This window comes from Streptomyces sp. NBC_01635, assembly GCF_045209715.1.
GTDB lineage: Bacteria > Actinomycetota > Actinomycetes > Streptomycetales > Streptomycetaceae > Streptomyces > Streptomyces hirsutus.
Map to the genome: position 1 here is coordinate 5,695,403 of NZ_CP109277.1, position 57,671 is coordinate 5,753,073.

At 72.1% G+C, this 57,671-nt stretch carries 45 protein-coding genes and 3 pseudogenes (2 of these 48 running past the window's edge); 23 read left to right on the forward strand and 25 right to left on the reverse strand.

What is annotated here, in order from left to right; all coding sequences use genetic code 11:
* The 4 genes and pseudogenes from OHB56_RS26625 to OHB56_RS26640 form a co-directional block, all read right to left on the reverse strand.
* A protein-coding gene (locus OHB56_RS26625) for a phospho-sugar mutase (RefSeq protein WP_326754435.1) crosses the window boundary here: on the reverse strand, nt 1-1,436 show its 5' portion. Its footprint begins 199 nt before the window's first position; only the first 1,436 of its 1,635 coding nucleotides appear in the window; the start codon lies at nt 1,434-1,436; its stop codon lies off the left edge, out of view.
* Nucleotides 1,437-1,571: 135 nt separating this feature from the next.
* A complete protein-coding gene (locus OHB56_RS26630) occupies nt 1,572-2,396 on the reverse strand; it encodes a purine-nucleoside phosphorylase (protein ID WP_326754436.1) in 825 nt (274 codons plus the stop codon).
* A 221-nt stretch (nt 2,397-2,617) separates the two neighbouring features.
* Nucleotides 2,618-2,920 (reverse strand): annotated as a pseudogene (locus tag OHB56_RS26635) (gamma-glutamylcyclotransferase); the annotation flags it as partial.
* 108 nt (nt 2,921-3,028) lie between these two features.
* Nucleotides 3,029-3,169: pseudogene (locus OHB56_RS26640) on the reverse strand (gamma-glutamylcyclotransferase); the annotation flags it as partial.
* A 98-nt stretch (nt 3,170-3,267) separates the two neighbouring features.
* On the opposite strand from OHB56_RS26640, the gene OHB56_RS26645 reads away from it, so the two are divergent.
* A complete protein-coding gene (locus OHB56_RS26645) occupies nt 3,268-4,716 on the forward strand; it encodes an NAD(P)H-quinone dehydrogenase (RefSeq protein ID WP_406356033.1) in 1,449 nt (482 codons plus the stop codon).
* A gap of 227 nt (nt 4,717-4,943) precedes the next feature.
* Nucleotides 4,944-5,906, forward strand: a complete 963-nt coding sequence (locus tag OHB56_RS26650; RefSeq protein WP_326754438.1) for a DeoR/GlpR family DNA-binding transcription regulator — start codon at nt 4,944-4,946, stop codon at nt 5,904-5,906.
* A 111-nt stretch (nt 5,907-6,017) separates the two neighbouring features.
* Here OHB56_RS26650 and OHB56_RS26655 read toward each other — a convergent pair whose 3' ends face one another.
* Nucleotides 6,018-7,790, reverse strand: coding sequence for an acetyl/propionyl/methylcrotonyl-CoA carboxylase subunit alpha (locus OHB56_RS26655; protein WP_406356035.1), 1,773 nt, complete (start codon nt 7,788-7,790; stop codon nt 6,018-6,020).
* Between the two features lie 362 nt (nt 7,791-8,152).
* Here OHB56_RS26655 and OHB56_RS26660 point away from each other — a divergent pair, with 362 nt between their 5' ends.
* On the forward strand, nt 8,153-8,659 hold the full coding sequence (locus tag OHB56_RS26660) for a hypothetical protein (RefSeq protein ID WP_406356037.1): 507 nt from the start codon (nt 8,153-8,155) through the stop codon (nt 8,657-8,659).
* On the opposite strand, the gene OHB56_RS26665 is transcribed toward OHB56_RS26660, so the two are convergent.
* The 4 genes from OHB56_RS26665 to OHB56_RS26680 form a co-directional block, all read right to left on the reverse strand.
* Complete coding sequence (locus OHB56_RS26665) at nt 8,628-9,254, reverse strand: nucleoside triphosphate pyrophosphatase (RefSeq protein WP_079047752.1); 627 nt, start codon at nt 9,252-9,254, stop codon at nt 8,628-8,630. The genes OHB56_RS26660 and OHB56_RS26665 overlap by 32 nt on opposite strands.
* Before the next feature lie 97 nt (nt 9,255-9,351).
* Nucleotides 9,352-9,480 carry a morphogenic membrane protein MmpB gene (gene mmpB / locus OHB56_RS26670; RefSeq protein ID WP_095533885.1) on the reverse strand — a complete coding sequence of 43 codons (129 nt, stop codon included), beginning with the start codon at nt 9,478-9,480 and terminating at the stop codon, nt 9,352-9,354.
* A gap of 382 nt (nt 9,481-9,862) precedes the next feature.
* Nucleotides 9,863-10,075, reverse strand: a complete 213-nt coding sequence (locus OHB56_RS26675; protein ID WP_406356040.1) for an acyl-CoA carboxylase epsilon subunit — start codon at nt 10,073-10,075, stop codon at nt 9,863-9,865.
* 55 nt (nt 10,076-10,130) lie between these two features.
* Nucleotides 10,131-11,720, reverse strand: a complete 1,590-nt coding sequence (locus OHB56_RS26680; RefSeq protein ID WP_406356042.1) for an acyl-CoA carboxylase subunit beta — start codon at nt 11,718-11,720, stop codon at nt 10,131-10,133.
* A gap of 217 nt (nt 11,721-11,937) precedes the next feature.
* On the opposite strand from OHB56_RS26680, the gene OHB56_RS26685 reads away from it, so the two are divergent.
* Nucleotides 11,938-12,834, forward strand: coding sequence for a biotin--[acetyl-CoA-carboxylase] ligase (locus OHB56_RS26685; protein WP_326754443.1), 897 nt, complete (start codon nt 11,938-11,940; stop codon nt 12,832-12,834).
* A gap of 217 nt (nt 12,835-13,051) precedes the next feature.
* Nucleotides 13,052-14,218 (forward strand): adenylate/guanylate cyclase domain-containing protein, encoded by a 1,167-nt coding sequence (locus OHB56_RS26690; protein WP_326754444.1) that lies wholly within the window; start codon nt 13,052-13,054, stop codon nt 14,216-14,218.
* Nucleotides 14,219-14,251: 33 nt separating this feature from the next.
* Here OHB56_RS26690 and OHB56_RS26695 read toward each other — a convergent pair whose 3' ends face one another.
* Nucleotides 14,252-14,962 carry a hypothetical protein gene (locus OHB56_RS26695; RefSeq protein WP_326754445.1) on the reverse strand — a complete coding sequence of 237 codons (711 nt, stop codon included), beginning with the start codon at nt 14,960-14,962 and terminating at the stop codon, nt 14,252-14,254.
* Between the two features lie 213 nt (nt 14,963-15,175).
* On the opposite strand from OHB56_RS26695, the gene OHB56_RS26700 reads away from it, so the two are divergent.
* The 3 genes from OHB56_RS26700 (at nt 15,176) to hutH (ending at nt 19,034) form a co-directional block, all read left to right on the forward strand.
* Nucleotides 15,176-15,976, forward strand: a complete 801-nt coding sequence (locus OHB56_RS26700; RefSeq protein ID WP_326754446.1) for an enoyl-CoA hydratase-related protein — start codon at nt 15,176-15,178, stop codon at nt 15,974-15,976.
* Nucleotides 15,977-16,084: 108 nt separating this feature from the next.
* The gene (locus tag OHB56_RS26705) at nt 16,085-17,236 is read left to right on the forward strand and encodes a GGDEF domain-containing protein (protein ID WP_326754447.1); all 1,152 of its coding nucleotides are present in this window, start codon (nt 16,085-16,087) and stop codon (nt 17,234-17,236) included.
* A gap of 142 nt (nt 17,237-17,378) precedes the next feature.
* Nucleotides 17,379-19,034, forward strand: coding sequence for a histidine ammonia-lyase (gene hutH / locus OHB56_RS26710; RefSeq protein WP_406356045.1), 1,656 nt, complete (start codon nt 17,379-17,381; stop codon nt 19,032-19,034).
* A gap of 58 nt (nt 19,035-19,092) precedes the next feature.
* On the opposite strand, the gene OHB56_RS26715 is transcribed toward hutH, so the two are convergent.
* Nucleotides 19,093-19,431: an LPXTG cell wall anchor domain-containing protein gene (locus tag OHB56_RS26715; RefSeq protein WP_326754448.1), complete on the reverse strand. Its 339-nt coding sequence runs from the start codon at nt 19,429-19,431 to the stop codon at nt 19,093-19,095.
* Between the two features lie 108 nt (nt 19,432-19,539).
* On the opposite strand from OHB56_RS26715, the gene OHB56_RS26720 reads away from it, so the two are divergent.
* From OHB56_RS26720 to OHB56_RS26735, 4 genes are all read left to right on the forward strand, one after another.
* A complete protein-coding gene (locus tag OHB56_RS26720; protein ID WP_406356048.1) occupies nt 19,540-19,950 on the forward strand; it encodes a hypothetical protein in 411 nt (136 codons plus the stop codon).
* Between the two features lie 358 nt (nt 19,951-20,308).
* Nucleotides 20,309-21,565, forward strand: a complete 1,257-nt coding sequence (locus tag OHB56_RS26725; RefSeq protein WP_326754450.1) for an Ig-like domain-containing protein — start codon at nt 20,309-20,311, stop codon at nt 21,563-21,565.
* Between the two features lie 163 nt (nt 21,566-21,728).
* On the forward strand, nt 21,729-23,204 hold the full coding sequence (locus OHB56_RS26730; protein ID WP_406356050.1) for an ABC transporter permease: 1,476 nt from the start codon (nt 21,729-21,731) through the stop codon (nt 23,202-23,204).
* 39 nt (nt 23,205-23,243) lie between these two features.
* On the forward strand, nt 23,244-23,927 hold the full coding sequence (locus tag OHB56_RS26735; protein ID WP_326754452.1) for an ABC transporter ATP-binding protein: 684 nt from the start codon (nt 23,244-23,246) through the stop codon (nt 23,925-23,927).
* A gap of 114 nt (nt 23,928-24,041) precedes the next feature.
* On the opposite strand, the gene OHB56_RS26740 is transcribed toward OHB56_RS26735, so the two are convergent.
* The 5 genes from OHB56_RS26740 to OHB56_RS26760 all read right to left on the reverse strand — a co-directional run bounded on the left by OHB56_RS26740 (nt 24,042) and on the right by OHB56_RS26760 (nt 31,621).
* Nucleotides 24,042-27,020, reverse strand: coding sequence for a hypothetical protein (locus OHB56_RS26740; protein WP_406356052.1), 2,979 nt, complete (start codon nt 27,018-27,020; stop codon nt 24,042-24,044).
* On the reverse strand, nt 27,017-28,138 hold the full coding sequence (locus tag OHB56_RS26745; protein ID WP_406356054.1) for an AAA family ATPase: 1,122 nt from the start codon (nt 28,136-28,138) through the stop codon (nt 27,017-27,019). Before OHB56_RS26745 ends, OHB56_RS26740 begins: the two co-directional genes overlap by 4 nt.
* 116 nt (nt 28,139-28,254) lie before the next feature.
* Entirely contained in the window at nt 28,255-29,727 is a 1,473-nt protein-coding gene (locus OHB56_RS26750) for a vWA domain-containing protein (RefSeq protein ID WP_406356056.1), read from the reverse strand.
* Entirely contained in the window at nt 29,724-31,148 is a 1,425-nt protein-coding gene (locus OHB56_RS26755; RefSeq protein WP_406356058.1) for a hypothetical protein, read from the reverse strand. Before OHB56_RS26755 ends, OHB56_RS26750 begins: the two co-directional genes overlap by 4 nt.
* Entirely contained in the window at nt 31,118-31,621 is a 504-nt protein-coding gene (locus OHB56_RS26760; protein WP_381204424.1) for a hypothetical protein, read from the reverse strand. The genes OHB56_RS26755 and OHB56_RS26760 overlap by 31 nt, the downstream gene beginning before the upstream one ends.
* A 412-nt stretch (nt 31,622-32,033) precedes the next feature.
* On the opposite strand from OHB56_RS26760, the gene OHB56_RS26765 reads away from it, so the two are divergent.
* Nucleotides 32,034-35,345 carry a S8 family peptidase gene (locus OHB56_RS26765; protein ID WP_406359222.1) on the forward strand — a complete coding sequence of 1,104 codons (3,312 nt, stop codon included), beginning with the start codon at nt 32,034-32,036 and terminating at the stop codon, nt 35,343-35,345.
* A gap of 80 nt (nt 35,346-35,425) precedes the next feature.
* Here OHB56_RS26765 and OHB56_RS26770 read toward each other — a convergent pair whose 3' ends face one another.
* Nucleotides 35,426-36,544: a hypothetical protein gene (locus OHB56_RS26770; protein ID WP_406356060.1), complete on the reverse strand. Its 1,119-nt coding sequence runs from the start codon at nt 36,542-36,544 to the stop codon at nt 35,426-35,428.
* A 106-nt stretch (nt 36,545-36,650) separates the two neighbouring features.
* Between OHB56_RS26770 and OHB56_RS26775 the strand changes: the two genes are divergently transcribed.
* Entirely contained in the window at nt 36,651-37,808 is a 1,158-nt protein-coding gene (locus OHB56_RS26775; protein ID WP_055595141.1) for a cystathionine gamma-synthase, read from the forward strand.
* A 121-nt stretch (nt 37,809-37,929) separates the two neighbouring features.
* Here the strand turns inward: OHB56_RS26775 and OHB56_RS26780 are convergent, their stop codons facing one another.
* Complete coding sequence (locus OHB56_RS26780) at nt 37,930-38,436, reverse strand: MarR family winged helix-turn-helix transcriptional regulator (protein WP_079034972.1); 507 nt, start codon at nt 38,434-38,436, stop codon at nt 37,930-37,932.
* A 162-nt stretch (nt 38,437-38,598) separates the two neighbouring features.
* Between OHB56_RS26780 and ilvA the strand changes: the two genes are divergently transcribed.
* From ilvA to OHB56_RS26795, 3 genes are all read left to right on the forward strand, one after another.
* Nucleotides 38,599-39,828, forward strand: a complete 1,230-nt coding sequence (gene ilvA / locus OHB56_RS26785) for a threonine ammonia-lyase (RefSeq protein ID WP_406356062.1) — start codon at nt 38,599-38,601, stop codon at nt 39,826-39,828.
* Between the two features lie 180 nt (nt 39,829-40,008).
* Entirely contained in the window at nt 40,009-41,049 is a 1,041-nt protein-coding gene (locus tag OHB56_RS26790; RefSeq protein WP_406356064.1) for an ATP-binding cassette domain-containing protein, read from the forward strand.
* The gene (locus tag OHB56_RS26795) at nt 41,046-41,891 is read left to right on the forward strand and encodes an ABC transporter permease (protein WP_055595144.1); all 846 of its coding nucleotides are present in this window, start codon (nt 41,046-41,048) and stop codon (nt 41,889-41,891) included. The genes OHB56_RS26790 and OHB56_RS26795 overlap by 4 nt, the downstream gene beginning before the upstream one ends.
* 91 nt (nt 41,892-41,982) lie before the next feature.
* On the opposite strand, the gene greA is transcribed toward OHB56_RS26795, so the two are convergent.
* Both greA and OHB56_RS26805 read right to left on the reverse strand, forming a co-directional pair.
* Entirely contained in the window at nt 41,983-42,480 is a 498-nt protein-coding gene (gene greA / locus OHB56_RS26800) for a transcription elongation factor GreA (RefSeq protein ID WP_326754462.1), read from the reverse strand.
* A gap of 183 nt (nt 42,481-42,663) precedes the next feature.
* Complete coding sequence (locus tag OHB56_RS26805; protein WP_326754463.1) at nt 42,664-43,062, reverse strand: DUF4307 domain-containing protein; 399 nt, start codon at nt 43,060-43,062, stop codon at nt 42,664-42,666.
* A 205-nt stretch (nt 43,063-43,267) separates the two neighbouring features.
* Between OHB56_RS26805 and mca the strand changes: the two genes are divergently transcribed.
* Nucleotides 43,268-44,149: a mycothiol conjugate amidase Mca gene (gene mca, locus OHB56_RS26810; protein WP_326754464.1), complete on the forward strand. Its 882-nt coding sequence runs from the start codon at nt 43,268-43,270 to the stop codon at nt 44,147-44,149.
* Nucleotides 44,142-44,402, forward strand: a complete 261-nt coding sequence (locus OHB56_RS26815) for a hypothetical protein (RefSeq protein WP_326754465.1) — start codon at nt 44,142-44,144, stop codon at nt 44,400-44,402. Before mca ends, OHB56_RS26815 begins: the two co-directional genes overlap by 8 nt.
* Nucleotides 44,403-44,765: 363 nt before the next feature.
* Here the strand turns inward: OHB56_RS26815 and OHB56_RS26820 are convergent, their stop codons facing one another.
* A complete protein-coding gene (locus OHB56_RS26820; RefSeq protein ID WP_406356067.1) occupies nt 44,766-47,990 on the reverse strand; it encodes a tetratricopeptide repeat protein in 3,225 nt (1,074 codons plus the stop codon).
* Nucleotides 47,991-48,254: 264 nt separating this feature from the next.
* Here OHB56_RS26820 and OHB56_RS26825 point away from each other — a divergent pair, with 264 nt between their 5' ends.
* On the forward strand, nt 48,255-50,297 hold the full coding sequence (locus OHB56_RS26825; protein ID WP_406356069.1) for a thioredoxin domain-containing protein: 2,043 nt from the start codon (nt 48,255-48,257) through the stop codon (nt 50,295-50,297).
* A gap of 232 nt (nt 50,298-50,529) precedes the next feature.
* Nucleotides 50,530-50,802: pseudogene (locus OHB56_RS26830) on the forward strand (RNA-guided endonuclease TnpB family protein); the annotation flags it as partial.
* A gap of 13 nt (nt 50,803-50,815) precedes the next feature.
* On the opposite strand, the gene OHB56_RS26835 reads toward OHB56_RS26830, so the two are convergent.
* Nucleotides 50,816-51,547, reverse strand: coding sequence for a Mut7-C RNAse domain-containing protein (locus OHB56_RS26835; protein ID WP_406356071.1), 732 nt, complete (start codon nt 51,545-51,547; stop codon nt 50,816-50,818).
* An 80-nt stretch (nt 51,548-51,627) separates the two neighbouring features.
* Complete coding sequence (gene trhA / locus OHB56_RS26840) at nt 51,628-52,359, reverse strand: PAQR family membrane homeostasis protein TrhA (RefSeq protein WP_326754470.1); 732 nt, start codon at nt 52,357-52,359, stop codon at nt 51,628-51,630.
* A gap of 497 nt (nt 52,360-52,856) precedes the next feature.
* On the opposite strand from trhA, the gene OHB56_RS26845 reads away from it, so the two are divergent.
* Together OHB56_RS26845 and OHB56_RS26850 are read left to right on the forward strand one after the other, a co-directional pair.
* The gene (locus OHB56_RS26845) at nt 52,857-54,677 is read left to right on the forward strand and encodes a phosphoenolpyruvate carboxykinase (GTP) (RefSeq protein WP_326754471.1); all 1,821 of its coding nucleotides are present in this window, start codon (nt 52,857-52,859) and stop codon (nt 54,675-54,677) included.
* Between the two features lie 642 nt (nt 54,678-55,319).
* Nucleotides 55,320-56,111: a DUF3152 domain-containing protein gene (locus OHB56_RS26850; RefSeq protein WP_406356074.1), complete on the forward strand. Its 792-nt coding sequence runs from the start codon at nt 55,320-55,322 to the stop codon at nt 56,109-56,111.
* A gap of 347 nt (nt 56,112-56,458) precedes the next feature.
* Here the strand turns inward: OHB56_RS26850 and OHB56_RS26855 are convergent, their stop codons facing one another.
* Together OHB56_RS26855 and OHB56_RS26860 are read right to left on the reverse strand one after the other, a co-directional pair.
* Nucleotides 56,459-56,881, reverse strand: a complete 423-nt coding sequence (locus tag OHB56_RS26855; protein ID WP_406356075.1) for a hypothetical protein — start codon at nt 56,879-56,881, stop codon at nt 56,459-56,461.
* A 95-nt stretch (nt 56,882-56,976) separates the two neighbouring features.
* Nucleotides 56,977-57,671: the 3' portion of a pyridoxal phosphate-dependent aminotransferase gene (locus OHB56_RS26860; RefSeq protein ID WP_326754474.1), read on the reverse strand. The gene runs 517 nt beyond the window's last position; only the last 695 of its 1,212 coding nucleotides appear in the window; its start codon lies beyond the right edge, outside the window; the stop codon is at nt 56,977-56,979.

Consider the following 57,671-nt stretch of genomic DNA (forward strand, 5'->3'; position numbering starts at 1 on the left):
GGCAGGGCGTCCGTGCCCCGGGTCAGGTCCTCGGCCTCGGTGACCGGCAGGCCGGCCAGTTCGGCCGGGGGGTTCTCCCGCAGCCGGCGCATCGCGTCCGCGATGAGGGACAGGTCCTCGACGCGCACGGACAGCTGGTCGGTGGCGTGCAGGCCGTGGGCCACGGCGAGGTCGTCGAGGAGGTCCAGGAGGGTACGGCCCTCCTCCTTCAGCCCGGAGGCCAGCTCGGCGAGGAGCAGGGCGGCCGTGATGCCGTCCTTGTCGCGTACGCCGTCCGGGTCGACGCAGTAGCCCAGCGCCTCCTCGTAGCCGTAGCGCAGGCCCTCGACCCTGGCGATCCACTTGAAGCCGGTCAGCGTCTCCTCGTGCGGCAGACCCGCCTGCTCGGCGATGCGGGCGAGGAGGGACGACGAGACGATCGACTCGGCGAACGTGCCGGTCGCCCCGCGGCGGACCAGATGGGCGGCGAGCAGCGCCCCCACCTCGTCGCCGCGCAGCATGCGCCAGTCCCCGGCGGTGCCCTTGACGGCCGCGGCGCAGCGGTCGGCGTCCGGGTCGTTGGCGAGGACCAGGTCCGGCTCCGCCTCGCGGGCCGTCGCGAAGGCCAGGTCCATCGCCCCGGGCTCCTCCGGGTTGGGGAAGGCGACGGTGGGGAAGTCCGGGTCGGGTTCGGCCTGCTCGGCGACCAGGACCGGCTCGGGGAAACCGGCCCGCGCGAAGGCGGCGAGCAGGACGTCCTTGCCGACGCCGTGCATCGCCGTGTAGACCGTGCGGGCGGTACGGGGGGAGCCCTTGGCCAGGACCGCGTCCGTGCGGGCGAGGTAGGCGTCCAGGACGGAGTCGTCGAGGGTCTCCCAGCCGGCGTCGGGACGGGGCACGTCGTTCAGGGACCCGACGGCCGCGATCTCGGCGGCGATCTCCGCGTCGGCCGGGGGGACGATCTGGGAGCCGTCGCCGAGGTACACCTTGTAGCCGTTGTCGCGGGGCGGGTTGTGACTGGCGGTGACCTCGACCCCGGCGACCGCGCCGAGGTGCCGTATGGCGAAGGCGAGCACCGGCGTGGGCAGGGGCCGGGGCAGGACGGCGGCCCGGAGCCCGGCGCCCGTCATGACGGCGGCCGTGTCGCGGGCGAAGTCCGCCGACTTGTGGCGGGCGTCGTAGCCGATCACCACGAGGCCCCCGGTGTGCCCCTGCCTCTTGAGGTACGCGGCGAGGCCGGCGGCCGCGCGGATGACGACGGCGCGGTTCATCCGCATCGGGCCGGCGCCCAGCTCGCCGCGGAGGCCCGCGGTGCCGAACTGGAGGGTGCCGCTGAAACGGGCGGTGAGTCCGGTGACGTCGTCGGCGTCGAGGAGCGCCGCGAGTTCCGCGCGGGTCTCGGGGTCGGGGTCCTCGGCGAGCCAGGTGCGGGCGCGAGTGGTCAGGTCGTCGTGCACGTGTCGGTCAGCCTCTCGAATGGTTCGTTGCGTCGTCCCGCCCCGCGGAGGGGCCCGGGCGGAGGGCCCGGCACGGGTCCTGCGGAAAGGCCCCGGAAAGGGGGGCCTGCCGGAGGGGTCCCGCGGAGGGTTCCCCTACAGGCGGCCCAGGACCTGGGTCAGGAGGGTGCCCATCCGGGTGGCCGAGTCGCGGCCCGCCTGGAGGACCTCCTCGTGGTTGAGGGGCTCACCGGTCATGCCGGCGGCGAGGTTGGTGACCAGGGAGATGCCGAGCACCTCCGCACCCGCCTCCCGCGCCGCGATGGCCTCGAGCACCGTCGACATGCCCACCAGGTCCGCCCCGATCACCCGCGCCATGCGGATCTCCGCCGGGGTCTCGTAGTGCGGGCCGGGGAACTGGGCGTAGACGCCCTCCTCCAGGCTCGCGTCGATTTCCTTGCACAGGGCCCGCAGACGCGGGGAGTACAGGTCGGTGAGGTCGACGAAGTTGGCGCCGACGATGGGGGAGGTGGCCGTGAGGTTGATGTGGTCGCTGATCAGGACCGGCTGGCCGGGACGCATGCCCGCGCGCAGACCACCGCAGCCGTTGGTCAGGACGACCGTCTTGGCGCCGGCGGCGACGGCGGTGCGGACGCCGTGCGCCACGGAGGCCACGCCGCGGCCCTCGTAGTAGTGGGTGCGGCCCAGGAAGACCAGGGCGCGCTTGGCGCCGACCCGGTAGGACCGGATCGTGCCGCCGTGGCCCTCGACCGCGGGCGGCGGGAAACCGGGCAGCTCGGTGACCGGGAACTCGGCGTCGGGGGTGCCGAGGGCGTCCACGGCCGGTGCCCAGCCGGAGCCCATCACGAGGGCCACGTCGTGGGTCTCGGCGCCCGTGAGCTCACGCAGGCGCGCGGCTGCGGCGTCGGCTGCGGCGTGGGGGTCGCCCTGGATGTCGTCCGGAAGAAGAGAAGCGTTCACGCGGATGAGAGTAGCCGGTGTTCGCCTACGCGCGTAGATGCCGTAGCTCACGGGCTCGCGATCGTTGTCCTGTCGTTTCCGACGAGGAGTGGGCAAAGGACCGGATCCGGAGCCCTCGTCGCACGCCCACCGTCGCCTGCCCACCGTCGTACGGGCGGCTTCGTGCGGGCGGGTTCCTGCGGGTCGGTGCGCGAAGCCGCTCCGCGTGAGCGCTTGCGCGCTCAGCAAGGACGCTTGCGCAGCTCCATCACGTAGTCGTGGGGCGCGCCCGCGGACTCCGCCGCGTCCGCCACCTGTCCCAGGTAGCGGGCCGAGGGCAGGCCGCCCTCGTAGGTGTTCAGGACATAGGACCAGGCGGATTCCTCGCCGTCCAGGGTGTGCACGCGGACGCGGGTGCGCCGGTAGATGTCCAGGCCCGTGCCCTCCCAGCGGTCCATGGACTCCTCGTCCATGGGGGCGATGTCGTACAGCGCGACGAAGACCTGTGCGAAGTGGTCCTCGACGATCGTCGCGAGCGCCCCGGTCCCGCTCTCCTTCGGGCTTCCGGTCCCGCTCTCGATCCCGTTCCCGGTTCCCGTCCCGGTCCGGTCCTCGGCCGACAGTCCGCCGTCCGGTCCGTCCGGCCCGCCCGGCCAGGGCAGACCCCAGGTGTCGCCCCCGAAGGTCAGCCGCCATCCGTTCAGCCAGCCGGTGGCGCGCAGCGGCGAATGCGGAGCGCGGCGGGACATCAGCCGCGCGTCGAGGTTGCCGGCGTACGCGGCGTAGAGCGACATGCTGGAGAGCGTACGGCAGCCGCCCCGCGGACCACTCCGGTAACAGGGGGGCCACGGCCGGAACCCCGGGGCGGTCGCACGGTGAAGTGTGCGGGACAATGGAGTACGTGACTCGGATCGTGATCATTGGTGGCGGACCCGGCGGATACGAGGCGGCGCTGGTCGCCGCGCAGCTCGGCGCGGAGGTGACCGTCGTCGACTGCGACGGCCTGGGCGGTGCGTCGGTGCTCACCGACTGCGTGCCGTCGAAGACCCTGATCGCCACGGCCGAGGTGATGACCACCTTCGACTCCTCCTACGAGGAACTGGGCATCATCGTCGCCGACGACACCCCGCACGTCGAGCAGGCCGCCCGAGTGGTGGGCGTGGACCTGGGCAAGGTGAACCGCCGAGTGAAGCGGCTGGCCCTGGCCCAGTCGCACGACATCACCGCGTCCGTGACGCGGGCCGGCGCCCGGGTGCTGCGCGGCCGCGGCCGGCTCGAGGGCATGCAGGCCCTCGACGGATCGCGCAAGGTCGTCGTCCAGGCCGCCGACGGGACCGAGGAGACGCTGACCGCCGACGCGGTGCTCATCGCCACCGGCGGCCACCCGCGCGAGCTGGCCGACGCCCGGCCGGACGGCGAGCGCATCCTGAACTGGACCCAGGTCTACGACCTCGACGAACTCCCCGAGGAGCTCATCGTGGTCGGTTCCGGTGTCACCGGTGCCGAGTTCGCCGGCGCGTACCAGGCGCTGGGCTCGAAGGTCACGCTCGTGTCGTCGCGCGACCGGGTGCTGCCGGGCGAGGACCCGGACGCCGCCGTGGTGCTGGAGGACGTCTTCCGCCGCCGCGGCATGAACGTCATGGCGCGTTCGCGCGCGCAGTCCGCCAAGCGGGTCGGGGACCGGGTGGAGGTGACCCTCGCCGACGGGCGGGTCATCACCGGGTCGCACTGCCTGATGGCGGTGGGCGCCGTCCCGAACTCCGCGGGCATGGGGCTCGAGGAGGCCGGGGTCAGGCTGCGCGAGTCGGGGCACATCTGGACCGACCGGGTCTCCCGCACCAGCGCCCCCGGCGTGTACGCGGCCGGTGACGTCACCGGGGTCTTCGCACTGGCGTCGGTGGCGGCGATGCAGGGGCGCATCGCCATGTACCACTTCCTGGGCGACGCGGTCGCTCCGCTGAACCTGAAGACCGTCTCGTCGAACGTGTTCACCGACCCCGAGATCGCCACCGTCGGCTACACCCAGGCGGACGTCGACGCGGGCAAGATCGACGCGCGGGTCGTGAAGCTGCCGCTGCTGCGCAACCCCCGCGCGAAGATGCAGGGCATCCGTGACGGGTTCGTCAAGATCTTCTGCCGGCCGGGCACCGAGATCGTGGTGGGCGGCGTCGTGGTCGCACCGCGCGCCTCCGAGCTGATCCACCCCATCTCGCTCGCGGTCGACAACAACCTGACGGTCGAGCAGATCGCGAACGCCTTCACCGTGTACCCCTCGCTGTCGGGTTCGATCGCCGAGGTGGCACGACAGTTGCACACGCGGAAGGTGGGCGGGGAAGCCTGACCGGGCGGACCGACCCCGGCTCCCCGCCGGCGCCCCTCCGTCGCCCACCGAGTGGCCGTCAACTCCCTTTTGGTCACAGAGAGTTGCGAGACATGCGTGCGGCGTGGGCGATGCAACCAGGCCATCACTTGGCGCTTATACCACTTGACGGTCGGGTGTGCGAACAACTTCTGCTATTCAGCGCAAAGTGCTGAAAGCAGACGGTCGCTGGAGTTACTGTCAGTTTCGTGTTCGCTGCAGAACGTCGCCAATTGATCCTCGAAATGGTGCGAGCGAACGGGGCCGTGTCGCTCCGTGAACTCGCCCGCGTCGTCCAGACCTCCGAAGTGACCGTACGGCGGGACGTGCGCGCGCTGGAGGCAGAAGGACTCCTCGACCGCCGGCATGGCGGTGCGGTACTGCCGGGTGGTTTCACGCGAGAGTCCGGCTTCCCGCAGAAGTCCCATCTCGCGACCGCCGAGAAGACCGCCATCGCCGACCTCGCCGCGAGTTTCGTGGAGGAGGGCGAGGCCGTCGTGGTCGGTGCGGGTACCACCACGCAGGAGCTGGCGCGCCGGTTGGCCCGGGTGCCCGGGCTGACCGTCGTCACCAATTCCCTGCTCGTGGCCCAGGCGCTGGCGCACGCCAACCGGGTCGAGGTCGTGATGACCGGCGGTACGCTGCGCGGTTCGAACTACGCCCTCGTCGGCAGCGGCGCCGAACAGTCCCTCCAGGGGCTGAGGGTGTCCAGGGCCTTCCTCTCCGGCAGCGGGCTGACCGCCGAACGCGGGCTGTCCACGTCCAACATGCTGTCGGCCTCCGTCGACCGGGCGCTGGTGCAGGCCGCCGCGGAGGTGGTGGTCCTCGCCGACCACGGCAAGCTCGGCATGGACACCATGTTCCAGACCGTGCCCACGGACCTCATCACCCGCCTGGTGACGGACGAGCCGCCCGCCCACGACGACCGCGCGGCCACCGAGCTGCAGGCACTCGCCGACCAGGGCGTCCAGATCGCCGTGGCCGGAGCGCCGGGAGGCACCGCGGGCCCGGGGGGTGACGGGGCTCCGGCACGTCAGCAACAGCGCCGGGACATGCCGCTGCCGGGGCCCCGCCGACAGGGTCCGGGGCTGCGGTCGGCGGTGGGCCTGGGAGCGGCCGAACAGGCCCAGAGCACGGAGCGGGCACGGGTCGCGGACCTGCGCAGACGGTGAGCGCGCGGTAGTCCGCAGACGTGCGGTGGCCCGCAGGCACGCGGTGGCCCGTCAACGCAAGGCGCCCGGCGGACCGATCGGTCCGCCGGGCGCCTTGAAGCGTCGTGCGGGTCAGTCCTTGATCTCGCAGATGAGCGCCCCGGACGTGACGGACGCGCCGACCTCCGCGCTGAGGCCCTTGACGGTGCCGGAGCGGTGGGCGTTGAGGGGCTGCTCCATCTTCATGGCCTCCAGGACGACGACGAGGTCGCCTTCCTTGACCTCCTGCCCCTCCTCCACCGCGATCTTGACGATGGTGCCCTGCATCGGGGAGGCGAGGGTGTCGCCCGAGGCCACGGGACCGGACTTCTTCGCCGCACGGCGCTTGGGCCTGGCCCCGGCCGCGAGACCCGTGCGGGCCAGCGACATGCCGAGCGAGGCGGGCAGGGAGACCTCGAGGCGCTTGCCGCCGACCTCGACGACGACCGTCTCCCGGTCGATCTCCTCGTCCGCCTCGGCGTCCGCGGCGGCCGTGAAGGGCTTGATCTCGTTGACGAACTCGGTCTCGATCCACCGGGTGTGGACCGTGAAAGGATCGGCGGAGCCGGTGAGCTCGGGGGCGAACGCGGGGTCCCTGACCACGGCGCGGTGGAACGGGATGGCGGTGGCCATCCCCTCGACCTGGAACTCGTCCAGGGCGCGGGCCGCCCGCTGGAGCGCTTCCTGGCGGGTGCGGCCGGTGACGATCAGCTTGGCCAGCAGGGAGTCCCAGGCCGGGCCGATGACCGAGCCCGACTCGACGCCCGCGTCCAGGCGCACGCCCGGACCGGACGGCGGGGCGAACGTGGTGACCGTGCCGGGGGCGGGGAGGAAACCGCGTCCCGGGTCCTCGCCGTTGATGCGGAACTCGAACGAGTGGCCGCGCAGCGGCGGGTCGTCGTAGCCGAGCGCCTCGCCGTCGGCGATGCGGAACATCTCGCGGACGAGGTCGACGCCGGCGACCTCCTCGGTGACCGGGTGCTCCACCTGGAGGCGGGTGTTGACCTCCAGGAAGGAGATCGTGCCGTCGACGCCGACCAGGAACTCCACCGTGCCGGCGCCGACGTAGCCGGCCTCCTTCAGGATGGCCTTCGACGCCGAGTACAGCTCGGCGACCTGCGCGTCGGACAGGAACGGCGCCGGGGCCTCCTCGACCAGCTTCTGGTGCCGGCGCTGCAGCGAGCAGTCGCGGGTGGAGACGACGACCACGTTGCCGTGGGTGTCGGCCAGGCACTGGGTCTCCACGTGCCGCGGCTTGTCCAGGTACCGCTCGACGAAGCACTCGCCGCGGCCGAAGGCGGCCACCGCCTCGCGGACCGCGGAGTCGTACAGCTCCGGGACCTCTTCGAGGGTGCGGGCGACCTTCAGACCGCGGCCGCCGCCGCCGAACGCGGCCTTGATCGCGATGGGCAGGCCGTGCTCCTTCGCGAAGGCGACGACCTCGTCGGCGCCGGACACCGGGTCGGGCGTGCCCGCGACCAGGGGCGCGCCGGCGCGCTGGGCGATGTGGCGGGCGGCGACCTTGTCACCGAGGTCGCGGATGGCCTGCGGCGGCGGGCCGATCCAGACCAGCCCGGCGTCGAGGACCGCCTGGGCGAAGTCGGCGTTCTCGGAGAGGAAGCCGTAGCCGGGGTGGATGGCGTCGGCCCCCGATTCGCGGGCGGCCTTCAGCACCTTGTCGATGTCGAGGTAGCTGGTCGCGGGAGTGTCACCGCCCAGGGCGAACGCCTCGTCCGCGGCGCGGACGTGCAGAGCGTCGCGGTCCGGATCCGCGTAGACGGCCACGCTCGAGATACCGGCATCCCGACAGGCTCGGGCCACGCGGACAGCGATTTCGCCACGGTTGGCGATGAGCACCTTGCGCACGATTGAGGCTCCCTCCTTGAAACAAGCCGAGTTTAGGGACTACCGACACGGCACTACGACCCGTCCCCAAGGGTGAGCTTGCCCACACGGAGCGTGATTCGAGGCTCGCTCGACCCGCGAAATCCCATGTCGCACCTTGGTACGCAAGACTCCTCCGGGAAACCCTAGCCGTCCCGTGTGGTCAAGGTCTCTGTGAGAGCGTGCTGCGGCCCACTCTGTTTTTTGTCGAGTCCCTACGAATGGCCCAATGATTCTTTGCCGTTCGCGGGACCCTTGCCCCTGTCTTTACTTGTCAGTAACGTTCGCGCTGTCTTGAGCGTACTCGGGGTAACCACAGTCGTGCTCGAAAGTGGGTGGGGCCGGTGGTCCGCAGACCGGTGGCGTGGATCGTGGCACTCGTGCTCTTCGCCGAAGGGCTCGGCGTCGCCGCCCTGAACTGGTTGCTCGGGGTCGTCGTCGACCGCCAGGACATGTCCCTGGCCGGCCTCGATCCGCACCTGACGTCGGTGTCCTCGAAGGCCGCCGGCATCGTCTTCGGGCTCTACTTCGCCCTGTGCGGCCTCGTCGCGCTGCTGGTCGCCCTGCGCGACCGCGCGCCCTCCGGGGCGGGCCGGGGCCTGCTGATCAGCGCCGCCGTGGTGCACGCGCTGCTGGGCGCCTTCGCGTGGGGACCGGTCGGCATGTCCGCGTTCCTCTCCATGGTGGTGGTGCTCGCCCTCATCGTGCTGCTCCTGATGACGTACGACCCCGAGAGCCGTCCTGGAGGGCCCGCCGGCGCCGCCGGACCCGCCAGGCCCGCGGGCGGGAGCGGTGGGGACGGCGCCGACGGGTCCCCGGTCACCTCTCCGGCGGCGCCCACAGCTCCGTGATGCCCACGCCCAGCCGGGCCAGCAGACGGCGCACCAGCGGCAGGCTGATGCCGATGACGTTCCCGTGGTCGCCGTCGATGCCCTCGATGAACGGGGCCGAGCGGCCGTCCAGGGTGAACGCTCCCGCGACATGGAGCGGTTCGCCGGACGCGACGTAGGCGGCGATCTCCTCGTCCGAGGGCTCGCCGAAGCGGACGACGGTGGACGCGGTGGCGGAGGCGTACCGGCTGCCCTCCGCGGTGGTGTCGTAGACGCAGTGGCCGGTCTGGAGGATGCCGGCGCGGCCCCGCATCGACTTCCAGCGCGCGGTGGCCTCCTCGGCGTCCGCGGGCTTGCCGAGGGCCTGGCCGTCCAGCTCGAGCACCGAGTCGCAGCCGATCACCAAGGCGCCTCGGACCTCCGGCTTCGCCGCGACGACGGAGGCCTTCGCCTCGGCGAGGGCGAGGGCCAGTTCGGCCGGGGTGGGTGCGGTGACGGCGTCCTCGTCGACCCCGCTGACGATCACTTCGGGGGTGAGTCCGGCCTGGCGGAGCAGCCCGAGCCGGGCGGGGGACTGGGAGGCGAGCACGAGCCGACGGCGGGGCTGATCTGTCATGCGATCAGCGTATCGGCGGATCCGCCCACCGGCGTGGCGGCCGGACGCCTCCGCCCGGCCGGCCCGCCGGAAGTCCGGGCCCGGCCGGTCCGACGCCTCACCGCACGCCGATCACGATCATCGCCAGCACCATGGCCAGCGCCATGAGAACGCCCAGCCGCCGCAGCATCTCCTGCGTGTCCCGCAGTTCCTTCGGCGGCTCGTTCTCGGGGTCGGACCACAGCATGCTCTCCATCGTCCGGCCGCCCGGCCCGGCACCGCCTGAGTACGCGTACTCAACTTCCCGGCATGATCCCCACGACGGGCTCTGAGGCCTGTCCGGCGGCTCAGGCCTCAGACGCGGGGGCCGGCACGCACAGCTGCCGCGTTGTCGTCGCTCGCCGACTCCCCCGAGCTCTCGGCTCCTCCCCCACTCTCGGCTTCGCTCGAGCGGGGGCACCCCCATGAGCAGGGGGGCACCCATCGCGTCGATTCCCTCCGCCGCCGTGCGGCTGCACGCTCCCCCAAGTTCTCGGCTCCGCTCGAACAGGGAGGGACCCCCAGGACCCCGCTCACCCCGGCTCGAAAGATGCCGCCGGCTATCTCCGACTCGATCCGCCGGACAGGCCTCAGGCCCCCGGCCAGTACGTCCGCGACCAGGCCGTCGGCCCCGGCTGGGGCAGGAGACGGCCGGCGATGCGGGCCGGGTCGGACCAGGAGGCGCGGGGAGCGGGCGCGCCGGACGGCATGGCGGACGCCGCCGCGGCGCGCGCGCGGACCACCGCCAGTGCGGCGGCCAGCTCCTCCGGGGTCGGGTTGCCCCGTACGACCTTGATCGTCATGGCGTCTTCCAATCGCTCGGCCGGGTCCCGGTGCGCAGGGCCCGGCGGGCAGGAGTCACAGGGGGATGTTGCCGTGCTTCTTCGGAGGCAGGGATTCCCGCTTGGTCCGCAGCTGACGCAGTCCGCGGACGATGTGCCGACGGGTGTCCGACGGCATGATCACCGCGTCGACGTAGCCGCGCTCGGCCGCCACGTAGGGGTTGAGTAGCGCGTCCTCGTACTCCTGGATCAGCCGGGCGCGGGTGGCTTCGGCATCGCCCGATTCGGTGATGGTGCGGCGGTGCAGGATGTTGACGGCGCCCTGTGCGCCCATCACCGCGATCTGCGCGGTGGGCCACGCCAGGTTGATGTCGGCGCCCAGGTGCTTGGATCCCATGACGTCGTACGCGCCGCCGAACGCCTTGCGGGTGATGACGGTGATCAGCGGGACGGTCGCCTCCGCGTACGCGAAGATCAGCTTGGCCCCGCGCCGGATGATGCCGTCGTGCTCCTGGTCGACGCCGGGCAGGAAGCCGGGCACGTCGACGAAGGTCAGGACCGGCACGTTGAAGGCGTCGCAGGTGCGCACGAAGCGGGCCGCCTTCTCGGAGGCGGTGATGTCCAGGCATCCGGCGAACTGCATCGGCTGGTTGGCGACGATGCCGACCGGGCGGCCCTCCACCCGGCCGTATCCGGTGACGATGTTCGGCGCGAACAGCGGCTGCGTCTCGAGGAACTCGCCGTCGTCCAGGATGTGCTCGATGACCGTGTGCATGTCGTACGGCTGGTTCGCGCTGTCCGGGACGATCGTGTCCAGCTCGCGGTCCTCGTCGGTGACGGTGAGGTCCGCCTCCTCCGGGTACGCCGGGGGGTCGGAGAGGTTGTTGGACGGCAGGTACGACAGCAGCTGCTTGACGTACTCGATGGCGTCCTTCTCGTCCCCGGCCATGTGGTGGGCCACGCCCGAGGTGGAGTTGTGGGTGCGGGCGCCGCCCAGTTCCTCGAAGCCGACGTCCTCGCCGGTGACCGTCTTGATGACGTCCGGGCCGGTGATGAACATGTGCGAGGTCTGATCGACCATGACCGTGAAGTCGGTGATCGCGGGGGAGTAGACCGCGCCGCCCGCGCACGGGCCGACGACCAGGCTGATCTGCGGGATCACGCCGGAGGCGTGGGTGTTGCGGCGGAAGATCTCGCCGTAGGCGCCCAGCGAGGCCACGCCCTCCTGGATCCGGGCACCGCCGGAGTCGTTGATCCCGATGACCGGGCAGCCGGTCTTCAGGGCGAAGTCCATGACCTTGACGATCTTCTGCCCGTACACCTCGCCCAGCGCCCCGCCGAAGACCGTGAAGTCCTGCGAGAACACGGCGACCGGGCGGCCGTCGACCGTGCCGTACCCGGTGACGACGCCGTCGCCGTACGGACGGTTGCTGTCCAGGCCGAAGCTGGTGGAACGGTGCCGGGCGAACTCGTCCAGCTCGACGAACGACCCTTCGTCGAGCAGCAGATCGATCCGCTCACGGGCCGTCAGTTTGCCCTTGGCGTGCTGCTTCTCCACGGCCCGTTCCGAACCGGCGTGCGTCGCCTCGTGAATGCGCCGCTGGAGGTCCGCGATTTTGCCCGCGGTCGTATGAAGGTCGGGCTGCTGCACTTCCGGCTCGGACATCGGGATACGGCTCCCTGCCTGCTCAAAAGGGGGGACGGTTACTCATCCGCAGCGTAGTGGGGGCCCCCGGGATCGGCAGTGCGGTCTTTCCCACACTCCTTTCCCCTTCACAGACCGGTCAACGGGCTGAGAACCGCCCCGGTGACCCGGTCTCGTGACCCGGTCCCCCGACCCGTCCCCGCTGCGCCGCGGAGGACGTCGTACCTAGGGTGGCCGTATGACGAAGTCACCGGATGACGATGGCACGACCGGACCGGACCTCCCGCCGACGCCGGGACGCTGGACCGACCTCGAACGCCCGCCGCTGAACGCCGCCGGCCTGCGCAGAGGCCTGGTGCGCGGCGGCGGGCTGTGGCAGCAGGTCGACGTGGTGCAGCGCACCGGTTCCACCAACTCCGACCTGGTGGCCCGTGCCGACGCGGGGACGGCCGGTGAGGGGGCCGTGCTCGTCGCGGAGGAGCAGACCGCCGCGCGGGGCCGCCTGGACCGGCAGTGGACGGCCCCGGCCCGCTCCGGCCTCTTCTTCTCCGTCCTGCTCAGGCCCGCCGAGGTGCCGGTGGCCCGCTGGGGCTGGCTGCCCCTGCTCACCGGCGTCGCGGTGGCCACCGGACTGTCCCGGACGGCGGGCGTCGACACGGCCCTGAAGTGGCCCAACGACCTCCTCGTCACCGTCGGCGGCGAGGAGCGCAAGGCCGCCGGAATCCTCGCGGAGCGGGCCGGGGACGACGGGGTGGTGATCGGCGTCGGCATCAACGTCAGCCTGCACGCCGACGAGTTGCCGGTGCCCACCGCCGGGTCCCTGGCGCTGGCGGGTGCGGTGACCACGGACCGGGACCCGCTGCTGCGGGGCGTGCTGCGGTCGCTGGAGGACTGGTACGGGCGCTGGCGGGCGGCGGGCGGCGACCCGGCCGCGAGCGGCCTGCAGGAGACGTACGCGGCGGGGTGCGCGACCCTCGGGCGGGTGGTGCGGGCCGAGCTGCCGGGCGACCGGGTGCTGGTGGGCGAGGCGGTCGCCGTCGACGGGGACGGGCGCCTGGTGCTGGCCACGGAGGAGGGGGTGCAGGAACCGGTGGGAGCGGGCGACATCGTGCACGTGCGCCCCGTCGTCCCGTAGGACCCGTCGCCGTCGTCCCCTGGGCCCTGCCGCCCCGGGGGGCGGGTGAGGGGCGCACGCGGGCACGGGTGCGGATGCGTACGGTGGGTACCCCGATGCCGGGTGCGCCGGTCGTGCCACCCGTCGACGCGACCGGACGGAGTGAGCTGGCGCACACCTGCCGTAGAGTTGAGGCCGGTCGAGACATGGCCGTGGCAGATCGGAAGGGCAGCAACGCGTGACCGTCGACGACTCGGGCTCCGGAACGGAAGCGCAGGGCCGCGCGGAGCCTCCGCCACCCTCGGCCTCGCGCGAGCGAGGGCGGGGGGACGACTCCCGTCCCGCCGACAACGGCGAGGACCCGCTCGCTCTGCGTCTCGAACAGCTCATCCTGGGCGCCGAGCGCCGTTATACCCCTTTTCAGGCGGCCCGCAGTGCCAGCGTCACCGTGGAGACGGCCACGCGCTTCTGGCGGGCCATGGGGTTCGCCGACGTCGGACAGGCCAAGGCGTTGACCGAGGCCGACGTCCTGGCGCTGCGCCGGCTGGCCGGTCTGGTGGAGGCGGGGCTGCTGAGCGAGGCCATGGCCGTGCAGGTGGCGCGGTCCACGGGACAGACCACCGCGCGACTGGCCGAGTGGCAGATCGACTCCTTCCTGGAAGGGCTGACCGAGCCGCCCGAGCTGGGCATGACCCGCACCGAGGTCACGTATCCCATCATCGAGCTGCTCCTGCCCGAGCTGGAGGAGTTCCTCGTCTACGTCTGGCGGCGGCAGCTCGCCGCCTCGGCCGGGCGGGTGCTCCAGGCCGCCGACGACGAGGAGATGGTGGACCGGCGGCTCGCCGTCGCGTTCGCCGACCTCGTCGGGTTCACGCGGCTGACCCGGCGGATGGAGGAGGAGGAGCTCGGCGAACTCGTCGAGGCCTTCGAGACGACCGCCGCCGACCTGGTGGCCGCGCGCGGCGGGCGGCTCATCAAGACCCTCGGTGACGAGGTGCTCTACGCCGCCGACGACGCGGGAACGGCCGCGGAGATCGCCCTGCGGCTGATCGAGACCATGGCGAACGACGAGACGATGCCGGAGCTCCGGGTCGGCATGGCGTTCGGCACCGTCACCACCCGCATGGGCGATGTCTTCGGTACGACGGTGAACCTGGCCTCCCGGCTCACCTCGATAGCTCCCCGGGACGCCGTGCTCATCGACGCCGCCTTCGCCGAGGAACTGATCCGCACCGGTGACGCGCCCGCCTCCGAGGCCGCCGCCGCCGAGGCGGCGGCCGCGGCGGAGAAGGAGGGCGAGGAGCCGCCGACGTACCGCTTCGGGCTGCAGCCGATGTGGCAGCGGCCCGTGCGTGGCCTGGGCGTGGTGGAGCCGTGGCTGCTCACCCGCCGGGACACCCCCTAGAGGGTCCGGGAGCTCTCCGGCGGCCTCCCCGGTTCAGCCCCTGAGGCCGGTGCCGCCGCCCACGCACAGGCCGATGATCGGTACGCAGAGGACGGGGTCGTCGTCCGGTGCGCTCGGCCGGTCCGGTGGCGGGGGAGGTGCCTGCCGGTCCGGGGGCCGAGGCCGCGGCGGTGTGCGGTCCGCAGGCGTCGGCGGGGGAGTGGGGTCGTCCGGTGGGGCGCCGGTGGGGACCGGCGGCTTCGGGGCCCTTGGCGGGTCCGGGGCGCTCGGGGCGCTCGAGGTGTCCGGAGGGGTGAGGGGCGAGGCCACGGCGGTCGGTGCGGCGGTGCTGCCCGGGGCGGCCGGTGTGAGCAGCGGCGTGCGCTGACCGCCCAGGGCGGTGGGCGAGGAGGGACCGGCCCCCGGGGCCGGGGTGGCCGGAGCAGTGGTACCGCCCGTACCGCCCGTGCCGGCCGGGTGGGGGCTCGTGGCGGTCGAGGGGGCCGGGACGACCGGGCGGGGGCCGGCCCCGGCGCCGAGGTCCGCGGGGCCCGGGTCGGACGCCAGGCGTACGAGGCTCAGGGCGCCCGCGGTCAGCGCCAGCCCGCCGCCGGCCAACAGGAGTTTCCGGTGGCGGGGTTTGCGGTGGCGGCCCCGGATGCGCGCGCTGAAGAGGGTGGATCCGGTGTGCGCCGGTGTGCCCTCGGCCGTCTCCGCTCCGGTGGACCGCGGTGCGGTCGGTCTGGTCGGTGTGTTCGTCGGCATGATGATTCCTCCCCCTGCGCACGCGCCCCCACGCGCCGCGGTGCCTCGCACGCTAGGCGTTCCCCTGCGAGGCCGAATCGGAGTGGCCGGGATATCACTCGAACGGGTGGACGGGGGGTGATCGGGGAACCGGACGCGCGCCCTTTCGCCGGACGGCGGCCGACTGCGATGATCGGGAGGACGGATGTTAACCATCGTTCACCGGAGGCTGTCGTGAGTGAGGAACGGTTCGGGGAGTTCGTGCTGGTGCGGCGGCATGAACGGGGATATGTCGCGGAGCTCGTCCTCGACCGGCCCAAGGCCATGAACGCCGTCTCGACCGAGATGGCCCGGTCCCTCGCCGGGGCCTGCGCGGCACTGGGGAAGGACCCGGCCGTACGGGCGGTGGTGCTGACCTCGTCGCACGAGCGGGCCTTCTGTGTCGGGGCCGATCTGAAGGAGCGCAATTCCTTCAGCGACGCCGATCTGATGCGCCAGCGGCCGGTGGCGCGCGGGGCCTACACCGGCGTGCTGGAGCTGCCGGTGCCGACGGTGGCGGCGGTGCACGGGTTCGCGCTGGGCGGCGGATTCGAACTGGCCCTGTCCTGCGATGTGATCGTCGCCGACCGCACGGCCGTGGTGGGGCTGCCCGAGGTTTCCGTCGGGGTGATTCCGGGCGGCGGCGGTACCCAGCTGCTGCCCAGACGGGTGGGCGCGGCGCGGGCCGCCGAGCTGATCTTCACGGCGCGCCGGGTGGAGGCCGCCGAGGCCCGGGAGCTGGGGCTCGTCGACGAACTGGTGGAGACGGGACGGGACCGGGAGGAGGCGCTGGCCCTGGCCGCCCGGATCGCCGCCCACTCGCCGGTGGGGCTGCGGGCGGCCAAGCGGGCGCTGAGGCTCGGGCAGGGGCTGGACCTGCCCGCCGGCCTCGAGGTGGAGGACGCCGCCTGGCGGTCGGTGGCGTTCTCGGGCGACCGTGCGGAGGGCGTCGCCGCCTTCAACGAGAAGCGCAAGCCGAACTGGCCGGGGGAATAGGGCGGCGCCGGGCCGGAGGAAGGGAGCGGTGGGGTCCGGGGCATGGCGGCGCATCCCGTTTGCTCCTTAAATATCCCTGTTCACGGCGAACGTCCTTAGCCTGGAGGGATGGGTGAGGACAGCCGGCTGGCTGCGGTGGTGGCGCTGGCACAGGGCATGGCCGCCGCGCACAGTTCGCAGGAGGTTTGGCGGGCCGCGGCCCACGGGGCCCGCCGGGCGCTCGGCGGGAGCTTCGCCGCACTGTCGGTGTGGGAGCGGGAGCTGGGGCGGCTGCGCGTCCTGGTCAACGTCGGCGAGCTGGCCGAGGGCGAGGAGGAGTTCCCGGACGACGAGGCCTATCCCGTGCACCAGTTCGCCGAGATCACCGAGTTCCTGCACGAGCGGTGGGCGGCCGGCGGCGGCGAGCCGGACGCCTGGGTGGAGACCGCCCGGGGGCCGACGGAGGGGCGGCCCGGCTACACCCACCAGAGGGTGGCGGCTCTGCGCCGGCGGGGGCGCGGCTGCTGCGTGGTCGCCCCGATCGTGCTGCACGGGCGGGCGTGGGGCGAGTTGTACGTGGCCCGGCCGGCCGGCGCCCCTGTCTTCGTGCGGGGCGACGCCGACTTCGCGACGGTGCTGGCCGCCGTCGTCGCCGCCGGGATCGCGCAGACCGAGCGGCTGGAGGAGGCGCGGCGGCTCGCGTACACGGACGCGCTCACCGGGCTGGCCAACCGGCGGGCCGTGGACGTCCGGCTCGACGAGGCGATCGAGCGGCACCGCCGGGACGGGGCCGTCGTCAGCCTCGTCGTGTGCGATCTGAACGGGCTCAAGCGGGTCAACGACACGCTGGGACATGCCGTCGGCGACCGGCTCCTCGAACGGTTCGGGACCGTGCTGTCCCTGTGTGGGGCCATGCTGCCCGGCGCCCTGGCGGCGCGGCTCGGCGGGGACGAGTTCTGTCTGCTGGTGGTGGGGCCGTCCGCCGACGAGGCCGTCCGGGCGGCCGGCGAAGTGTGCCGTCGCGCCGTGGAGTTGGAGATCGGGGAGGGTGTGGCCTGCGGGGTGGCGTCCACCGGGGACGCCATCGGGCCGGTGCGTTCCGCCCGGCGGCTCTTCCGGCTGGCCGACGCGGCGCAGTACCGCGCGAAGGCCGAGCGGGCGTCCCGTCCCGTCGTCGCCGGGCGTGAGGGCCCGGGTGACCCGGTCGTGCGCCTGGCGGACGAGCCGGTACGAGAGCCGGACGGCGAGCGGCGCCGGTTCCGGGGGCGGCACTCGCCGTAGAGGGCCGGGGAGGGGGCCCGGGCGCCCGGGAGGCGCCGGTTCGGCGGACTCCGGGGCGTGGCGAGGGGGCGGGCGTCTCGGTAAGGGGTGACCACCGGTCCCGGTGATGACATCACCGAATTCACTGCGTACGCTCCTGAATATGGATATGCACACTGTGGTGAACGGGGAAGGCGTGAAGCGCGGCCTTGAAAGAGTGCTGGTGGGTGACGGTCGGGCGTCCGGCGTGACCGCGTCCGACGTGCTCGCCGTGGCGCGCGGCGGCGCCCGCGTCGAACTCTCCCGCGAGGCGCTGGCCGCCCTCGCCGCGTCCCGCAGGATCGTGGACGCCCTGGCCGCCGAGCCGGACCCCGTGTACGGGGTGAGCACCGGTTTCGGCGCCTTGGCGACCCGGCACATCGGCCCCGAGCTGCGTGCTCGGCTGCAGCGCAACATCGTCCGCTCGCACGCCGCGGGCATGGGGCCGCGCGTCGAGCGCGAGGTCGTCCGCGCCCTGATGTTCCTGCGGCTGAAGACCCTGTGCTCCGGGCACACCGGCGTACGCCCGGAGGTCGCGCAGGCGATCGCCGACGTGCTGAACGCCGGCATCACCCCCGTGGTGCACGAGTACGGTTCCCTCGGCTGTTCCGGCGACCTGGCCCCGCTGTCCCACTGTGCGCTCGCCCTGATGGGCGAAGGGGAGGCCGAGGGGCCCGACGGGACCCTGCGGCCCGCCGGCGAGCTGCTCGCCGAGCACGGGATCCGGCCCGTCGAACTGCGCGAGAAGGAAGGGCTCGCCCTCCTCAACGGCACCGACGGCATGCTCGGCATGCTGATCATGGCCCTCGCCGACCTCGACACCCTCTACCGGTCCGCCGACGTCACGGCCGCGATGAGCCTGGAGGCGCTGCTCGGCACCGACAAGGTGCTCGCCCCCGAACTGCACGCCATCCGCCCCCATCCGGGCCAGGCCGCCAGCGCCGCCAACATGCTGGCCGTGCTGGCCGGTTCGGGACTGACGGGACATCACCAGGACGACGCCCCGCGGGTCCAGGACGCCTACTCGGTGCGCTGCGCCCCGCAGGTGGCGGGCGCCGGACGGGACACGATCGCGCACGCCCGGCTGGTCGCCGAGCGCGAACTCGCCGCCGCCATCGACAATCCGGTGGTGCTGCTCGACGACACGGGCTCCGGTGGCACGGGTGCGGACGGCACCGGTTCGGGGGCGTCCGGTTCCAGGGGCGGGCGGATGGAGTCCAACGGCAACTTCCACGGCGCCCCGGTGGCCTATGTGCTCGACTTCCTCGCCATCGCCGTCGCCGACCTCGGCTCCATCGCCGAGCGCCGTACCGACCGGCTGCTGGACAAGAACCGCAGCCACGGGCTGCCGCCGTTCCTCGCCGACGACGCCGGTGTCGACTCCGGTCTGATGATCGCTCAGTACACACAGGCCGCGCTGGTGAGCGAGTTGAAGCGGCTGGCCGTACCGGCGTCGGCGGACTCGATCCCGTCCTCCGCGATGCAGGAGGACCACGTCTCGATGGGCTGGTCGGCCGCGCGCAAGCTGCGTACCTCGGTCGACAACCTCACCAGGGTCATCGCCGTCGAACTGTACGCCGCCGCACGTGCGGTGGAGCTGCGCGAGGGGCTCACCCCGGCGCCCGCGACCCGGGCCGTCGTCGAGGCCGCGCGAGAGGCCGGGGTGGGAGGCCCCGGGCCGGACCGTCATCTCGCGCCCGACCTCGCCGCGGCGGAGGCGTTCGTACGGGACGGACGACTGCTGGCGGCGGTGGAGAAGATCACAGGCCCTCTGCGGTGATGTGCCGCGGCCGCCCGGAGGTCACGGTCAAGTTCATCTCAAGGGAACGTCAAGGGAGTTAAAAGTCGAGGCGTTCCCGGCGCACCGAGTAGACGACGAAGCCCGCGCCGAGGGTGAGGCAGGCGGTGCCGCCGACGACGTACGGCGTGCTGTTGAAGCTGCCGGTGTCGGCGAGCCGGACCTCGCCGGCGGTGCCGTCGTACGACGCCGTCGAGACGTTGGCCGAGGTGCTGGATGCCACCCTCGCCTGCTCTGTGACCTGCGGAGACGGGCTTGCCGGAGTGATTCCTTCAGCCGGGGCGTCCGAGGTCGCGTTGGCGGACGGGACGAACCACAGGGCGCACAGGAGGGTGCCTGCGGCGGTGGCGGTCAGCAACGGGCGGAGAGCGGATGACACGGAATATCGATCCCCTTGTGGCGCTGGCGAATTGGCCGTGTGGACTGATGTTAGTGAAAATCGCGGGTCACGGGAAAGTCACGGGAGCCGGAGCCGTACGCTCCGGGCATGAGCACTCCAGAGACATCGCGATTTGTACGGCTTCGGGTGGACCTCGTTCTCGAGGTCGACGACGCGGACGCCGTGACCGGCGCCGCGCTGGCCAGGATCGCGGACGACGGTGACCTGTCCGCGGAGGAACGGGCGCCCGCTCAGGACGCGGTGGCCGCCGACACGGCCGAGGCGCTCGCGTACCTCGTCGACCCGTTCGGTCTGGTCGGTGACGTGCCGGGCGTGGAACTCCAGCAGGCCTCGTGGAGCAGCGAGCGGATCGCCTACGACCCGGACGCGCCCGAGTGGGACCTCGACGAGGAGGGTGACGAGTTCTACGACGGCGGGTTCGACGACGCGTCGGACGGTGCGTCGGACGGTGCGTTGGGCAGTGCGATGGGTGACGTTTCGGGCGAAAGCGGCAGATAGGGCAGTTCGGTCATTACCCCCCTCACCTCTCAAAGGTGACGATATGTGGGATACGGTGCAATCCGCGCAAGTGGGGTGTGGAGAAGATGGGTTGAGTCGGGTGGAGGTGACTGGCCGACCCGGTTTGGGGAAATCGTGACCCTGGGCGGCAACCGCCGCCCGTGCTTTGACGTCTCAGGTGGCGCACGGGCCGAACGACCCCCTGCCCGGCCGCGACGGACGTGGTGAGCCCCACATTCGCGGCCCATGTGGAACGGGACCTACCGGTCGTAGCGTTGAAGTGTCTGACGGGGACTCTCAGCTTCGGGTGCGGGGGCCCGCGGGGTTCGGGGAAGCGGCGACGATGGAGAAGCGTGTGATGACGGAAGGTAAGCGGCGCAGGGGTCTGACGGCTGCGTCCGCTCTGCTCGGCGGAGTGATGGTGCTTTCGGCGTGTTCCGGCGGCGGTGATGACGCCGGCTCCGGTGGGGGCGGAGACAAGGGCGCGTCGCAGGCCCAGGTCGACGAGGCGGCGGCCAAGAAGACCTCCGAGGCCCAGATCAAGATCACGCCGAAGGACGGCTCGAACAACGCCTCCATCAACAACTCCGCCGCGGTCGCCGTGGCCAAGGGCACGCTCACCGAGGTCACGATGACGACCACCGACGGCACCGTCGTCGAGGGCGAGATCGCCGCGGACAAGAAGAGCTGGAAGCCCAGTGTCCAGCTGGAGCGCGCCACCGCCTACAAGCTGACGGCCACCGCCGAGGACTCCAAGGGACGCGCCGCCCACGAGAACGCCTCGTTCACCACGGTCTCCCCGGCCAACAGCTTCATAGGCAACTTCACCCCGGACGACGGCTCGACCGTGGGCGTCGGCATGCCGGTGTCGATCAACTTCGACAAGGCGATCGCCAACAAGGCCGAGGTCCAGAAGGGCATCACCGTCTCCACCAGCAGCGGCCAGGAGGTCGCCTGCCACTGGTTCAACGCCAACCGCATGGACTGCCGTCCCGAGGACTACTGGCAGGAGGACTCCACCGTCACCCTGAAGCTGGCGCTCGACGGGGTCGAGGGCGCCGAGGGCGTCTACGGCGTCCAGCAGAAGACGGTCAACTTCAAGATCGGCCGCAACCAGGTCTCGGTCGTCGACGCCGAGACCAAGCAGATGAAGGTCACGCAGGACGGCAAGACCGTCCGGACGATCCCGATCTCCGCCGGCTCCCCCGAGAACAAGACGTGGGAGGGCCAGATGGTCATCTCCGAGAAGTTCAAGGAGACCCGGATGGACGGCGCGACCGTCGGCTTCACCGACGACGACGGCAAGGGCGAGTACGACATCAAGGACGTGCCGCACGCCATGCGCCTGAGCAACTCCGGCACCTTCCTCCACGGCAACTACTGGGGCGCCAAGTCCATCTTCGGCAGTGCCAACACCAGCCACGGCTGCATCGGCCTGGCCGACACCCAGGGCGCCGACGACCCGAACACGCCGGGCGCCTGGTTCTACGACAACTCGATCGTCGGTGACGTCGTCGTCGTGAAGAACACCGGCGACAAGACCGTCGCCCCGGACAACGGCCTCAACGGCTGGAACATGGACTGGGCCCAGTGGAAGGCGGGCTCGGCGGTCTGACGCCGGCTGCCCGGCACCCGCTGCTCGACCCGCCCGTCCGATGCCGCCGTCCGCCCACAGGGGCGGACGGCGGCATCGTTCGTTCCCGTGGCCCGGCTCTCTTCTCATGCGGCTCTTATCCCGGGCTCAACACTTCATCAGAGGCCGTCCCTAGCTTGCTCCCATGTTCTTCACCTACCTGAGGCGCGAACTGCGCCGCCGCAGAAAAGCGGCCCTCGTCGTCGCCTCCGGCCTCGCGCTCGGCATCGCGCTGGTCATCGTCGTCAGCTCCGTGTCCTCCGGGATGGGCAAGGCACAGGAGAAGGTCCTGCAGTCGCTGTACGGACTGGGCACGGACATGACGGTCACCAAGGCCATGGAGACGTCCGAGGAGGGCGGAGAACGCCCGGCGCGGCCGCGCTTCAGCTTCGACGCCCGGGCCGAGGGCTCCGGCGAGGAGCAGAGCACCGACCACGTCATGGTGCAGGGCTTCCAGAGCCTCGCCGACTCCACCGTGGACAAGGTCGGCCGGCAGAGCGGTGTCGCCGATGCCGTGGGCGGGTTGAGTCTCCAGGTCGTCAAGGTCAGCGGCGAGTTCACCCGCGGCCGGTTCCAGCAGGACGGGCAGGGCGGTCAGGACGGCGGGCAGGGCGGGCCCGGTGGGGCCGGTGGGGCCGAGCCGTCGGAGGGCGGCCGGGTGCAGGGCGGCGGCGCCGACTTCGACGTCAACAGCTACTCCGTCTACGGCACCGACGTCACCGAGCCGAAACTCGGCCCGCTGACCTCCTCCAGGATCACCGACGGCCGCACCTTCAAGGCGAGCGAGACCGGTGCGAAGGTGGCCGTCGTCGACTCCGCCCACGCCAAGGAGAAGGAGCTCGAGACCGGTGACACCGTCACGGTCAAGGGCACCAAGTTCAAGATCATTGGTATCGCCACCGCCGAGAGCGGGGACGCCGCCGCCGACCTCTACCTCCCGCTGGAGCAGGCCCAGACCCTCGCCGACGCCAAGAACAAGGTCACCACGATCTACGTCCGGGCGACGGACTCGCAGCAGATCGACAGCGTCAAGTCCGCGATCCAGAAGAACGTTTCGGGGACGACCGTCACCACCTCCGCCGACCTCGCGGACACCGTCTCCGGCTCGCTGTCCACCGCCTCCTCCCTCGCCACCGGCGTCGGCACATGGCTGTCCGTCGCGGTGCTCGTGACCGCGTTCCTCGTCGCCGGACTCCTCACCTCCTCGGCGGTGTCCCGCCGGGTGCGCGAGTTCGGCACGCTGAAGGCGCTGGGCTGGAAGTCGGGCCGGGTGACCGGACAGGTCGTCGGCGAGGCGGTCGTGCACGGCCTGATGGGCGGTGTCCTCGGCATCGCGCTCGGCCTGGCGGGCGCGTACGCCGTCACCGCGATCAGCCCCACCCTGCAGGCCGAACTCGGCGGCGGTGCGGGCGGTTTTGGCGGTATGGGCGGCCCCGGCGGCGGACCCGGGCGGGAGACGGCCGCCAAGACCCTCGAGGTCGCCCTCACCGCACCGGTCGGTCTCACCACCGTCGCCCTCGCGGTCGGCCTCGCGGTGGCCGGCGGTCTCGTCGCCGGCGCCTTCGGCGGCTGGCGTGCCTCCCGCCTCCGCCCGGCGGACGCGCTGCGCCGCGTCGCGTAGCGCCGCCCCCACCCTCGTACGCAACCCAGGAGTCGACCCATGTACGAACTCAAAGGCGTCACCCGGCGCTACACCCGGGGCAAGCAGACCGTTCACGCCCTCGAGGACATCGACCTGACGATCCCCGACGGCGACCGGCTCGTCATCCAGGGCCCCACCGGCGGCGGCAAGTCCACCCTGCTGCAGATGCTCGGCGGACTCGACCGTCCCAGCTCCGGCGAGATCCTCCTCGACGGCACCGACCTGGCCAAGCTGCCCGAGGCCCGGCTCACCCGGGTGCGCAGCGAGAGCATCGGCTTCGTCTTCCAGTCCTTCAACCTGATCCCGACCCTCACCGCGCAGGAGAACGTCGAGACCGCGCTCGTCCCGCTCGGGGTGAAGACGAAGGAGCGGCGCGAGAAGGCCGCCGAGGCGCTGGCCGCGGTCGGACTCGGCGAGCGGCTCGGACACCTGCCCGCCGAGATGTCCGGCGGGCAGCAGCAGCGGGTGGCCATCGCGCGGGCGCTGGTGAAGGAACCGAAGGTACTGCTCGCCGACGAGCCCACCGGAAACCTCGACGAGTCGATGCGCGACGAGATCATGGAGGTCCTGATCCGGATGTGGAAGGAACTCGGGCTCACCTTCGTCATGGTCACCCACGACTCGGCCCTGGCGAAGCGGGCCCCGCGCGTGGCGATCATCCGCAAGGGCCGCGTCACGGTCGAGGAGAACCCGGGCACCTGACCCGGAATCACCGCGCGGACACATGCGTGCGCGAAAGCATGAAGCGTGAGGCGACGCGCACGACGCGCCCCCGGCCGGAGTGGGACCCGGTGGCCGGGGGCGCGTCGTCGTCGGTCAGGTGCCGGCGAGGAGGGACTCCAACGCCGTCGCCGCACCAGGGTGGCGGGCGGTCAGGGCCGCGCCCGCCGGAGCCGCTGGAGGTCCGTCCTGTGCCCAGCCCTCCGTGCAGCCCAGCAGGTCCGCCACCGCGTCGCAGGTCGCCGGGTGCGCGGTCAGCAGCGCCATGCCCGCCGGGGCGGCCGGTGCCCACCCTTCCGTGCAGCCCAGCAGGTCCGCCAGCGCGTCGAACGCGGCGGGATGCGCCGCTGCCAGCGCGGCGCCCCGGCGGACGTCGGCCGCCTGCCCCGCCGCCTGTGCCGCGCGGCGTACGGGAGCCGGGGCCGGCGCGCGCCACGGCGGCACCCACGCGTCCAGCGCCGCGAGCCGGCTCGGGAAGATCCGCCCGGCCTCGCGGATCAGCAGCGGGGCGAGATCCGCCGCGCCCGCCCGCAGCGTGCCGATCAGCGTCGGGAGCCACGGCAGCAGCACCGCGTCGGGCAGCCGCCCGAACGCGTTCGACACCGCCTCCACGACCACGTCCGCCAGGCCCGGCACCGGCTCCAGCGCGTGCACGAAACCGCTCAGGTAGCGCGGATACGCGGGCACCACCAGCGGGTTGGCCAGCAGCTCGTCGCACCGCGCCCGCAACCGCTCGCGGGAGAGCGTGCCGAGCTGCACCTGCGCCGCCCACAGCAGTGCCGTCTTCGACGGGTCCTCGGGGTGGGACTGCGCGACCGCCAGCTCCAGCTGCGCCCTGTCGCAGCCCAGCGACAGCGCCAGGCTCTCCATGCCGAACAGGAAGCCCAGCATCGCCGCGACCTGACCCGCCGTCGCGTCCTCGTCCGTGAACGCGGTCGGCAGCAGGGTGCAGTAGTGCGCGTAACCGGCCTTGACGAAGGACTCGATCCACGGCGGCAGCACCGGCTCGCTCGTCCGGTAGTACGCGAGCAGCCGGCGCACCCGGCGCAGCACCTGGGGCGCGCCGTCGACACTGCGCTCGGACGACAGGACCGCCAGCGCGCGCGTGCCCAGTTCGTCGGCGAGACGCCGGCCGCCGCCCAGGTACAGCGTCGCGTCCTCGAGGGCCTCCAGGACCGTCGCCGCCGTCGCCTGCGGCGCGTAGGCGGCGCGGCGCAGGCGCTGCTCCAGGACCTGCTCGATGCTGACGCCCTCGTAGCCGAGCTCGATGAGGGCCCGCTGGTGGGTGCCGAGCGCCAGGTCCCAGGACTCCTGGATCGACCGCTCGCCCAGCGCGCGCTCGCCCATGACGGTCCGGGCCGCGCCCTGCGGCAGCAGCCGGCGCAGCATCCACAGCACGTCGGAGCAGTCCCGCAGCTCCGGCCGGGACGCCATGTCCAGCAGGGCCCGCCGCACGCCCCGCTGCTGGAGTTTCAGCCCCAGCGGCTCCAGCCGGTCGTGCACGTCGCGCGCGAGGGGCGGCAGCGAGTCGTAGCCGACCTGGCCGATCCGGTCGCCGCCCATCATGATCTCGACGAGCCGCCGCACGTCCCGCCGCCCCGGCACCGCGTCCTTCTCGATGCAGGTGACCGCCGCGTCCTGGAAGTCGTACGGCGTGGGCTTGGCCCGGTCCCGCATCCCGGCGAGCAGGATCGACGTCTCGAAGACGGCGATCGCGTCGGCGGTGGAGGCGAGATAACCGGCTCGCCGGGCCGCGCTCACGATGTCCACGCACCAGCCGAGCAGTTCGGCCTCGTCCAGCGAGTCCAGGACCGGCGGCCGGCCCAGGAAGCCGGACAGCCTGTCCGCCGCGGCGGGCCGCGCCGCCTGCGCCGCCGGTACGGCGGCCTGCTTCGCCCGGGACTTCTTCGTACCGGCCTGACCCGCCAGCCGGTACGGCCGGACCCGGGTGCGCTTGAGGCTCTTCGCCCACTCGGTCGCCGCGATGGACACCGAGCCGGCGGCGAGACCGAACTGGGCCTCGATCGCCGCGTGACTGGACGGGATGAGCCCGTGCTGCCAGGTGGTGGCCGAGCGCGGCGAGATCTCGTACGCGCCGGAACCGGCCACGCCGAACTCCTCCACCCTGCTGGCCGCGTGGAACGCGCCGCAGACGTACAGGCAGTCCTCGGGATCGGTGCCGGTCGCGGCCAGGTGCTCCCGCATCCGGGTCCACATGTACCGCTCGCGGTCCTCGTCGACCCGCACCCGCGACGGGTCGCCGGGGGCGAGCCGCCGGAACAGGCTGCCGATGAGGAACATGACCTGGCGGTAGGTGTCGTGGTCGCCGTCGCCGAGCGGCAGCTCGACGTACTGGTGCCACCACTCCGACCAGTGCCGCACCTTGCCGTGCCGCAGCAGGTGCTCCTCCAGTTCGGCGAAGCGTGGTCGCAGGTCGCCGATCTCCACGCCGACGGCCTCGCCGTGCAGCGCGGTCTCCGTCGCGTCCTCGTCCGCGGCGGCCTTGTCCCCGTCCGGCCCTTCCCCGGCCGCCTCCGGGGTGCTCCGGCCCCGGCTGTCCCACTGGAAGACGTGGTCGGAGGACCGGTCGACGAGGACCAGCTCGACGTCCGGCGTGTCCAGCGCGTACGCGATCGCCTGGTACTCGGCGGACGCCTCGGTGATCGGCGCGACCACCGACAGCGGCGCCCACTCGGGCGGGAAGCCGTCCACCTCGCTCGCGAACGCCTGGACGGCCACCGGGAGACGGCAGTTGCGCAGCTCGGTGAGGAGCGGCGCCATGTCTTCGCACAGCTCCAGGTACACCACCTTGGGCCGCTTCTCGCGCAGCCGGCGGGCCATCGCGAGGGCGGAGGCGGGCGAGTGGTGGCAGACGGGGAAGATCTCCAGCGGCTCGCGCACCGCGCGGTCCACGTCGTCGACCATGCCGAGGAGGATGCCCTCCAGGGCGTCCGGCCCGCCGGCGAACGCGGCCGCGGCCTCGTGGAGCTGACCGCGGAGCCCCGCGAACGTGTTCTCCCGCGCCGCGCGCGTGCTCTCCCGCACGACGGGCGCGCTCTCGGGCGCGGCGCTCATGACAGCGTCGCGATCGCGTCCCGGCCGCCCTCCAGGAACTCGGGCCACGAGCCGCCCTGCTCCTTGCTGCGCGGTTCGACGACGCCGTGCAGGTACTTGTTGAGGATGGCCAGGTCCTCCGGCTCACGGCGGGCGAGGGAGCCGACGAGCGAGGAGGCGAGGGAACGGGCGGTCAGGGTGCGCTCACCGAAGAAGTTGCTGTGCAGGACCGCGTCCTCCAGCACACCGATCTGCTCGGCCGTCGACAGCGCGGACTCCAGCTTCTCGTCGTCGCTGCCGGCCGCGGCGGCGGAGGCGCGCAGGTCGGCGAAGCTCTGGAGCAGCACGTCGAGCAGGGTCGGCGGCACCTCCAGTTCTATCGAGTGACGGCGCAGCAGCTCCTCGGTGCGGAAGCGGACGATCTCGGCCTCGCTCTTCTTGTTCGTCATGACCGGGATGCGGACGAAGTTGAAGCGGCGCTTCAGCGCGGACGAGAGGTCGTTGACCCCGCGGTCGCGGCTGTTGGCGGTGGCGATGATGGAGAAGCCGGGCTTGGCGAAGACGATGTTGTCGCTGCCTCCGCTCTCCAGCTCCGGTACCGAGATGTACTTCTCGGAGAGGATGGAGATCAGCGCGTCCTGGACGTCGCTGGTGGAACGCGTCAGCTCCTCGAAACGGCCGATCGACCCGGCCTCCATCGCGGTCATGATCGGCGAGGGGATCATCGACTCCCTGGACTGGCCCTTGGCGATGACCATGGACACGTTCCAGGAGTACTTGATGTGGTCCTCGGTGGTGCCGGCCGTGCCCTGCACCACGAGGGTGGAGTTGCGGCTGATCGCGGCGGACAGCAGCTCGGCCAGCCAGCTCTTGCCGGTGCCGGGGTCGCCGATCAGGAGCAGGCCGCGGTCGGAGGCGAGGGTGACGATGGAACGCTCGACGAAGCTCCGGTAGCCGAACCACTTCTGGGAGATCTCCCGGTCCAGGCCGTCGGAGCGCTCGGAGCCGAGAACGAACAGGCGCACCATCTTCGGCGACAGCCGCCAGGAGAACGGCTTGGGGCCGTCGTCGACCGACTCCAGCCAGTCCAGCTCCTCGGCGTACTTGATCTCGGCGGGCGCGCGCAGCAGGTCGGACATCAGGTGAGGGCCTTTCCGTTCAGGGCTCGAGAAAGAGAAGTCGGGAGCGTCTGGGAGAAGTGGAGAGAAGTCCGGGTGAGATCCGGGTGAGATCCGGGTGAGAGGGACCGGACGGATCAGGTGAGGAACGTCTTGAGCTCGTGCACGAGCTTCTTGATGTGACCGGAGACCACCGGCGTGCCGAGGTCCTTGAAGCGCTCCCGGAACCACGGGTTGACGCTGCCGCGCCCGGCGCTGGTCACCGAACCGACCGGGATGAACTTCGCGCCCGAGCGGTGGATGGCGGACATGCTCTCGAACAGCTCGTCGGTACGCCATTCGTAGAAGTCGGAGATCCACACCACGACGGTGTTGCGCGGCTCGGCGATCTTCGGCTGGGCGAGCGCCATGGCCACGGTGCCGTCCGTGCCGCCGCCGAGCTTGGTGCGCAGCAGGGTCTCGAACGGGTCATGCGCCCAGGGCGTGAGGTCCAGCGCCTGGGTGTCGTAGGCGATCAGGTGGACGTCCACCTTCGGCAGCCCGGCGAAAATGGAGGCCAGGATGGTGCAGTTGACCATCGAGTCGACCATGGAGCCCGACTGGTCCACGACGACGATCAGCCGCTGCGGCGTCGTCCTGCGGCTGGTGTGCCGGTAGTAGAGGCGGTCGACGTAGAGCCGCTCCTCCTCCGGACTCCAGTTGGTGAGGTTCTTCCAGATGGTGCGGTCGATGTCGAGGTTGCGGAAGACCCGCTTCGGCGGGACGGACCGGTCGATGTCGCCGACCGTGGCCTTCTCCACCTGGGTGCGCAGGACCGCGGAGACCTCGTCCACGTAACGGCGGATCAGCGACTTGGCGTTCGCCAGGGCCACACCCGAGAGGTTGTTCTTGTCCCGCAGCAGCTGCTCGATCAGGGACATGCTCGGGGTCAGCTGCGAAGCCAGCCGCGGGTCGGCCAGCACCTCGCGCAGCCGCATCCGCTTGACCAGACCCGCCTCGAGGGAGCCGAGTTCCGGGCCGATGGCGGGGATCAGCCGGCTGAGGTCGGGTGTGCGCCCGCCACCGCCGGTACCGGTGGGGCTGACCCCCTGGCCGCCCGCGCCGGCGCGTCCGCCCCGCAGGTCGCCGGGCCGGCAGCCGAGCGCCCGCTCCAGCCAGCCCGCGTCGGCCTGCCAGCGGGCCAGCTGCTCGGCGGTGACGGCGCCGGAGCCGGTGGAGAAGACGTTCAGCAGGACCTTGGAGACGAGGGCCGCGCGCCGCACCTCGGCGGCCCGGTCGCGGGCGTCGTCCTCCTCCGGCTCGGGGGCCATCAGCCCGTCGAACTCGGCGGCCAGCTCCGGATGCCGCTGCACCACGGAGTCGACGGAGGCGCCCGGGTCGAGCAGCGCGGACGGCAGCCCGATGTCCTCGACCACGGCCAGGCTCGCCGACTCCAGCGAGGCCTGCTCCTCGGGGTCGAACAGCCGGGCCAGCAGCCGCCAGTAGAGCACCTGGCGCCGGTTGTCGTTCGGGTCGGGTACAGCGGGCGCGGCGGGTGCGGCCGACTCCGCGGACGCGGAGGGCTGCGCCGGACCGGGCACGGTGGCCGGCGCGATGGTGGGGTCGGTCATTTCCGCAACAGCCTTCCGGCTCGTTCGCGGAGCGCGTCGACGGCGCCGGTGGCGGCCTTCTCCGCGCGGACGCCGGCCTTGTCGGTGGTGCCTCCGGCCCACGCCCCGGCGTGCACCGCGACGGCCTTCTTCCGCACGGTCTTCTCCACGGCCAGCGGCTGGACGTGGAACTCCCCGGCGTCCCACCGGAGCAGCGCGATGCACGCGCCGGACACGGCGACGGCCTCGGCGGTGAGCGGTCCGGCGGCCGGTATCCGGTCGGTGTCGACGGCCAGGCGGTGCCCGGCGATCCGGAACGCGACCCCGTCGTCGTCCTGCTCCGCCTCGTACCCCTCCAGCAGGACGGGGACGGAGATCCGGGCCGGGTGCCGGTCCAGCGGCGCGGTCGCCGCCGCGGCGGCGGTGGGCAGGGCCACGCGCGCGGTGGCGAGGGAGTCGGCCGGCTCGCCCATGCGGGCGTGCGCGTCGTCCCAGCCCAGGTCGCCCTCGGCGGTGACGGGCATCGCGTCGAGGTCCATCGCGCGGCCCTCGCTCACCGCGGTCAGCAGGGACAGGTGGGGGCGCAGCAGCTGCCACAGGCCCGCCCCGACGACGGTGTCGGGCTTCGGGACGGACGCGGCGGCCCGTACCAGCCGGGACGCGCCGCCGTCGGCGGGCTCGAACACCGCGTGGACCTGGGCCTGTACGGCGGTCGCGTGCTCCTGCACGTCGATCCCGAGCGGCAGCAGACGACCGGTGGCCGTGTCCGCCGCGGGGGCGCCGGTCGCACCCGGCAGCGTCAGGAGCAGAGCGCGCGACCACAGGTCCGCCCACCGGCGTACCGGGATCCGCTCCAGGGTGGCCCCCGGGCAGGACGCGGCGAGTTCGGCGGCGAACCCGTCCAGCAGCGTGGCCTGCCGGCGCAGCGCCGGGTCGGGCAGCATCGCCGTGACGACGGGCGCGGCGCCGCCGACCAGCTCGTGGTCGATGCCCTGCCAGCCGGCGCGCGCGAGGTCGCTCAGCCAACTGCGGGCGGCGGCGAGGAGGTTCGCGGCGTGGTCCGCGCCACCGGCCCCGCCCGGGGCGGCCTCCTCGGCGACGGGCCGGCCGACGGCCTCCGTCACGCGGGCGGTCAGCGCGTCGTGCACCGAGCCGAGCAGGGCGGCTCGGGCGGCGGCGAGCGCGACGAAGTGGTCCTCGCCCGCGGCCCCGGCCACCGTCTTGTCGGCCGCCTCGGCGACGCGCGCGGCGAGCGGGGTTCCGGCGACGGCGTCGGCCAGTTCCACCACACCGGCGGCCTGGTCGGGCTGCGGCCGGAGCAGACCGGCGACGAGCGCCGCGTCGAAGGCGTCCACGGCCGCGAGGGCCTCGTCGAGACCGTCGACGGGGTCGAACAGCAGATCGGCACGCATCAGGCCACCGCCCTCGTCGTCGGGAACCACTGCATCTCGGGCAGCGGCGCGGTGCTCGGCGCGAGCTCCAGGTACGCCAGGTGCCGCAGGAACCGGCTGAACACGGGCGCCGCGGCCGAGGTGTCGCCCTGCGCGGGCCGTGTGCGCGTCATGGCGGTGGTGACGGAGTCCGCGTCGAGCTCGCCGTCCGCCACCTCGGCCTTCAGGTACCGGGCCACGCGCTCGGCGCCGTACTGCAGCACGGCCTCGTCGACCAGCGCCCGGATGTGGTTGCAGAACCACCCGCGCGCGCCGCCGCAGGGGCGGTTGTTGTTGGTGCTGCACGCGAACGCGTAGGTCCCGGCGGCGACGGACGACACGTACACGCGCCCGATGTCCGACCCGCTGGAGACCACCCCCTGCAGCCGGCCGTCCGCCAGCTCGACGAACGGCACCTTGGACAGCTTCCGCGGCCTCGCGGGCGGCACCACCCGCGCCGTGCTCGACTTCTCCCAGACGGACAACGCACCATCTCCCCTGCATGCGAAAGCAGATGTCCACGCCACCTCGGCGCAACACGATCGAAGCTATCCCCGACCACTGACATCGAGAGTGGTGCGCAGGTCCCGGGAGGCGGGGCTCGGGGTTCGGGCCCCGGCAGCCGGACGCGGATCCCACGCGCCCGTCCGCGCGCCCCCAATTCGTCGATCCCGTAACGGAAGCCCGGCGGTGGTGTCACAGATTCCCGTCGACTTGGGGTTCTCCCCAGCAGCCCCTTGAGGCGCTTGAACACGGCTCGGCATACTGCATCACCCGGGGGGTGCGCACATGCGTACGAGACCACCCCCGGCCGGGTGATGGGGAATCAGCCCGGCACATCAGCTAGGGGGAACCTTGCGCAGACAAGTGAAGAGAGCGCGCGCGACGGGCGCGGCCATGGTCGCCACGGCAGCCGCCGTGGCGCTCGTGGCGGGCATGACCGGCCCGGCGTCGGCGAACGGGGAACGGACGGCCGCGGACACCGCAGCAGGTACCGCCGCACAGACGTCGTCCTCGCTGAAGGCCAAGCACCGCATCACCCTCATCACCGGCGACCGGGTCGCCGTGGACGCCAAGGGCCGCGTCGTCGGCCTGGAGCGGGCCAAGGGCCGGGAGCACATACCCGTCCAGATCCGCAGGTCCGGCGGCCACACCCACGTACTGCCGGCGGACGCCGCCCGGCTGATCGCGAGCGGCCGGCTCGACCGGCGGCTCTTCGACATCACCGAACTCGGCAAGGACTCCACCCGACGCTCCCAGCAGCGCGGTCTGAAGGTCATCGTCGGGTACCAGGGCCGCGCCGCCGCCGCGAAGTCCGACGTCCGCGACGCGGGCACGCTCCGCCGGACCCTCGGCACCCTGAACGCGGACGCCGTGCAGACCCCGCACGAGGACACGCCCGACCTGTGGAAGGCGGTCACCGACGGCGACCGGACCGCGTCCGGCATCGCCCACGTCTGGCTCGACGGCGTCCGCAAGGCCGCCCTGGACAAGTCCGTCGCGCAGATCGGCACCCCCAAGGCGTGGGCCGCCGGCTACGACGGCAAGGGCGTGAAGATCGCCGTCCTGGACACCGGTGTCGACGCGACCCACCCGGACCTGAAGGGCCAGGTGACCGCGTCCAAGAACTTCACCACCGCGCCGAACACCGGCGACAAGGTCGGCCACGGCACCCACGTCGCCTCCATCGCGGCCGGTACCGGCGCCAAGGGAGGCGGTAAGTACAAGGGTGTCGCCCCCGGTGCCAAGATCCTCAACGGCAAGGTCCTCGACGACTCCGGCTTCGGTGACGACTCCGGCATCCTCGCCGGCATGGAGTGGGCGGCCGCGCAGGGCGCCGACGTCGTCAACATGAGCCTGGGCGGCGGAGACACGGCGGAGATCGACCCGCTGGAAGCGGCGGTCAACAAGCTCTCCACGGACAAGGGCATCCTGTTCGCCATCGCCGCGGGCAACTCCGGCCCCAAGTCGATCGGTTCGCCCGGCAGCGCCGATGCCGCCCTCACCGTGGGCGCCGTCGACGACAAGGACAAGCTCGCCGACTTCTCCTCCACCGGCCCCCGCACCGGCGACGGCGCCGTCAAGCCGGACGTCACCGCGCCCGGCGTCGACATCACGGCCGCCTCGGCGAAGGGCAACGAGATCGCCAAGGAGGTCGGCGAGAAGCCGGCCGGCTACATGTCCATCTCGGGCACGTCGATGGCGACCCCCCATGTCGCGGGCGCGGCCGCGCTCCTGAAGCAGCAGCACCCCGACTGGACCTACACGGAGCTGAAGGGCGCGCTCACCGGCTCCACCAAGGGCGGCGCGTACACGCCGTTCGAGCAGGGCTCCGGGCGGGTCCAGGTCGACAAGGCCATCCAGCAGACGGTGATCGCCGACCCGGTCTCGGTGAGCTTCGGCGTCCAGCAGTGGCCGCACACCGACGACAAGCCGGTCACCAAGCCGCTGACCTACCGCAACCTCGGTACCAAGGACGTCACCCTGAAGCTGACGTCCACCGCCACCAACCCCAAGGGCAAGGCGGCCCCGGCCGGCTTCTTCACCCTGGGCGCCACTACGGTGACGGTCCCCGCGGGCGGCACGGCCTCCGTCGACTTCACCGTCAACACCAAGCTCGGCGGCACCACCGACGGCGCGTACTCGGCGTACGTGGTCGCGACCGGCGGCGGCCAGAGCGTCCGCACGGCCGCGGGCGTGGAGCGGGAGGCCGAGTCCTACGACGTGACGCTCAAGGTCCTCGGCCGCAACGGCAAGGCGACCGCCGACTACATGGCCGGCCTGAACGGCACCTCCGGCGCGGCCACCGACGAGTGGTACATGCCCTACGACCCCGACGGCACCGTCACCGTCCGCGTACCCAAGGGCGACTACGTCCTGGACGCCGCGGTGTTCGCCGGCTCCGACCCGCAGAAGTTCGACGGCGCCGACTGGCTCTCCCAGCCGAAGCTGAGCGTCACCAAGAAGACCACGGTCACGCTGGACGCCCGTAAGGCCAAGCCGGTGAAGATCACCGTGCCGGACAAGGCGGCCAAGCCGGAGCTCGCCTCGGCCGACTACACCGTGGAGACGAAGAACGGCCTCTACGGCTTCGGCTGGTGGCTGGAGTCGTACGACAACTTCCGTTCCGCCCACCTCGGCCCGCAGATCACCGACGGCTCGCTGAGCCAGCAGTGGGACGCCCACTGGAGCAAGGGCACCAAGGCGCAGTACGACACCGTCGCCGGCGGCAAGGTCAAGAAGCTCGCCACCGGCTACACCCGCGCCTACAAGGCGTCCGAACTGGCCACGGTGCAGGTCGGCCTGGGCGCCGCGGCGAGCGGCAAGAAGGGCGCGCTCAGCGCCATCGGCTGGCTGCCGGACAGCTACTCCGCCTCCTCGGTCGGCATCCCGCAGACCCTGCCCGGCACCCGCACCCTGTACCTGTCCACCACGGGCGGGGTGAAGTGGGGCCTCGACTTCGAGCAGCAGAGCGGCGTCGACGCCGAAGGCTGGCCGATCATCGACTCCGGCTACACCTTCGGTGGCGCCTTCACCTTCAAGGCCGGCAAGAAGTACTCCAAGACCGTGAACACGGCCGTCTTCGGGCCGCGACTCACCTCGGACTACGGCCTTTTCCGCGAGGGCAACGACATCTACGGGTTCCTCCCGCTGTTCGCCGACGGCAAGGGCAACCCCGGCTCCTCGAAGTTCACCTCGGTCACCACCAGCCTGTACCGCAACGGCACCAAGGTCGGCTCCCACGACGACCCGCTGTTCGGCGAGGAGGCGTTCAAGGTGCCCTCCGCCGACGCCTCCTACCGGCTGACGACCTCGGTCAAGCGCAGTTCCAAGGTCGCCGCCGCGTCCACCCGCATCGACGCGAGCTGGACCTTCCGCTCCAAGAAGGTCTCCGGCATGAAGCAGCTGCCCGCCTCCTCGGCCCGCTTCCAGGCGGTCACCGGGCTGGACAGCAAGGTCACGGCGGGCAAGAAGGTCACCTTCCCGGTCACCGTCGAGGGCGCGGCCAAGGGCAAGAACCTCAAGTCGCTGACGGTGTGGGTCTCCTACGACGCCGGGAAGACCTGGAAGAAGACCACCGTCACGAAGGGCAAGATCACCGTCAAGAACCCCGCGAAGAAGAAGGCGATCTCCTTCCGCGCCAAGATCACCGACAAGAAGGGCAACACGTCGACGATCTCGATCCACAACGCCTACTACGGCAAGTGAGCCGGCCGGCCCACTGCTGAGCAGGGGCGGGGGCCCGCCGGAAGCCATGGCTTCCGGCGGGCCCCCGCGCGTGCCGCCCCTCAGTGCGGCAGCGTCGCCGGGCTGCCGCCGTTGGCCTCGTAGCCCGCGACCGCCAGCGCCCGGTAGACCGCGAACTCCGCGGCGGGGTCGGGGGACAGGGTCCAGGGGAGCGCGCCGACGTGGCCGTCGATGTGCGTCAGCTGGGTCATGGCCTCCGCCCAGCGCTCACCGCGGACCAGGAAGAAGACCAGTAGATGCCGGACGTGGGCGGCCATCGGGTCGTCGGGACGGGTCGCGTGCACCGCGTGCAGCGCGCCGTGGACCGCCCTCGTCACCACCTGGCTCTGGTAGAAACCACTGACCAGGTTGACCTCCGGCAGATGCTCGAACACCGCGAACAGCGGCATCGCGGCCAGCAGAGACCCCTGCGGTGCCCGCGCCGCCGCGGCCTCCGCGAAGGAGTACGCCAGCTCCCGCGAGCCGTGCCACTTCTCGCACCAGTAGTGCAGGGCGGCCAGATGCGCACCCATGTGGGCCGGCGCGCGGTCCAGGATCTTCAGCCAGACCTGCTCGAAGTCCTTCCGCTCGTAGGCCAGCCCGCGGGCCACCGAGAGCTCCACGATGTACGGGACGGGGTCACCGGGGGCCAGCAGCGCCGCCTCGCCGCACGCCGCCTTCGCCTCCTCCATGATGATCCGGAACTCATCCGTCCCGGGCGTCGCCGTACGCCATGCCTGCTGCACCAGGAACTCGGCGTGCACCGCCGCGCCCCCCGCGTCCTTGGGCGCCTCCGCCCGCCACACCCGCAGCCACTGCCCGCCCGGCGACGCACCGGCCGCGCCGGGCCGCGCGGCGAGCTCCAGCGAGGCGGCGCCCGCGAAGGCCTGCACCCGCTGCCAGCGCAGCTCGCTCGTCGCGTCGGTGCCGGCCAGCAGCTGCTGTGCCCCGCGGTAGTCCTGGGTGCGCTGCACCAGATCCAGGACGTCCACCAGGTCCTGGTCGGGGCCGGGCATGCGGACGTCCAGCTCCTCCTCGAGGGCGAAGCCGTAGCCGGCCGGGTCCGCCGCGTCGGGATGGCCGGCCGGTACCTGCGTGATCCCGCCGCGCCCGCGCCTCAGGAACGGCAGCACCACGAAGCCGATCATGACCACCCCGAGCAGGACCAAGAGAATCTCCATGTCTCCAGCGAACCAGATCGCGTCCGTACTTGGCCAACGTGGTGCCGGGCCCGTGGACGACTCGGCTGCCGTCATCGGGAGCGTGGGCGGACTACCCTCGGTGCACATGAGCGACACGCACATCAGCCAGCACTTCGAGACGCTCGCGATTCACGCGGGCAACACGGCCGACCCCCTCACCGGCGCGGTCGTGCCGCCGATCTACCAGGTGTCCACGTACAAGCAGGACGGCGTCGGAGGCCTCCGCGGCGGCTACGAGTACAGCCGCAGCGCCAACCCGACCAGGACCGCGCTGGAGGAGAACCTCGCGGCCCTGGAGGGCGGCCGCCGCGGCCTCGCGTTCGCGTCCGGGCTGGCGGCCGAGGACTGCCTGCTGCGTACGCTGCTTGCCCCCGGCGACCACGTGGTGATCCCGAACGACGCGTACGGCGGCACGTTCCGCCTGTTCGCCAAGGTCGTCGCCCGCTGGGGCGTGGAGTGGTCGGTGGCCGACACCAGCGACCCGGCCGCCGTGCGGGCCGCCCTCACCCCGAAGACCAAGGCGGTGTGGGTGGAGACCCCCTCCAACCCGCTGCTCGGCATCACCGACATCGCCGCCGTCGCCCAGATCGCCCGGGACGCGGGCGCCCGCCTCGTCGTCGACAACACCTTCGCCACCCCGTACCTCCAGCAGCCGCTCGCGCTCGGCGCGGACGTCGTCGTGCACTCCCTGACCAAGTACATGGGCGGCCACTCGGACGTCGTCGGCGGTGCCCTGGTCACGGGCGACGCGGAGCTCGGCGAGGAACTGGCCTACCACCAGAACGCGATGGGCGCGGTCGCCGGGCCGTTCGACTCCTGGCTGGTGCTGCGCGGCGCCAAGACGCTCTCCGTGCGCATGGACCGGCACAGCGAGAACGCCACCAAGGTCGCCGACATGCTCAGCCGTCACGCGCGCGTGACGAGCGTCCTCTACCCGGGGCTGCCCGAACACCCCGGCCACGAGGTCGCCGCCAAGCAGATGCGGTCCTTCGGCGGCATGATCTCCTTCCGCGTGGAGGGCGGCGAGGAAGCGGCCGTCGAGGTCTGCAACCGGGCCAAGGTCTTCACGCTCGGCGAGTCCCTGGGCGGCGTCGAGTCGCTGATCGAGCACCCCGGACGCATGACGCACGCGTCCGTCGTGGGCTCCGCCCTCGAGGTCCCCGCCGACCTGGTCCGCCTCTCCGTCGGCATCGAGAACATCGACGACCTGCTCGAGGACCTCCAGCAGGCGCTCGCCCGTTAAGGACAGCCCCCCCGGGGGGCCGTCGAAGCCCGTATATACGGGGTGGAGCCGTACCCGACGGCGGCTCCGCCCCGGCGGGCCGTGCACGGCCCGGTTCAAGAGGCGGCGTACACGGCTCGGCTCAGGAGGCGGTCTCCTCCTCCTGCCCCGGTACGTCCGGTGCCGACATCCGCGCGGACAGGGCGCCGTTGAAGCGCGTGAGGAGCGCGCAGAACGCCTCGCGCTCCTCCTGCTCCCAGTCCTGTGTCAGTTCGGCCATCAACTGACGCCGTGAGGAACGGACTTCCTCCAGGCGTGAGTGCCCGCGCGGAGACAGCTGGAGCACCACCGCCCGGCCGTCCTCGGGGTGCGAGGTGCGTTTCACCAGACCGGTGTCGACCAGCGGGGCCACCTGACGGGTGACCGTCGACGAATCGATGCCCATGCTCGCGGCGAGCGCCTTGACCCCCATCGGGCCTTCGTTGTCGAGGCGGTTGAGCAGCAGATAGGCGGCGCGGTCCATGAAGTTGCGCACCTGGCCGACGCCGCCGAGCCGGGTCTGTTCGGCGCGGCGGGCGAACAGCGCCACCTCGTGCTGCAGCGTGTCGAGGAGGCCGGTGTCACCGACGGTCGTCGCGTCCATCGACATGTCAGGTGTTGTGGGCATGGCCGGAGGCTCACTTCGTGAAGGGCTGCTAATTGGGGGACAGGGTACGCGGCTGGGAGGCGGCTCGTACCGGCGCTGCGCAAAGCCGGGTCCGCCCGCCGGTCACCGCGCACGCCCCCGGCCGTGAACTGCGATGCTGGAGTCATGGGCCACGGAACGGCTGACTCCTTGCGCACCGTCACCCTCGACGATGTGCGCGGTGCCCGGAAGATGCTCCAGGGTGTCGCGCGGGTGACCGCGCTGGAGAGCAGCAGGCACCTGTCCCGCACGGTGGGCACCCCGGTGCACCTGAAGTGCGAGAACCTCCAGCGCACGGGTTCGTTCAAGCTGCGCGGCGCGTACGTCCGGATCGCCGGGCTGCTGCCGGAGCAGCGCGCCGCCGGTGTCGTCGCCGCGAGCGCCGGAAACCACGCGCAGGGCGTCGCGCTCGCCTCCTCGCTGCTCGGGGTGGGCTCGACGGTGTTCATGCCGAAGGGCGCCCCGCTGCCGAAGATCAGTGCCACCCGGGAGTACGGCGCCGAGGTGCGCCTGCACGGTCAGGTGGTCGACGAGGCGCTGGTCGCCGCGGAGGAGTACGCGGCCGGGACGGGCGCCGTGCTCATCCATCCCTTCGACCACCCCGACATCGTCGCGGGGCAGGGCACCGTGGGCCTGGAGATCCTGGAGCAGTGCCCGGAGGTGCGCACGGTCGTCGTCGGTGTCGGCGGCGGCGGGCTGATCGCCGGGATCGCGGTCGCGGTGAAGGCGCTGCGGCCGGACGTGCGGATCATCGGGGTGCAGGCGGAGGGGGCGGCCGCGTATCCGCCCTCGCTGGCGGCCGGGTACCCGGTGTCGGTGCGCGACCCGGCGACGATGGCCGACGGCATCAAGGTGGGGCGGCCCGGCGACGTGCCCTTCGGGATCGTCGGCGAGCTGGTGGACGAGGTCCGCACCGTCACCGAGGGCGAGCTGTCGGCCGCGCTGCTGCTGTGCCTGGAGCGGGCCAAGCTGGTCGTGGAGCCGGCCGGGGCGAGCCCGGTCGCGGCGCTGCTGAGCCGCCCCGACTCCTTCGAGGGGCCGGTCGTCGCGGTGCTGTCCGGCGGCAACGTCGACCCGGTGCTGATGGAGCGGGTGCTGCGGCACGGGATGGCGGCGCAGGGCCGCTACCTGGCCGTACGGCTGCGTCTGACGGACCGGCCGGGCGCCCTCGCGGCGCTTCTCGGGGCATTGTCAGTGGCCGACGCTAATGTCCTCGACGTGAGCCATGTACGGACCGACCCCCGGCTCGGGCTCACGGAGGTGGAGGTCGAAGTGCACCTCGAGACGAAGGGCCCGGAGCACCGCGCCGAGGTCAACCGGATCCTGCACGACGCGGGCTACACGATCATCGACTGACCCCGCGGTCCCCCTTCGTCACCCGTTCGTGTTCAACGCATTGAGGGACGCGATACATCGCGTTATGGTGTGTGTCGCGTATCTCCCCCGTGCGCCAGGGGGCGCTCGAGCGCGACAGGGCGAGACACGGCACACATTCCTGGATTTTCCAGAAGAATCCCCGATGACGTGGAGACTCATATGCCAGGCGCCATCTACGCCGAAGGCCTGGTGAAGACCTTCGGCGACGTAAAGGCACTGGACGGCGTCGACCTCGATGTTCCCGAGGGCACCGTCCTGGGCCTGCTCGGGCCGAACGGCGCGGGCAAGACCACCTCCGTCCGCTGTCTGACCACCCTGCTGCGGCCCGACAGCGGAAAGGCGGTGGTCGCCGGTATCGACGTGCTCAAGCAGCCTGACGCCGTGCGCCGCTCCATCGGCCTGTCCGGCCAGTTCGCGGCGGTCGACGAGTACCTGACCGGCCGCGAGAACCTGCAGATGGTCGGGCAGCTCTACCAGATGAGGGCCAAGGCGGCGAAGGCGCGCGCGGACGAACTGCTGGAGCAGTTCCACCTCGCGGACGCCGCCGACCGCACCGCGAAGACCTACTCCGGCGGCATGCGCCGACGGCTCGACCTCGCGGCGGCCCTCGTCGTCTCACCGCCCGTGATGTTCATGGACGAGCCGACCACCGGCCTCGACCCGCGCAACCGCCAACAGTTGTGGGACGTGATCAAGCAACTCGTCTCCGGCGGTACGACGCTGCTGCTGACCACCCAGTACCTGGAGGAGGCCGACCACCTCGCGCACGACATCGCGGTGGTCGACCACGGCCGGGTCATCGCCCAGGGCACCTCCGACCAGCTCAAGGCCCGCACCGGCGGAGAGCGCGTCGAGGTCGTGGTGCACGAGCGGGAGCACATCCAGGCCGCCTCCGCCCTCCTGGACAGGTTCAGCCTGCGCGGCCCGGACCAGGGCGGCACCAAGGTCGAGGAGCACATGCGCAAGATCACCACGCCGGTCTCCGGCGGCGCGAAGCTCCTGGCCGAGATCATCCGCGAACTCGACGTCCGCGGCATCGAGATCGACGACATCGGTCTGCGCCGCCCGACCCTCGACGACGTCTTCCTCTCCCTCACCGGTCATGCCGCGGAGGCCGAGGGGGAGGACGGCGAGCAGCCCGGCGCCGGACAGAGCGGCACAGGACAGGGACGCCCCCACAGGAAGGAGGCCGCCACGTGAGCGCCGTCACCGACGCCGTCCGGATCGCGGCACCCGGCAACCCCATCGGCCAGTCGATCAGGGACTCCCTGATCGTCGCCAAGCGCAACCTGATCCGGATGGCCCGGATCCCCGAAGTGGTCATCTTCGGGATCGTCCAGCCGATCATGTTCGTGGTGCTGTTCTCCTACGTGTTCGGCGGGTCCATGAACATCGGGGGCACCACGAGCCCGCAGGTCTACCGCGAGTTCCTGATGGCCGGCATCTTCGCCCAGACCGTCACCTTCGCCACCGCCGGAGCCGGTGCGGGCATCGCCGAGGACATGCACAAGGGCCTCATCGACCGCTTCCGCTCCCTGCCCATGGCCCGCGGCGCGGTGCTCACCGGCCGCACCCTCGCCGACCTGGTGCAGACGGCGCTCACCCTGCTGGTGCTCGCCGTGGTCGCCCTGCTGGTCGGCTGGCGCACCCACACCAGCGCCGGCGAGGTGCTCGCCGCCTTCGGGCTGCTGCTGCTCACCGGATACGCGTTCACCTGGATCGGTGCGGTCATCGGCCTGTCGGTCCGCACCCCGGAGGCGGCCACCTCCGGCGGTCTGGTGTGGCTCTTCCCGGTGACCTTCGTGTCGAACGCGTTCGTGGACACCGACCAGATGACCCCCTGGCTGCGGCACATCGCGGAGTGGAACCCGTTCAGCGCCACCGTCCAGGCCTGCAGGGAGCTCTTCGGCAACCCCGGAGTCTCCACCTCGGACGCCTGGCCCATGCAGCACCCGGTGTGGGCCTCGCTGATCTGGTCGGTCCTGATCATCCTCGTCTTCAGGACGCTCGCCGTACGCAAGTACCGTTCGGCGACGGTGTGACGAAGCCCCTGGCAGCCTCCCTCGGGGAGGCTGCCAGGGGCTCGGCCGTGACTGAATCGCGGCTGCGGAATCGCAGGGGAGCAGGCTGGAGTCAGCCCTTGTACGGCTCGGCCTTGAGGATCTTCACCGAGGCCTTCTTGCCGTTCGGCAGCTCGTATTCCGCTTCTTCGCCGACCTTGTGGCCGTTCACTCCGGTCCCCAGGGGGGACTGCGGCGAGTACGTCTCGATGGCCGAACTCGCGTATTCGCGCGAGGCGAGGAGGAAGGTCAGTGTGTCGTCCTCGTCGCCGTCGAAGGCGATCGTGACGACCATGCCGGGCCCCACCGTTCCGTCGGCCGCCAGCGCCTCACCGACCTTGGCGTTCTCGAGGAGCTGGGTGAGCTGCCGCACGCGGAGCTCCTGCTTGCCCTGCTCCTCCTTGGCCGCGTGGTACCCGCCGTTCTCCCGCAGGTCGCCCTCCTCGCGTGCGGCGGCGATCTTCGCGGAGATCTCCGTGCGCGCGGGACCAGTAAGGTACTCAAGCTCGACCTTGAGCTTGTTGTACGCCTCCTGGGTCAGCCAGGTGACGTTCTCGCTGGTCTGGGTCACTGGTGCTCCTCGTAGGTACGTGGGAATACAAAGCAACGCCCTCCCTGAAGGATGTTCCTCCACGGATGGGCGAAACCACGAGCCTAACAATTCGGCGAGGAAAGGGGGAGGACATAAGCCACCAGAGTTATGTTTCCGCAGGTCGGCGGGGGTGTGATTCCCGCGGGACCGGTCGGTTCGGGCTCAGTCGGCGTGGCACCCGATGAGTTCGGCCGAGGCGCCCGGAGAGGTCGTGCGGAGCGTGACGACCTTGTCGACGCGGGTGTCCTCGCCGCCGAAGCGGAAGTCGGCGCGGCCCACCTCGGCGCCGTCCGCGGCCTGGGACCGCACCGTGCAGTAGCCCTCGACCCCGGCGTCCTTGTGGACCTCCAGGCGCACCTTCACCGCGGTCTTCGAGGTGTCGAAACCGATCAGCTCGCCGCTGATCTCGTTCTTGACGACGTAGTGGTAGCCGAACCAGCCGAACAGGGCGAGCATGACCACGGCCAGGACCGCACCGACGATCTTGAGAGTGCGGTCCGCGCGTTCGTCCGAAGAGCGGCCGTAACGGCCCTCGGGCGGTCGCGTGCTCACCGTACTCATGATCGTCTCCTCGGCAGGAACGGGGCGCGTGCCCCCGGGGAGGCCCGGAACGGGGCTCCCGGAATTATTCATCCCCGGCTTCGGTCACTATAGAAGCCTTCCGTCCACCGCCCGCCCGCCACCCCACCGCGACGTCCCACGGGACGGACGCCGGCGGAAGCGCGTGCCGGGTGCGCGGGGCGCCTACCGACTTGAGGAATGAGTCTTGACTGACCAGTTGCGACTGATGGCTGTGCACGCCCACCCCGACGACGAGTCGAGCAAGGGCGCGGCCACCATGGCGAAGTACGTGTCCGAAGGGGTGGACGTGCTGGTCGTGACCTGCACGGGCGGGGAGCGCGGCTCCATCCTCAACCCCAAACTGCAGGGTGATCCGTACATCGAGGAGAACATCCACGAGGTGCGCAGGAAGGAGATGGACGAGGCCCGGGAGATCCTCGGGGTGAAGCAGGAATGGCTCGGCTTCGTCGACTCCGGTCTGCCCGAGGGCGACCCGCTGCCCCCGTTGCCTGAGGGCTGCTTCGCCCTGGAGGACGTGGGCAAGGCGGCCGGGGAGCTGGTGCGGAAGATCCGCGCGTTCCGCCCTCAGGTGATCACCACCTACGACGAGAACGGCGGCTACCCGCACCCCGACCACATCATGACCCACAAGATCACGATGGTGGCGTTCGAGGGCGCGGCGGACACCGGGATGTACCCGGAGGACGAGTTCGGCCCGGCCTTCCAGCCGCTGAAGCTCTATTACAACCAGGGTTTCAACCGCCCCCGCACCGAGACGCTGCACCAGGCGCTGCTGGACCGCGGCCTGGAGTCGCCCTACGGGGACTGGCTCAAGCGCTGGGCGGAGTCCGGGCACAAGGAGCGCACGCTCACCACGCACGTTCCGTGTGCGGACTTCTTCGAGATCCGTGACAAGGCCCTGATCGCGCACGCCACCCAGATCGACCCCGACGGGGGCTGGTTCCGGATCCCGATGGAGATCCAGAAGGAGGTCTGGCCCACCGAGGAGTACGAGCTGGCGAAGTCCCTCGTGGATACCTCCCTCCCCGAGGACGACCTCTTCGCGGGCATCCGCGACAATGCCTGACATGAGCGCAAGCGCACACCTGGCAATGAGCCACCTGGTCACCCTCGCCGAGTTCGACGAGGACAAGGTCACCCCCGGTGTCCTCGGCTTCATCGTGTTCGCGGTGATGGCTCTGGCGGTCTGGGGTCTGATGAAGTCGATGAACCGGCACATGAACCGGGTGGACTTCGCCGAGCCCGGGTCCGGGGCGGCGGAATCCGAGAACGCCGGGCGGCCGGCCGCGGACGCGGCGGGGAAGAAGAAGCAGGACTGATCCGCGCAGCCTTCCGACGGCCCCGGAAGGCTGCGCGGCAGCATGCCACGCGGCAGCATGCTGCGGGGCGGTACACCGCGGGGTGGCCCGCGTCACGGGATGATCCGCGTCACAGCGGCGCCCGCCCGCCCGCCCGGTCGGGCTGCTCGCGTCGCCGCGCCGCCGGCCGACGCGGGCCCACACCAGGGTCCTGGCGGCCTGCTCCGGGTGACCGGTCCAGGACGTCCCCCGCCGCCGGCCCGCGCCCTTGCCGGTGAACAACGGTCGGCAGCAGCCGCCGGCAGCAGCCGCCCGGAGCAGTCACCAGCGGTTTCGGGGGCGCCGGTCGCGCATACCGGCCACGCGGTCCTGGAGCGCACCGCGTCATCCCACCGGGCCGCCCTGCGTCTGCGACTGCGACCCCATGGGCACCCCCATCACCTCGCGTGCGTGGCGGCTGGGGACCATGCCCAGGCGCCAGGCCTGCCAGCCCGCCTCCAGGCTCACCCCCCGTTCCAGCAGCAGCCGGTAGGCGTCCACGTAGTCGCCCAGCTTCTCGTCGCGGGCGGCGTGCGTGGTCCGGCCGAGCTGGGCCAGCTCCTCCTGGGCCACCGCCGTACCGACCTCCGTACCGCCCGGGGCCGCGTACGGGAGCAGGGTGCAGCGCAGGAACCGGGCCCAGTCCTCGCCGCGCCGGTCCCCGTAGGACGCGAACAGTGCCGCCGCCTCGTCGCACAGGGCCAGCGCCTGCTGGGCGCGGGCGTTGCCCGCGTCGACGACCGCCAGCTCCAGGCAGGTCCAGGCCTCGCCGTGGGCCACCCCGATGCGCTGGAAGTCCGCGCGGGCGTCGACCAGCAGCTGACGGGCGAAGCCGGAGTTGCGCAGGGAACCGGTCTGCGCGGCCCGCTGGTCGCGGGTGACGCGGGCCGAGTGGTGCCGGGCGCAGGCCAGCCCGTACACGTCCCGCATCCGGGAGAACATGGTGCGGGACCGCTCCAGTTCGCGCACCGCCCGGTCCAGGTCACCGGTCTCCTCCAGTGCCTGGCCCAGGTAGTACAGCGTCCACGCCTCCCCGCGCGCGTCCTCGTTGTCCCGGTGCCGGGCGGCGGCCCGCCGCAGGTCCTCCAGGGCCGGCGAGGCGTCCCCCTCGATCAGCCGGGCACGGGCCAGCTGGGTCAGCGCCCACGCCTCGCCGCGGGCGTCGCGGGTCCGGCCGTACAGCTCGAGCGCGGTGCGCAGCTCCGTCTGCGCGCGAGGGACGTCGCCCATCCGCAGGTTCAGCTGCCCGAGCTGGAAGTGCGCCCAGGCCTGGCCGTGCACGGACTCGCCCGCGCGGTGCAGCACCAGCGACTCGGTGAGCAGGTCCAGGGCCTCGGACAGCCGGGCCCGGTCGCGTTCCACCGCGGCCAGCGCGTGCATCGTCCACGCCCGGTCGGTGGCCAGCTGGGGCGCGGACTGCAGGTCCATCGCCTCCCGCAGCCGCGCCGACGCCTCCGTCAGATTGCCCTGGTGGTGCAGCGTGATGCCCAGCGAGGTCAGGGCCCGCGCGGCCCCCGCGTCGTGATGCGCCTCCCGGTACAGGTCGACCACCGAGGTCAGGGTCGTCCGGGCCTTGTCCAGCTCGCCCAGCTGGCGGGCCGCGATACCGGTGCGCCACTGCACCGAACGCACCAGCAGCCCCTCGTCCACGGCCTGCGCCAGCTCGCTGATCTCCCCGAGCCGGTACAGGTCGCCGCGCAGCAGGCAGTAGTCGCACAGGGCGCCGAGGAGGTTCAGCACCGCCCTCCGGTCGACGCCCTCCGCGTGCCGCAGTGCCGCCGTGATGAAACTCGACTCGTCGTCCAGCCAGCGCAGCGCCTCGTCCAGCGACGTGAAGCCGTACGGGCCGAAGCGGTCCGAGCGGGTCGACATGTTCCCGTCGACCAGCCGCAGCACCGAGTCGGCCAGCTCGGCGTAGTTCACGATCAGCCGTTCCTGCGCCGCAGCCCGCTCGGCCGGGTCCTCCTCGTCGAGGAGACGGGCCAGCGCGAAGGCGCGGACGAGATCGTGCAGCCGGTAGCGGCCCTGCCGCACCGGGGTGAGCAGACCGGTCCGGGACAGCGCCTCCAGATGCCGCCGCGCCTCGGCCTCGTCGGTGCCGAGCACCGCGGCCGCCGCGGCCGCGCCCAGCGAGACCCGGCCCGCCAGCGCCAGCCGCCGCAGCAGCCGCCGCAGTGTCTCCGGCTGGTCGGTGTAGCGCAGCCACAGGGCGCGCTCGACCGGGTCGACCGGGCCGTAGGCGCTCAGGTCCGAGGCCAGCGCACGCGGCGAGCGCGCACCCAGCGAGGAACCGGCGATCCGCAGCGCCAGCGGCAGCCCGCCGCACAGTTCCCGGATCCGGTCGGCGGACTCGGCGTCGTAGGGCTCGGACGAGTCCTGCGCGGCGCCGGCCAGGAGCTCCTCCGAGCCCGCCGGGTCGAGCGCCTCCACCGGCAACTGGTGGACCCGGGCCGGCAGGTCGTCCGGCAGGCCGAGCGGCGCCCGGGAGGTCACCAGGACCAGGCTGTCGGAACGCTCCGGCAGCAGGGTGCGGACCTGCCGCGGGTCCGCGGCGTCGTCGAGGACGACCGTCACCGGCATGCCCGTCACGTGCTGGTGGTACAGCTCGCTCAGCCGTCTGACCTGCTGGTCGGGCGAGGACCGCTCACGGAACAGCAACTGCTCGCGGGGCGCCCCCAGCCGGTTCAGCAGATGCAGCAGCGCGTCCCGGGTGGACAGCGGCGCCTCGCCGGGGCTGTCGGCGCGCAGATCGACCACGCAGGCGCCGCGGAAGTAGTCCTTCAGGTCGTGCGTGGCGCGCACCGCGAGCGTGGTCCGGCCGCTGCCGGGCGCCCCGTGCAGCACCACCACCGTCGGCAGCGTCCGAGTGGTCGCACGCGCGGCCTGCACCCACTGCCGGATCTGTGCCATCTCCCGCCGCCGCCCCGCGAACGTCCCCACTGGCTGGGGCAGTTGACCGAACGACTGCTCGAGGACATTGCGCCCGCGGGCCGCCGCGCTCTTGTCGGCGCCGCGCAGCCGCGGTCCCGTCTGCTGGGGCCCGGTGGACGCGGCGAGCATCCGCTGCTGGTCCAGGAACGGCCGGATGCCGCGCACCTCCAGCGCCGTCAGCCACTGCAGCCGCAGCTGCTCCGGTCCGCCCGGCTGGCTCACCGCGCCGGCCCGGTGGTGGGCGGCGGGCACATGCGCGCCCACGACCTTCACCACGGTCGCAGCCGCCCCGGCCGCCCCGACGGCCACGCCCGCGCCGAGCGCCGCCCCGGTCCCGGTGCCGAGGAAGAGGTCGGTGACCACGGCGGTCGCCCCGGCCACCCCGGCCACCAGTAACGGCGTCCCGGCGCCCTCACGGGCGTACCGCTGGCGGAAGGTGAGCTGCCCGGCCGCCGCGTCGTCCAGGGCACGGGTGTACGCCGCGTACTCCTCGGCCGCCGTCCGGGCCATCGCGTCCAGGGCGCCGCGGGCCCGGGACAGCAGCACTTTCCCGTCGGTGCGCCCGCCCGACCGGCGCACCTCTTCCTCCACAGCCCGCGCCAACAGCCGCTCGGCGTCCGCACGATGACTGTCCCGCATGTCGCGCCCCCTCCGGCGGCCCCGGCCGCACCCGGTGTGCCCGGGTGTCCTCGGGTCCCTCCCGTCCCCTCCCCGAGAGCCTCTCCGGTTATGCGTGGGCCGAGTGTCCTGTGCACGCCGTATCTCGGGGGAGGGGGCGAGGCGCCGTCCGAGGAGACGCCCGGGCGTCTCCTCGGACGGACATCCGAGCGGACATCCGGGTAACGGACAGCGGCCGGGCATGGGCGCAGTGGTGCCGTGCCGCTACTGGGGCAGGATGGACCCATGCCGAACCGACTGGCCCACGAGACGTCCCCCTACCTCCTTCAGCACGCCGACAACCCCGTCGACTGGTGGCCCTGGTCGGACGAGGCCTTCGCCGAGGCGCGCGAGCGGAACGTGCCCGTCCTGTTGAGCGTCGGGTACGCGAGCTGCCACTGGTGCCATGTGATGGCGCACGAGTCGTTCGAGGACCAGGCCACCGCCGACTATCTGAACGCGCACTTCGTGGGCGTCAAGGTGGACCGGGAGGAGCGCCCCGACGTGGACGCCGTCTACATGGAGGCCGTGCAGGCGGCGACCGGGCAAGGCGGCTGGCCGATGACCGTGTTCCTCACCCCGGACGCCGAGCCGTTCTACTTCGGCACCTACTTCCCGCCCGAGCCCCGTCAGGGGATGCCGTCCTTCCGGCAGCTGCTCCAGGGCGTGCACCAGGCCTGGGACGAGCGCCGGGACGAGGTCGCCGAGGTCGCCGGGAAGATCGTGCGGGACCTGGCCGGACGGGAGATCTCCTACGGCGACGCGCAACCGCCCGGCGACGAGCAGCAGTCGCAGGCACTGCTCGGCCTGACCAGGGAGTACGACCCGCAGCGCGGCGGATTCGGCGGGGCGCCGAAGTTCCCGCCGTCCATGGTGATCGAGTTCCTGCTCAGGCACCACGCCCGCACCGGTGCCGAGGGCGCCCTGCAGATGGCGCGGGACACCGCCGAGCGGATGGCACGCGGCGGGATCTACGACCAGCTCGGCGGCGGCTTCGCCCGTTACTCCGTCGACCGCGACTGGGTGGTTCCGCACTTCGAGAAGATGCTCTACGACAACGCCCTGCTGTGCCGCGTCTACGCCCACCTGTGGCGGTCCACCGGTTCGGAGCTCGCGCGCCGGGTCGCGCTGGAGACCGCCGACTTCATGGTCCGCGAACTGCGCACGCCGGAGGGCGGGTTCGCGTCCGCGCTCGATGCCGACAGCGACGACGGAAGCGGCAAGCACGTCGAGGGGGCGTACTACGTCTGGACGCCCGCGCAGCTGCGGGAGGCGCTCGGCGAGCAGGACGCCGAACTCGCCGTGCGGTACTTCGGGGTGACCGAGGAGGGCACCTTCGAGGAAGGCGCTTCCGTACTCCAGCTGCCCCAGCAGGACGAGGTGTTCGACGCCGACCGGATCGCCGGCCCCGGCGGGATCAAGGAGCGGCTGCTCGCGGCACGCGGCGCCCGTCCCGCTCCCGGCCGGGACGACAAGGTCGTCGCCGCCTGGAACGGGCTGGCGATCGCCGCGCTCGCCGAGACCGGTGCCTACTTCGACCGGCCGGACCTGACCGAGGCCGCCGTCGCCGCCGCCGACCTGCTGGTGCGGGTGCACCTCGACGACCACGCCCGGATCGCCCGGACCAGCAAGGACGGCCGGGTCGGCGGCAACGCGGGGGTCCTGGAGGACTACGCCGACGTCGCCGAGGGCTTCCTCGCGCTGGCCTCGGTGACGGGGGAGGGGGTGTGGCTGGAATTCGCCGGGCTGCTGCTCGACCATGTGCTGGCCCGCTTCGCCGACCCCGAGTCGGGTGCCCTGTACGACACGGCGTCCGACGCCGAGCGGCTCATCCGACGCCCGCAGGACCCGACGGACAACGCCGTCCCGTCCGGCTGGACGGCCGCCGCGGGCGCACTGCTCGGGTATGCGGCGCAGACCGGCTCCGCGCCCCATCGCACCGCCGCGGAAAGGGCGTTGGGCGTGGTGAGGGCGCTCGGCCCGCGGGTGCCGCGGTTCGTCGGCTGGGGGCTCGCGGTCGCCGAGGCGGCGCTGGACGGTCCGCGGGAGGTCGCGGTGGTCGGTCCGGCACTCGACGACCCGGCCACCACGGCCCTGCACCGTACGGCACTCCTGGGCACCGCCCCGGGCGCGGTGGTTGCCGCCGGGACGCCGGAGAGCGACGAGTTCCCGCTGCTGGCCGACCGGCCCCTGGTGGGCGGTGAACCGGCCGCGTACGTCTGCCGCAACTTCACCTGCGACGTGCCGACGACCGATCCCGACCGGTTGAGCGCGGCCCTGGGCGGCTGAGGCGGCGGCCGACGCGGTGAGGCGGACGGGCGGCGAACCGCCGACCTGGTCACGCGGATGCTCCGCCTCTCCGGGATGACAGTCGGGGCGGGACGCTGCTGGTGTTCGATGTACTGCTTGACGACAGTCAGGGGTGCTCCGTCGCGGCTTCCGGCGAAAGGGGAGCCGGACCAGAAGTGTCCGCCCCACAGGTGCAGGCGGACGTGTGCGTTGCACTCCCCCCCCGGCCTTCGGCCGGGGGGGCGCCCCCAAGCGGAGCCCGCGGGAGTTGACGCCCTTGGTGGACATCCCGCAGGGCCGGGACCCGCACATCACCCGCGTGCACCGCCGCTGGGGCATGGCCCACCTTCCCGAGGCGGGCCGGGTCCGCTTCCGCTGGACCAAAGACCTCCCCGTCGGCAAACACGCCAACGCGGAGAACCGGATCACCGGAGCACGACTGATCAAGGACGTGCTCGGCCGGCACATCGCCTTCCGTGTCCAGACCCTGGAGGCCGGGCCCGAACGGGCCGGGCCGCTCACTTCCCCTGGGCGACCCGGCTCAGCGCGCTTTCCACGATCGCCTCCAGCTGGTCGTGGTGCGCGCCCCGCCAGTAGGCGCGGCCGCATGCGGAGCACTGGGCGAACACGTCGTACGAGCGGTGCGTGCCGCTCTTCAGCTGGTCGGCGACCTCGTCCTTGGTGGCGGCGCGGAGCAGTCCGTTGCAGGCGGTGCAGCGGGTCCAGGGGCGCAGCTCGGGCCGGAACCGGTCCAGGACGTACGGGAGCTGCTCGTCGGGCCCGGTGCTGTAGACGAACGCGCCGGCCCACAGTTCCCGGCGGCGCAGCAGCCCGCGGTCGCGGCTGAGCATCACCCGCTTCTCGGCCGCGGACCGGGCGGCCAGGGCGGGATCGCCGATGTCCCTCGACTCGTACGCCGTGTCCACGCCCAGCAGCCGCAGCCGGCGGGCCAGTGTGCCGAGGTGGACGTCGAGGAGGAAGCGGAGCGGGGCGCCGGGTACGCGCTGGGGGCGGGCGACGGGGCGGACGGTGACCGATTCGCCCGCGGCCGGGAGGTGCGAGACGGGCACCTCGTGGCCGTCCACGAGCAGTGCGCCGACCTCGGTCAGCGGGACGCCGAGGGACTCGACGACGTGACCGAGGCTGGAGACGCCGTCGGCCGGGGCCGTCGTGGCGCCGGTGGTGCGTGCCCGGGGGACGAAGACGAGCAGTTCGGAGGCGAACTCGACGTGGATCTCGGGACCGTTCACCGGGCCAGGATGTCATGCGCGCGGCCCGCGGCTCCGGGATTTCCGGGCGCCCCGGCCCGGTGGCCGGGGCGCTCCTCGACTCATCCGTGCTGGGAGGCCACCAGGAAGATGCCCACGTAGTGGGCGATGAAGGCGGCCAGGGTGAAGGAGTGGAAGACCTCGTGGAAGCCGAACCAGCGCGGTGACGGGTTGGGCTTCTGGAGGCCGTAGATCACCCCGCCCGCGCTGTAGAGCAGACCGCCCACGATCACCAGGACCAGGACGGCGATGCCGCCGGTGCGCATGAAGTCGGGGAGGTAGAAGACGGCGGCCCAGCCCATCGCGATGTAGCAGGGGGTGTAGAGCCAGCGGGGGGCGCCCACCCAGAACACGCGGAAGGCGATCCCGGCGAGGGCGGCCGCCCAGATGCCCCACAGCAGCCACTGGCCCTTGGCCTCCGGCAGGAGCAGCAGGGTGAGCGGCGTGTAGGTGCCGGCGATGATCAGGAAGATGTTGGCGTGATCGAGGCGGCGGAGCACTCCGTCCATGCGCGGGCTCCAGTCGCCCCGGTGGTACAGGGCGCTCACGCCGAACAGCAGGCAGGCCGTCAGCGCGAAGACCGCGCAGGCGACGCGCCCCCGGGTCGAGTCGGCGAGGGCGACGAGCGCCAGTCCGGCGACCAGCGCGGCGGGGAACATGCCCAGGTGCAGCCAGCCGCGGAGCTTGGGTTTGACCGGATGGGGGAGGGAGAGCGGGACCGGGCCGCGGCCTTCGGCCGGTCGGCCCGCGGGTGCGTCGGGCGCGTCGGGTGCGTCGGGGGCGAGCGCTGTCATAGCCGCCATCGTACCTACGGAACCGTAAGTTACAGGTCGGTGCGCCGGGATCGATTTCGCCGGAGTGGCCATCCTCTCACGGGACGTACTCGCCAGTAAGCCCTCATGGCGCATCCCGGGCCGACGGGAAGGCCGCGCGGGAAGGCCGCGCGGGGAGGCCGCGCGGGAAGGCCGCGCGGGGAGGCCGCGCGGGGAGGCCGCGCGCGGAAGCCTCCCGGGGGAGCCGCGAGGGAGTCGCGGGCGAGGCGGTAAAGAGATGGCCGGGTGAACGCAACGTGTCCGTAAAGAAACCCAGCGTGCATGCCCGGCCTTCCGGGAAACCGTGGCCAGCATCACTCTGCTCACATGTGAGACCCCCTGGACAGATGGGCACTCGCATCAGAGGATCAAATGAGTGCGGTCGGCACCGGATGAGCGCCCAAGACTCCACCGTGAAGCATCCGGGCCGCAGCCCCCACGGGGCCCTCCAGACAAAGAACCCTCACTTAGGAGCAATCGTGGCGCGCGACATCGCGGCTCCCGGCGTCCCCACCACCCACCAGGGACTCATCTCCTGGGTCAACGAGATCGCCGAGCTGACCCAGCCGGACCACGTGGTCTGGTGCGACGGTTCCGAGGCCGAGTACCAGCGGCTGAGCGAGGAACTGGTCGACAAGGGCACGTTCCGCAAACTCGACCCGATCAAGCGCCCCAACTCCTACTACGCGGCCTCCGACCCCAGTGACGTCGCCCGTGTGGAGGACCGCACCTTCATCTGCTCCGAGAAGGAGGAGGACGCCGGGCCCACCAACCACTGGAAGGCCCCCGGCGAGATGCGGGAGATCTTCACCGGTGAGAAGGGCGTCTTCCGCGGCTCCATGAAGGGCCGCACGATGTACGTCGTGCCCTTCTGCATGGGCCCCCTCGGCTCGCCGCTGTCCGCGATCGGTGTCGAGATCACCGACTCCGCGTACGTCGCCGTCTCCATGCGCACCATGACCCGCATGGGCCAGGACGTCCTGGACGAACTCGGCGACGACGGCTTCTTCGTCAAGGCCGTGCACTCCGTCGGCGCCCCCCTGGAGCCCGGCCAGAAGGACGTGCCCTGGCCCTGCAACCAGACCAAGTACATCTCGCACTTCCCCGAGGACCGCGAGATCTGGTCCTACGGCTCCGGTTACGGCGGCAACGCCCTGCTCGGCAAGAAGTGCTACGCCCTGCGCATCGCCTCCGTCATGGCCCGCGACGAGGGCTGGCTCGCCGAGCACATGCTGATCCTCAAGCTGACCCCGCCGCAGGGGGAGTCGAAGTACGTCGCCGCCGCCTTCCCGAGCGCCTGCGGCAAGACCAACCTCGCCATGCTGGAGCCCACGATCTCCGGCTGGACCGTCGAGACGATCGGCGACGACATCGCCTGGATGCGGTTCGGCGAGGACGGCCGCCTCTACGCGATCAACCCCGAGGCCGGCTTCTTCGGCGTCGCGCCCGGCACCGGTGAGCACACCAACGCCAACGCGATGAAGACGCTGTGGGGCAACTCCGTCTTCACCAACGTCGCCCTCACCGACGACGGAGACGTGTGGTGGGAGGGCATGACCGAGGAGACCCCGGCCCACCTGACCGACTGGAAGGGCAACGACTGGACGCCCGAGTCGGGCACCCCGGCCGCCCACCCCAACGCCCGCTTCACCACCCCCGCCGCCCAATGCCCGATCATCGCGCCCGAGTGGGAGGACCCCAAGGGCGTGCCGATCTCGGCGATCCTCTTCGGCGGGCGCCGCGCCACCGCCGTCCCCCTGGTGACGGAGTCCTTCGACTGGAACCACGGCGTCTTCCTCGGGGCCAACGTGGCCTCCGAGAAGACCGCCGCCGCCGAGGGCAAGGTCGGGGAGCTGCGCCGCGACCCGTTCGCCATGCTGCCGTTCTGCGGCTACAACATGGGCGACTACATGGGCCACTGGGTCGACGTGGCGAAGGACAAGGACCAGTCCAAGCTGCCGAAGATCTACTACGTCAACTGGTTCCGCAAGAACGACGAGGGCAAGTTCGTGTGGCCCGGCTTCGGCGAGAACAGCCGCGTCCTGAAGTGGATCGTGGAGCGCCTGGCGGGCAAGGCGGACGGCGTCGAGACCCCGATCGGCGTCCTGCCGACCAAGGAGGCCCTCGACACGGACGGTCTCGACCTGGCTGACGCGGACCTGGAGTTCCTGCTCAGCGTCGACAAGGAGGTGTGGCGCGAGGAGGCCGCCCTGGTCCCCGACCACCTCAACACCTTCGGCGACCACACGCCCACCGAGCTGTGGGACGAGTACCGCGCCCTGGTGCAGCGCCTGGGCTGATCACGCCCGCTTCCCCGAGCAGGGGAACCAAGACGCCGCGGCCGGCTCCGATCGCGCCCTGACCAGCACCATCGTCACGGCCGGCCGCGGTGAACGCACCACAGACCGGCAGCACCACAGGCCGGCAGCACCACAGACCGGCGAGGCCCCGCACAACGGCGTGGGGGGCCCTGGGCCTGTCGTCACCCTCCCGTCCGCCCCGACGGGAACGGGCGGCGACGGGCCTTCGCCCTTTCCCGGACCGTTCCCCGGCCCACCGCCGCTCCGACCGGTCCTCCAGGTACGGCGGGAGCGTCCGCCGCCGCTGCCGTCACCTCGGCCCTGCCGCGTGGCCGGCCGTGGGTTTCCCTCTGCCGCGACCACGGGCGGCGGCGGCACGGATCTTGTCGCATGACACCATGTCAAAGGCCGTGTCCGGTTCACCGGTTCGGCCGTCGCATGCTTGTGCTTCTGAATCTGTCCTGGTCAGGGCGGCCTGCCCGGCGCACGTCGTCGCGCAGTTCCGCACCGTCAAGAGGAAGGTCTGCCGTGAGTCGGCCAGCACCCCGTCGGCGCCGGCGGACCTCGTCCGTTGCTCCGTACCGAAGACGCCTTTCCCGTCCCCGGAGAGGCACTGGTGGACGGCGTGCGGGACGGGGGCTGGTGACAGGTCTGTTCCTCTGTGCCGTGCTGGGTGGGGGCGTCGCCTTCACGCAGTGGCAGGCGAGTCGCTCCGGGGCGGCGGCCGAGCCGGGCGGAGTCGGCGGTGCGTCGCCGGGCAGCGGTGCCGGTCCGTCCGCCACGGGCAGTCCGCCCCCGGAGGCCGGGGCGTCTCCGTCCCCGTCCCCGTCCCCGTCGGCCTCGGACGACGGTCGGACCATCGCCGTTCCCGCCGCCGGCCCCGGTACGTTCACGACGGCCCGCACCGACGGGGCGACCGTCGGCAGCGGCAGCCGGGTGGTGCGCTACATGGTGATGGTCGAGGACGGCATCGACATCCCGGCAGCCGAGGCCGCGGCCGAGGTCTCCGCCGTCCTGGCGGACGAGCGGGGCTGGACCCGTGACGGTACGCATGCGTTCCAGCTGGTGAGTTCGGGGACGTACGACCTCGCGGTGAAGATCGCGACGCCGGGTACGGTGGACCGGATATGCGGCGAGGCCGGCCTGCTGACCAGGGGCGAGGTGAACTGCCGGACCGGGGAAAACGTTGTCGTGAACCTCAAGCGCTGGGTGCGGGGTTCGCCGGAGTTCGACGGGCCGATCGGCGACTACCGGGCGCTGATCATCAACCACGAGGTCGGCCACGGCATCGGCCGGGGCCACGAGACCTGCCCCGGGCCGGGCAAGCCCGCCCCGGCGATGATGCAGCAGATCAAGGGCCTGCAGGGCTGCGTTGCCAACGCCTGGCCCTACGACCGTTCCGGCACCTATCTCGGCGGCCCCTCGGTCCCGTGACCGGAGACCGTTCGCCCTCGCTCCGCGCCCTCGTGGCAAGGACGGTGGCAGGGCGGGCGCGGCCCCGGCCGGGCGGAGCCGGACGACTGCGTCACACGGTGGGGGCCGACGCGAGGGAGGCGGCGAACGGTGTCCGGGCCGAAGGGGAGGACCGGCGCACCGACAGAGCCGCTAGCCCTCCGCGCGGTGGCTGTGCGGGTGATCTCCGAGGGGAAACGGCGACGGGACACCGCGGGCAGTGCGCCCGGAATGCCCCGTCGGCCGTGTGCGCGGTGCGAGGCGCCCGGTCCGCGCGTCGCTGTGGGTGCACGCGGACCGGGGCCGTTGGCGGGAGCCCGGGAGAGGGCTCAGCGGGACGTGAGTTCGCGTGACTCGAGAGCCGCGGTGTGCGCGTCCATCCGCTCGGCGGCCAGGATCGCGGCCACCGTGTCGGCGCGGGACGCGGCGACGACCAGGGCGCGGCCCGCGAGGGCGTGCGCCTGACGGTGCAGGGCGGTGACGCAGGGCGCGCTCCCGCTCGTGGTCGCCGACGCACGGGCCGGCCTGCGTCCTCCCCGCAGGCGGGTCACCTGCTCGGCGAGCCGCTCGGCCGCCGTGTCCAGATCGGCCGAGGGGGCCACGACGCGCAGCTCGTCGGTGACGGCGAGCAGGGCGGCGAGATGGCCCGCGAGCTGGATGTCCAGTTCCGCCTCGCGGGAGCGGCCGGGGAAGTCGTCAGGAGTGCCGGCCATCGTGCGGTGGACCGACTTGGCGCGGATCGGTTCGTACATGGATGGCCTCCAGAGTGCTGTCAGGAAACCATCCTAGCTTAGAACTCGTCTAAAGTTGAGTGATTGACAGAACCGGACGGAGTGAATACGCAGGGTCAGGGCTGGTGGTAGCCGTCCAGGAAGCGGGCGATCCGGCCCACCGCGTCCCGCAGGTCGTCGGCCGACGGCAGGGTCACCACCCGGAAGTGGTCGGGTTCGGGCCAGTTGAATCCGGTGCCGTGCACGACCATGATCTTCTCGCTGCGCAGTAGATCGAGGACCATCTGCCGGTCGTCCTTGATCTTGAAGACGTCGGGGTCGAGGCGCGGGAAGAGGTACAGCGCCCCCTTCGGCTTCACGCAGGTCACGCCCGGGATCTGGGTCAGCAGTTCGTACGCCGTGTCCCGCTGCTCGCGCAGCCGCCCGCCCGGCAGCACCAGGTCGTTGATCGTCTGGCGTCCGCTGAGCGCGGCGACCACGCCGTGCTGGCCCGGCATGTTCGCGCACAGGCGCATGTTCGCCAGGATCGTCAGGCCCTCGATGTAGGAGTCGGCGTGCGCGCGGGGCCCGGAGATCGCCATCCAGCCCACCCGGTATCCGGCCACCCGGTACGCCTTCGACATGCCGTTGAAGGTGAGGGTGAGCAGGTCGGGGGCGATCGAGGCGGTGGGGGTGTGCGTGGCGTCGTCGTAGAGGATCTTGTCGTAGATCTCGTCCGAGCAGACCAGCAGGTTGTGCCGGCGGGCGATGTCGGTCAGGCCCCGGAGCATCGCCTCGTCGTAGACCGCGCCGGTCGGGTTGTTCGGGTTGA

What these genes read in the sequence shown, in the direction of transcription:
- OHB56_RS26645 (WP_406356033.1), top strand. Translation starts at nt 3,268, where the DNA reads ATGGAGTACGTGACTCGGATCGTGATCATTGGTGGCGGACCCGGCGGA.
- OHB56_RS26665 (WP_079047752.1), bottom strand. Translation starts at nt 9,254, where the DNA reads ATGACAGATCAGCCCCGCCGTCGGCTCGTGCTCGCCTCCCAGTCCCCC.
- mmpB (WP_095533885.1), bottom strand. Translation starts at nt 9,480, where the DNA reads ATGCTGTGGTCCGACCCCGAGAACGAGCCGCCGAAGGAACTGCGGGAC.
- OHB56_RS26675 (WP_406356040.1), bottom strand. Translation starts at nt 10,075, where the DNA reads ATGACGATCAAGGTCGTACGGGGCAACCCGACCCCGGAGGAGCTGGCC.
- OHB56_RS26680 (WP_406356042.1), bottom strand. Translation starts at nt 11,720, where the DNA reads ATGTCCGAGCCGGAAGTGCAGCAGCCCGACCTTCATACGACCGCGGGC.
- OHB56_RS26685 (WP_326754443.1), top strand. Translation starts at nt 11,938, where the DNA reads ATGACGAAGTCACCGGATGACGATGGCACGACCGGACCGGACCTCCCG.
- OHB56_RS26695 (WP_326754445.1), bottom strand. Translation starts at nt 14,962, where the DNA reads ATGCCGACGAACACACCGACCAGACCGACCGCACCGCGGTCCACCGGA.
- OHB56_RS26705 (WP_326754447.1), top strand. Translation starts at nt 16,085, where the DNA reads ATGGGTGAGGACAGCCGGCTGGCTGCGGTGGTGGCGCTGGCACAGGGC.
- hutH (WP_406356045.1), top strand. Translation starts at nt 17,379, where the DNA reads ATGGATATGCACACTGTGGTGAACGGGGAAGGCGTGAAGCGCGGCCTT.
- OHB56_RS26720 (WP_406356048.1), top strand. Translation starts at nt 19,540, where the DNA reads ATGAGCACTCCAGAGACATCGCGATTTGTACGGCTTCGGGTGGACCTC.
- OHB56_RS26725 (WP_326754450.1), top strand. Translation starts at nt 20,309, where the DNA reads ATGACGGAAGGTAAGCGGCGCAGGGGTCTGACGGCTGCGTCCGCTCTG.
- OHB56_RS26730 (WP_406356050.1), top strand. Translation starts at nt 21,729, where the DNA reads ATGTTCTTCACCTACCTGAGGCGCGAACTGCGCCGCCGCAGAAAAGCG.
- OHB56_RS26735 (WP_326754452.1), top strand. Translation starts at nt 23,244, where the DNA reads ATGTACGAACTCAAAGGCGTCACCCGGCGCTACACCCGGGGCAAGCAG.
- OHB56_RS26740 (WP_406356052.1), bottom strand. Translation starts at nt 27,020, where the DNA reads ATGAGCGCCGCGCCCGAGAGCGCGCCCGTCGTGCGGGAGAGCACGCGC.
- OHB56_RS26745 (WP_406356054.1), bottom strand. Translation starts at nt 28,138, where the DNA reads ATGTCCGACCTGCTGCGCGCGCCCGCCGAGATCAAGTACGCCGAGGAG.
- OHB56_RS26750 (WP_406356056.1), bottom strand. Translation starts at nt 29,727, where the DNA reads ATGACCGACCCCACCATCGCGCCGGCCACCGTGCCCGGTCCGGCGCAG.
- OHB56_RS26765 (WP_406359222.1), top strand. Translation starts at nt 32,034, where the DNA reads ATGGTCGCCACGGCAGCCGCCGTGGCGCTCGTGGCGGGCATGACCGGC.
- OHB56_RS26770 (WP_406356060.1), bottom strand. Translation starts at nt 36,544, where the DNA reads ATGGAGATTCTCTTGGTCCTGCTCGGGGTGGTCATGATCGGCTTCGTG.
- OHB56_RS26775 (WP_055595141.1), top strand. Translation starts at nt 36,651, where the DNA reads ATGAGCGACACGCACATCAGCCAGCACTTCGAGACGCTCGCGATTCAC.
- OHB56_RS26780 (WP_079034972.1), bottom strand. Translation starts at nt 38,436, where the DNA reads ATGTCGATGGACGCGACGACCGTCGGTGACACCGGCCTCCTCGACACG.
- ilvA (WP_406356062.1), top strand. Translation starts at nt 38,599, where the DNA reads ATGGGCCACGGAACGGCTGACTCCTTGCGCACCGTCACCCTCGACGAT.
- OHB56_RS26790 (WP_406356064.1), top strand. Translation starts at nt 40,009, where the DNA reads ATGCCAGGCGCCATCTACGCCGAAGGCCTGGTGAAGACCTTCGGCGAC.
- OHB56_RS26805 (WP_326754463.1), bottom strand. Translation starts at nt 43,062, where the DNA reads ATGAGTACGGTGAGCACGCGACCGCCCGAGGGCCGTTACGGCCGCTCT.
- OHB56_RS26815 (WP_326754465.1), top strand. Translation starts at nt 44,142, where the DNA reads ATGCCTGACATGAGCGCAAGCGCACACCTGGCAATGAGCCACCTGGTC.
- OHB56_RS26820 (WP_406356067.1), bottom strand. Translation starts at nt 47,990, where the DNA reads ATGCGGGACAGTCATCGTGCGGACGCCGAGCGGCTGTTGGCGCGGGCT.
- OHB56_RS26825 (WP_406356069.1), top strand. Translation starts at nt 48,255, where the DNA reads ATGCCGAACCGACTGGCCCACGAGACGTCCCCCTACCTCCTTCAGCAC.
- trhA (WP_326754470.1), bottom strand. Translation starts at nt 52,359, where the DNA reads ATGACAGCGCTCGCCCCCGACGCACCCGACGCGCCCGACGCACCCGCG.
- OHB56_RS26855 (WP_406356075.1), bottom strand. Translation starts at nt 56,881, where the DNA reads ATGTACGAACCGATCCGCGCCAAGTCGGTCCACCGCACGATGGCCGGC.